This window comes from Maribacter sedimenticola (genome assembly GCF_900188415.1).
Taxonomy (GTDB): domain Bacteria; phylum Bacteroidota; class Bacteroidia; order Flavobacteriales; family Flavobacteriaceae; genus Maribacter; species Maribacter sedimenticola.
The window spans coordinates 850,741-908,411 of the sequence record NZ_FZNV01000002.1 but is presented as its reverse complement, the minus strand read 5'-3'; the positions used below and the strand labels follow the sequence as shown (position 1 = coordinate 908,411).

Sequence of the window (57,671 nt, the reverse complement as noted above, 5' to 3'; positions counted from 1 at the left end):
TCAGGGAAATGATAGGCCCCCTTAAATCATGGCCAATGATAGAAAAAAGCCGATCTTGATTTCTATTGATTGTTGTTAGTTCTTTTTGGTTTTCATTTAATGCCACTGCTTGACTTTCCAATTGTTTATTCAATAATTTTTCCCTTTTATTGATGCTCAATATGATTAAAACTATTATGAACAAGATAGCCAAAGCTATGAGGGCCCATCTAACGTATTTGCGTTGTTGCTCTAATTCAAGGGAACTTTTTGCCTTAAGGTCTTCTTTTTCCTTTTCAAGATTAAGTTTGGCGTTGACCATAGTTAAATTTCTACGATTCTTTTCTTTGGAAATATCGTTGGCCAATTTCTCGGTCATTTCCAAATATTCCAAGGATTTACCAATATTACCTTGTTGCTTGTTTATCTCATATAATAATCTATAAACTTTTTCTAAGCCTGTATTTAATTTAAATGATTTGTACAGGTCAAGACTTTTATATGCATAATCCTCAGAAGTGTCAATGTTATTCAATTTGTAGTTAGCCTTGGCAAGACCAAAATATATATCGGCCTTACCTTTTATATCATTGACGGAGTTATGTGAATTAAGAGCTTTTGTATAATTGGACTTAGCCATCTGATAATTTCCGGTCTTTAAAAGTAATTGACCATAGGTGCCATAGGAAAATGCCAACCACAACTCATCATTGTGTTTTTTAAAATAGGTAATACTATTTTGTAACAATGATTTTGCTTCCTGAAATTTATCTTGTTGAATATAGAGATAGGCTAAATTACTGGAAATCATGGCTATCATACTGCCATTCTGTAATTTTTGAGCTGCTTCTTTTGCACTTGCGTAATAGCCGTGAGCTTCATCAAAATCTTCCAGTAGATTGAACATAGTCCCTAAGTTCATGTTCATTCTGAACACATAAAAATCATCCTTTTTTCTTTCACCTATAGCTAGCGCATGTAAAAAATGGGTGTAAGTCAACGGATAGTTTTGTTGACTAAAATATGCTTGCCCTAATTGGTTATGTACCTTCATTTCGGTTTGGGCATATTCAGATAGGTGTATGTCCGCTATGGCTTTGTTTCCAAAATCTATAGCTTTCTCCATCTCACCTTTAAATAAGTGAAACATTGAAAAATTGGATAATGCTTCTAGTTCTCCTTCTTTATAATCTATGGCCCCACTAATTTCAAGTGCTTTTTGAGCAAGTATGTTTATAGAATCTTTTGCTGTATACCTTAGTTGGTATGCTAAACCATTTAATAAATCTACATATTGGGTAGAGTTTTCGGTGAAATTTGGTTGTTGCTTAAAATCTTTTATCTGGTTTTTAAAAATTTGGATACTATCTACTTGCCCAAAAGCTTTAATGCAATTACTAAAGCAAAATATACCAAGAAGAAAAAATTTACATAGGTTTTTGAGAGTCATAGGGGTAACCTGTTATAGGTCATTAAATTAAAACTATTTTTCAATTTAGATAGAAATTAGGTAGGGAAGTGTAAAAATGAAATATTTATTCAAAAGTGATTTATTATTTGCGGGTAATATATAAAAAATTTACATTTGCACTCGCTTACAAATGGTGGTTGTAGCTCAGCTGGTTAGAGCATCGGTTTGTGGTACCGAGGGTCGCCGGTTCGAACCCGGTCTTCCACCCTAAAAGCAGATAGAAAGTCTTGAATATATATTCAAGACTTTTTTATTTGGGTCAATTTTAAAAATGGTATAAATGCATAAAAGCCTTATAGTTACGGTAACCATCAGGCTTTTTTATACTTCTTTATTTACTATTCCGTTGCCTTGTCGACAACAAGTTTGTTGTTGCGGTTAGCAATTTCCCATGCAGTGTAAAAAATCAATCTTGAACGATTTTCCAATAGGTCATAATTTATCTTATCCGGGGTGTCACTTGGTCTATGATAATCATCATGGGTTCCATTAAAATAAAAAATTATGGGTATATTATTTTTTGCAAAGTTATAATGGTCACTTCTGTAGTAAAAACGGTTAGGGTCGTTTTCATCGTTGTAGGTGTAATCAAGTTCTAAATTTGCATATTTAGCATTGATTTCTTCAGATAACTCATGTAATTCCGTACTCAATTTATCGGATCCAATTAAATAAATATAATTGCGGTCACCTTCTCTTTTTGGGTCAATTCTACCGATCATATCAATATTTAAGTTGGCTACGGTTTGTTCCAAAGGAAAAAGTGGCTCATAATCCGTATAATATTGAGAGCCAAGTAAACCTTTTTCCTCTCCGGTAACATGTAAGAAAACTATAGAACGTTTTGGCCCGTGACCGGCGTCCGCTGCCAATTTAAAAGCTTCTGCAATCTCCAATAAAGAAACCGTACCAGAACCATCATCATCTGCACCATTATTGATTTCTCCGTTACTTGAAATTCCAATATGATCTAAATGCGACGAAATAACCAAATACTCCTCTGGCTTTTCAGTGCCCTTTATTATGGCGGCAACATTTTCTGAGGATATTTTATCATTAGAGCTTTCAAAATTAAGTTCTAACGTTGTTGTTAAAATTTTAGCTGATTCGTCCGTATTGATTGATGGATAAATTTCTTCTGCCAAATTTTGGTCAATAAACAGGCTATAGAATTCAGTGGCATTGGGATCTACAAGTTCCATTCTGCCACTATTATTGGTTTCCATGTACTGATACCTGCGTTTAAAACGATCAAAATTTTGGGCATCATAATACAATACACCTTTAGCTCCTTTTTCTACCGCTATCTGTATTCTTTTGGTCAATGATTCTGACATGTTGCTCCAAACGGATGGCTCCGTACTACCGGAAATCTTATAGGTACCGTCTTCATTTTTAGGTTCACCAGATTTTAATAGTACAATTTTATCCGTAACATCCAAGTCTCCATAATCTGTATAAGATTCATCTTCAATGCCATAGGCTATATATACAATATTATCAAATGCATTTTGTGCAGCTCCAAAGGTTAATACGTGGTCACCAATACCAAAATCCTTGCCGTTGACGCTTAACTTGCCGGTGGGTAAGTTGCTTACCTCTAAAGGAACGTTCTGAAAATAATCTCCATTTGGTTTTGCGGCAGGTACACCTAATTCTTCATATTGAGCCTTGATATATTCAATAGCTTTTTTCTGGCCCGGTTGTCCCGTTTCCCTTCCTTCAAATTCATCAGAGGCGTAAATGTATAGATGGTCCTTTAATTCATTTTCAGTGATTGAAGTAGCATACGTTGTGGGAGATACTTTTTCTGTGGCCTTTGCTTCTGCTTTTTCTTTCACCGTTTTTTGTGAAGAATTACAGGAAAAGACCAATGAGACCAATAAGATCAGTGCTTTTTTCATGTTCTTTTTTTTGATAAAAATTTATCAAAAATAATCAAAACCTCAGGATTAGAAGTTATTAGCAGGAAGAATCGGCAATGATTTTCCATTTACCGTCAATTCTTTTAAAGATAATCATGAACGTGCCCTTAGCATCACCTACCGTTCGCTTTAGCATATATTCGCCCATTACAAAATAGGAATCTTGGTTAATAGGATGAATCTTAGCAATAGTGAAGGTCAATTCTCCGGTATGGGACGCATCCGGATAATTTTTTTTATAACTATCCAATGTGGTTGTCCACCCTGTTTTTAATTGGGCTCCACTATAAAAAAATAAGGAATCCGTTTGGTGGTAGGCTTCCATGAAACCTTTTAAATCATTGTTGTTCCAATCTTTTTGCTGCTGAGCTATTATGTGGGTAATCTCCTTTATATCATTTTGCGCATTAGGCTCTTTATGACACGAGCATAACATGAGGAGGCTTATATATAGTATATGTACAATTCTCATATTTGAAACACAAAAGGGGCGCAAACTAATTTGTTAAAGCTTGTTCAATAGCCGCCTCGACCAAAGGTTCCATAATTTTGTAACCTTCTACGGTTGGGTGTACACCGTCTTCTGCATATTTTTTGGGCAAGCCATTTTTCTCATCGGCCATAGCAGAAAAATAATCCACATAAATATGGCCTTTATCATCACAATATTCTTTGATCAATTTATTAAGTGCAATAATTTTCTCAGCTGGTTCCAAACCTGGTTTCCATGGGTAATCATATGCGGGTAGGGTAGAGGTTAAAATTACTTTTATATCATTGGCTGTGGCTATTTCTGCCATTCCCTTAATATTGTCCATAATCATTGCTATGGTAGACGGACCTGTATTTCCGGCTATATCATTAGTGCCAGCCAATAGTACTACAGCTTTAGGGTTTAAGTCTATCACATCTTGCCTGAACCTAATAAGCATTTGTGGGGTAGTTTGGCCGCTAATACCGCGATTAACATAAGGTTTGCCCTTGAAAAATTCCGGTCTTGAATTAAGCCAACCAATGGTAATGGAATTACCCATAAAAACAATCCTATTCTCATTATTGCTGATTTCAGGGAGATTGTTGTTGGCTTCTTTAAAACGATTGAGGTCTGCCCAATCCTGAGAATGCAATTTGGTAAGTCCTAGCAAGGATAACATAAGCACAATACTAAGTTGATATACAGATTTCATATTTATTTATTATGTTTTTTGAATTTCAGATTTTTCATTTGCGGTTAGCGGAACATTTTTAATGATGCTCTCCTTATTGGGCCGTTGAACAAATAAATAGGCCAATAGACAAATAACGATGACCAAGGGCAGCGCATTGCCCGTTTTATAATATGCATATAACCCTGCAAAGGCAGGTACTTCTATCAATGCATATTTTATATGTAACGCGGATTGATATTTTTTGAGTTTATCTGCCAATTGCTCATTTAACTGTATGTTCAAGGTCATTTTTTTAAAAACCCATTGACTGCCAAAATAACCTAAAAGAGCCAAAACAGGAACTATGAATAGAAAAATATCCTGGCCATTGGTACTTGTATTAAAGCTATTTATTTGCAAAACTATCCAAACCGTAAATATGCCTAAACCTGCTACAAGGAATAAATGCATAATAGAGAGACTTTTGATAAAATTTTTTAGTTCCATAAGTTATTTAAAATGGTAAGATACTATAATTATAAACTCTAATGAATAGGTGCAGTTGCAAACTTAGGATTTTATGAAATTTAGGAAATTAGAATAATTATCTTTGTGGACTTATGGTAAAATATATTTTGGTCTTACTTGTCTTTTTAACCACGCATACGGCTAAAGGACAAATTGAAAGTGATAAGGCATTGCATTTTTTGGGTGGAAACCTGTATGGTTTGGTTGGAGCCGGTATTGCAAATGAAATTTCTGATGGAGATAGAACCTGGACCTTTATTGGAGCAGTAGGTGGTAGTTTGTTAATTGGTGTGGCCAAGGAAAGTATTGATCAAAAGCAGTATGGAGGTTGGGACAATGCAGATTTGATTGCCACTGTACTGGGTGGTGCCACTATAGGTTTCACCATTGATATTTTCAAAAAAAGAAAGCAACGTAAACGCGATAAGATTTTCAAAGATGCAGTTGGTGAAAACTACAACTACGATAGAGAAACATACCCAGTACAAAATTTGAAAATAAATTCGTTGCACGTACTAGGTATGTCCAATACCGTATTGCGTAAATAATTATTAGTATTTGGCACTTTTTCCGTTGGCCATTGTTCGCAATATAAACTCCCTTACATCATCATTAGCAGTTTTTAGGTCCTCTCTACGTAAATACATCATATGGCCGGAACGGTATCCCTTAAAACTAAAACGGTCTTTTAGCCTTCCACTTGGGTCAACTTGCCACATAGTATATTTTGCATTGAAATAGTTGGTTGCACCGTCATAGTATCCAGATTGAATCATTACGTTCAAATATGGATTTTGGGCCATGGCCTGTCTTAAATCATCTCGGGTATTGTCGTTTTCATTGTTCCAAGGGTGCACGGGGCCAAACATGTTATATTTTACATCGGTCTTAAAATTAAGTTCCTCTTGTAAATAATAGTTTATGGCAGGGGTAAAGCTATGTAACCAGGAAGTTAGTTCAGAATTGTAATCAGGTCTCATTCCGGCCATTTGCCTATCTATTCCCAAATATCTTGAATCTAATCTGCCTACGGTGTATCCACCCTTATCCCTTAAAAGGTTTTTCCAAAAAAAGGATGTTGGTACGGATAGATTTTGATCAATAACATCTTGTTGATCTAACCCGGAATAGTAAGCAATCTTTTCAGCCACTTTCTTCTTTTCAGATGCATCTAAAAATCCACCTTTGGCCAATGCCGGTATCAACTGGTTAATGGTGTAATCTTCGGATTCCGGTAAAATATCAAGAAGGTCTTTTTCCTGTAATGCCTTTGGCAATGCTTTATGGTGCCAAGCCGCCGCCGTGTAATAGGGCAGGTTTATCGCTTCCGCTACTGGGCCGCTATTACGGATGACTTTATAATCTGCGGGAGAAACCATGATTACCCCGTTTAAATACATCCATTGTTGATTTTGTAAAGCTAAGGAAAGGCCCATGACCCTTGTACCGCCATAACTCTCCCCAATGATATATTTAGGGGAACGCCATCTATTATTTCTGGTCACAAATGTGTTAAGCCACTCCGCTAAATATTTAATATCGGCATTAATTCCAAAGAACTTATCCCTGTCAACTTCTTTTCCGCTTTCCGGAATAGTTCTACTATATCCTGTATTTACCGGGTTTACATAGACTATATCGGCAACATCCAAAACGGAATGTGGATTCTGATCTACACCATAGGGCTGTACAGGATAACCTTCATCATCTATTTTTAATATTTTAGGTCCTGTATAAGCCAAATGCATCCATACGGATCCGGAACCCGGACCTCCGTTAAATGAGATCAATAGAGGTCTAGCGGCGCGATCTTTAATATTATTCCTGGTATAGTACGTATAATGTAAAGTTGCAACGGGTTTGGAATTACTGTCCCAAACGGGTTGGGTGCCGGTAGCTGCGGTATATGAAAAGGTACTACCGTTTATCGTTGCATTGTGCTGTGTGGTAATTACCGTATCTACAGGTACGGTACGCGATTGCGCAAATACTGCCGAAGCAAAAACTAAGAAGAAAAGGTGTACAATTTTTTTCATGTTCATTTGGTGTTGGTGAGTATACGAAAATAAGAATATTACAGGGATCATTTAGTATGTATTATTGAATACTTAAACTCATTTACAGCTTGGATTCATTTCGATAATCTATGGATAAGGAAAGTTTTCAGTTTTTTTAGTATTCTAATGTCCTATCTGTTAATTTTAATTAATTTAATACTCAAGCTAAATCACGAAGAACATGAAACACTATACAAGACGTAATTTTGGAAAGCTGGCTACAACAGGTTTTTTTGGCGCTGCCGTTTTTGGGTCCGTACCATTGGCAATGGGTTTGAATAAGGGGAATGAAACTAAAAAACTTGGTGTTGCGTTGGTAGGACTGGGTAGTTATAGTACTTACCAATTGGCTCCGGCACTTGTCCAGACAGAACATTGCTATTTGGCGGGCATAGTAACGGGTACAAAAGAAAAGGAGGCCGCATGGGCCAATAAGTATAATATTCCAAAAAAGAATATTTATAACTATGAAAATTTTGACGCGATAGCCAATAATGATGATATCGATATAGTATATGTGGTGTTGCCCAATAGCATGCATGCAGATTTTAGTATAAGGGCCGCCAAAGCAGGAAAACATGTAATTTGTGAAAAACCTATGGCGGTCAGCGTGGAAGAATGTGATGCCATTATGGCCGCATGTAAAAAAGCGGATGTAAAATTATCTGTAGGGTATAGAATGCAAAGTGATCCCTATACACAGGAAGTAAAAAAATATGTAAGGGAAAAAACCTTTGGCGATGTTCATTTTGTATCCTCCGATGCCGCTTATATTTCTAGGGGAAATCCAGATCAATGGAGGTTGAACAAGAAATTGTCAGGCGGTGGGGCTCTACTTAATATGGGTGTTTATGCAATACAGACCAGTATTTATGGGGTAGGAGAAAATCCCACAAGTGTATCTGCGCAGGAGTTTAGTACACGACCAGAATATTTTAAGGATACGGATGAGACCATTACTGCCCAGTTTACATTTAACAATGGAGCCGTAGCCCATATGATGACTTCCCATAATGCAAACGGGAACCGACTAAAAGTACATTGTAGCAATGGCTGGTTTGAGCTAGATCCTGCCCATAACTACGGACCGATCAATGGTAGAACCTCAAAAGGAAATACTATTTCCTTTCCTCATCAAAGTCAGCAAGCATTACAGATGGATGATTTTGCAAGACACATTCTGTTAGGTGCCAAAAACGTTGCTCCTGGTGAAATGGGAAAGCGTGACATGATTATTGCCGAAGCAATTTATGCATCTATTACAAATGGCGGCAAAACACAACCCTTAAATTTAGGTACCATGGGTATTGTAGGTTAAATATTTGATTTACAATGTGTTATGTTTTGTAATCGTTGCGGTTAACAATTAGTTCAATGTTACATAATTCTATCATTACCTAAATTTTACATTGTAACACTAATTTAAGATAAGCATAAAGCAATGCTAATTTTAAGGGTACCTTAAAACAAAGATGTCAATATAGTTTTGTGGAGTAGATAACCTAAAACTAAATTGATAATGAAAATCACAAAAAACGTAGTAGTAAAAACCTTGTTGCTATCATGTATTGGTATGGCCGTAATGAGTTGCGACCCTGAGGATGGAATTGATGGAATAAATGGTAAAGATGGTGTTGACGGCGTAGACGGGGTAGATGGCCAAGATGGAAAAGATGGTGAGGATTTTTCACCACCAGCAACCATGTTCGAAAACAAGTCCAACTTAGCTCCTTTAGTAGCCATGATGCCCCAGTTCAATTATGTGGAGGCATATTCATTAATAAGCTCCTCTGATACTTTAAGCAATGATTTTAAATTGGTAGGTGCACAGGACGGTGCAGGGTTTTTAAAAGACCCTGAAAGTGATGGTTATATCTATGTGGTAAATTCTGAAGATGCCTATGCAGTGAGCAGGATTAAATTAGACGCCAACCTTAATCCTATTAGTGGGGATTGGTTATTGAATTCTGGTGTGGCCGATTTTGCAAGACAATGCTCTGCTACCATGTGGGAAGCAGATATACATGGCGGTGGGTCAGATATATTTCTTTCTGCTTCTGAAAGTATTAATTACGATGTAAAGGGAATTGATCCCTATGTAGCAACACCTACACCGACCGCAGATTTTGGTTTGGATGCTCTTGGTGAATTTTCATGGGAGAATGCAGTGCCTTTACCAAAGAATGCCTATCCTGGTAAAACGGTTATTTTAGGCGGGGACGATGATTCCAGTGGCTCTGAAGGCCAAGTTTCATTATATTACTCGGAGGATGGTGATGCAGATCTTACCGGAGGAAAAATATATGTACTTCGTTTTAAGCAAGTGTCCGATGGATCGGGGGGTGTTATCGATGCTACTCCTGAAACCATATATAATGAATCTAACTTGGACTTTCAAACCACCTATGATGTAGAGTTTGTTGAAATCGTGGATGGTGCGGATATGACCAAGAACGAAATGGAAGACGCTTCCGTAGCGGTATATGCATCTGCATTTATGAGGGTAGAGGATGTTGATTATCAAAAAGGAACAGATGAAAAGGGAAGAAACGTATTTTTTGCTGTAACCGGTAGGGGACCTGGTGCTGGCACGTATAATGACTGGGGTACGGTATACAAACTGGAGCTGGATGAAGAATCGCCATTGTCCGGAAAATTAACGCAGATCGTTAGTGGAAATACCGATAGTAACAACGCGGACGGGAACCTAAGCATGTTGCAAAGCCCGGATAATATCTGTGTTACGGAAAACTTTGTATACTTTCAGGAAGACCCCAATTCTTTTGACAGGGGCCATGCTGCGTATATATATCAATCAGATTTAAATGGTAACAGCATACGTCCGGTTCTTGAATTAGTGCTTAGGTCCGATCTTACCGCTGATGGATCGCTAAATGTTGGTGATGGCGATGGTGGCGAATATGGTGCACTTATAGATATTTCCGACAAAATAGGGGTTCCGGATACATTCATTTTAAACTTACAGCCACATTACTGGCAAGATGATTCATTTAAGGGGCGTGATGGACATGTAAACACGGATTATGAAGATAATCAAGGTGGACAGATCGTTATCCTTAAGGGGTTACCTAGATAATTTTTCTTTAATCAACTGAAAGGGCCTACCCAATTTTTTGGGAGGTCCTTTCTAATTTAAATACGTTTATGTTCAAGAATATTTGTAATCTATTGGTGTTTGGGGTTGTGTTGGTCTCATGTAAGGATGTATCAATCAACACTACGGAAACTTTGGATAAGGTGCCGGATTTTACTAAAGCTCAAGACTATTATTATTCAAACATGGTTTTGGCCGTTAACTATATGGATTCATTGATGATGGTCAAGGTAGATGATCCTTTGGCAAAGCAATATTTTAAAGCGGTCCGTACCGCTTTCAAAAAAGCGGAGCCATACGCGTCCTATCTTAAACCGGAAGTTGGTCATAGGGTAAACGGACCGGCTTTACCGGTTCTGACCGAAGATACCCAAAAAGTACTTGCACCCATTGGACTGCAAAAGATTGAGGAGAGTATTTATTCCGGAATAGATGATGAGAAAACTTATGAGCGCGAGTTGGAGTTGACCAAGGGGCTTATGGTAGTTTTACGCAATTATATCCCAAAACGTACTCTTACTTCCCAACGTTTTTTTATAAGTATCCATCAACAGCTCATGAGAATTGTAAGTTTGGGTATTACGGGTTTTGACACCCCTGTAAGTCAACTAGGACTTGAAGAAACCAAAATATCGCTCAACAGTTTATTTAATGTATATAGTATGTCGTTGGCACATATTGTAAAAGAACGGTCACCAGAACTTAATGAGGATTTTGAAAAAACCGTTTTTTTGGCAATCAATTTTATTGGGGACAATCCCAATTTTGAGACTTTTGACCGGTATGTGTTCATTAGGGATTATTTTAATCCTATAACTAGAAATTGGCTGGCCATTAGAAAAGCATCTAGTAGTTGGGAGCCTGTAGATAACTTTCCATTTAATTTTGATGCTCCCACTTTTTTTGAATCCAATTCATTTAACCCAAACTATTTTATATCGAACACCAATAAAAATCCGACCCAACAGCAAATAGACTTAGGAAAACAATTATTTTTCGATAAAAATCTATCCAAAAATAAGGATATGGCCTGTGTCACCTGTCATAATCCAAATAAGGGTTGGGCGGATAACGTGGTATTGAATAAGGATAATGAAGGAAAAGATTTAGACCGTAATACACCAACGTTGATCAATGCTACATTTCAGCAAAGTCAATTCTGGGACGGGCGTTCACCAGATTTAATAGCTCAAGTATCCGCTGTGTTTACTAATGAGAAAGAATTTGCTTCTTCGGTTCATCAATTTTCTAACGAGATTATGATCAACGATAGTTATCGGCACTTGTTTAAAGAGGCCTACGGAGATATATCCATAAAAAATATTGATATGGTTAAAGCGATATCTTCCTATATAGCCACCCTTAACGGATTTGACTCAAAGTTTGATAAAAATATTAGGGCAGAAGTAAATTCATATACAGAGGAGGAAAAATTAGGATTTAATCTGTTTACGGGAAAAGCCCTTTGTGCTACTTGCCACTTTATACCTTTGACCAATGGTACCGTACCACCATTTTTTGCGGAACATGAGAAAGAGATTATTGGTGTTCCTGCCAATGCCAATAATAAACAACTGGATGAAGATGTAGGGTTTTATGCAATATCCAAAATAGACCTACAAAAAGGAATGTTCAAAACCCCAACGGTACGTAATGTAGGTGTTACTGCTCCTTATATGCATAATGGTGTTTATAATACCCTAGAGGAAGTCGTTAATTTTTACAATCTTGGTGGAGGTATAGGTTTGGGCTTTGATCTACCGCACCAAACACTACCTTTTGATCATCTGGAGCTGACTAGTATTGAAGAAAATGCATTGGTAGCATTTATGAATACTTTGACAGACGTTCCCAAAATCACCAATTATTAAAATTTTTCAAAAACGCCGAGTCCAAATAAGGCAAAGTCATATTTTACGGGATCAACTGGATCTAGCTTCCTTAAATTGGCATCTAGTTCTGCTAAAGCCTTGGCATCATTTTGTTTACGTTTTAGCAGACCTAGTTTACGTGCTACGTTACCGGAGTGTACATCCAAGGGACATGATAATATTGAGGAAGGTATATTTTCCCATAAACCAAAATCAACTTCAGTACGTGCATCCCTAACCATCCATCGTAGAAACATATTAATGCGTTTTGCCGCAGAACCTTTTAATGGGTCAGATACATGTTTGGTTGTTCTGGTTTCATGGGGCAGTTCAAAAAAAAGCTCTTTGAATTTAGATATCGTAGGTTGTAATGAATTTGATGTCTGGTATTTGGTAAAGATTCCTTCAAGTCCATTATGTACTTTATAGATATGCCTTAAACTTTTTATGAAATAGCTTAAGTCAATTCCATTAAAAGTTCTATGTACAAAATTGGCTAATTGGTCCAAATCTTTTTCACTGTAATTACTTATGAAATCATAAGGACTTTGGCCCATTAACTCCATTAACTTATGTGAATTGTTAATGATACTTTTTCTGTTTCCCCAGGCAATTGTAGCTGTTAAGAAAGCACTGATTTCAATATCTTCCTTTATGGTGAACATATGTGGAATTTGGATAGGGTCTGTGTCCAAAAACAGTTTATTGTTGTAAGCAATGACTTTTTCATCCATAAATTCCTTTAAGTCCGCCTTGTTCATTTAATGTCAATTTTTAGTATGGTTACAATCAAAACAGGGGCTAATAAAATAAGGTTGTAAAGCCCATGCAGTATTATGGACCAAAATAGACCAAACTTGATTCTTATAAATCCTAATATGAATCCTGCACAGATTTGTGGTGCTACCAATAGGGGCGCAAAGAAAATTACTTGTGTAGACCATTCAAAATTACTGATGTGAACCAAACCGAACAATATTGTAAATGCATAAAAGATTTTTGGGAAAGAAGTTTTGTTTTTAAAATAAACCAATGGCGCTCTAAAAACTAACTCTTCTAGTATGGGGGCTACGATTACTGCCAAAAAGAATATGGTCATGGGTGAATATTGGGCAAATAAATCCTCAACGGCATGTTTGCCCATGTCCAAATCAAAAATTTGCTGTACAACTCCCGCAATGGTCAAGAGTAATACACTTAATGCCAATGAGATGAATAAAAGTTGAACTAATCTCCCCCATCTATAAATAGATGATTTGTTTGCATCTATTTGATATTCAGGTCGCTTTGCAAATGCATAAAGTTCTTCTAGCATATTATATAATTATGCTATGATAATTTCTTTATCCACAATTTTGCCATCGACCATGGTAAGTTTACGGTCGGCCATTTCAGCTAATTCTTCATTATGGGTAACGATTACGAAAGTCTGTCCAAACTTTTCACGAAGCTCAAAAAATAACTTGTGTAGATTGTCCGCACTTTCAGAATCTAAATTTCCGCTTGGCTCATCCGCAAAGATTATTGATGGATTGTTGATCAGTGCCCGGGCAACTGCTACACGTTGTTGTTCTCCTCCCGACAATTCTGCCGGTTTATGATCAATTCTATGAGAAAGACCTAGGAAAGCCAATAGTTCCTTCGCCCTTTTCTCAGCTTCAGCTTTTGGTGTTTTTTTAATGAAAGCGGGTAAGCACACATTTTCCAATGCCGTGAATTCTGGTAACAGCTGGTGGAACTGAAAAATAAAACCAATATGTTCGTTTCTGAATTTTGCCAGCTCTTTGTCGTTTAAATTGGTGGTTTCAATATTATTGATCAATAAATTGCTGTCATTTCTATTGGATTGTACATCCAATGTTCCCAAGATTTGCAACAAGGTGGTTTTTCCTGCACCGGAAGCACCTACAATAGATACAATTTCTCCTTTTTTTATATGCAGGTCTACACCTTTTAAAACCTCTAATGTTCCGTAATATTTATGAATGTTAGAAGCTTTGATCATAGATGAGGTTATTTAGATATGTGTTCAAAATTAATGAAAATAGCGCTTGCGAAAAATACTATGTGCAATTATACTTTTACAAAAGCTTTCATTGGTACAATGAATTTCAAAATGAGTAATTTTGTTGCTTTTATGAATAATAAGTAAGGTAATTGAAAAAAGATTACGTAATTTTGTTCAACGAAAATAAAATTTTATTAAACATAATTTATACTATATGTCCTCTTATAGAAATTTAGAAGAATATAATCTTGAAATAACCGATGAAGTAAGAAGCAGGTATTCTTCCATTATTGAAGAAATTGGTGAAAATGTAGAGCGGGAAGGACTTATAAAAACTCCTGAGCGTGCTGCAAAGGCTATGCTTTTTTTAACCCAAGGGTATAAACAGGATGCCGTTGAAATTCTCAAAGGGGCCATGTTCAAGGAGTCTTATGATGATATGGTCATTATAAAGGATATTGAATTGTATTCCTTATGCGAGCACCACATGCTACCATTTTTTGGAAAGGCCCATATTGCTTATATACCCAACGGCCATATTGTAGGACTCAGTAAAATACCTAGAGTGGTAGATGTTTTTGCAAGAAGGTTACAGGTACAGGAGCGCTTAACACATGACATTCTAGAATGTATCAATACTACCTTAAAGCCAAAAGGGGTTGCCGTAGTCATAGAAGCATCACATATGTGCATGATGATGAGGGGAGTGCAGAAACAAAATTCGGTCACTACTACTTCTGGATTTAGAGGGCAGTTTGAGAAAATAGAAACCCGGAACGAATTTCTAAAACTCATAAGTGCTAAACTTTCCTAGTCCCTTTTTTTGATTTAAAACCTATGAAAATTTGGCATCTTTGTTGTATACCACATAAAGATTAACTAAATTTTCATTATGTCTATTTTAAAAAATAAAAAATATAAACAACTCCTTATGGGGCTGTTGTTCGATGGTATTGGTATGCTGTCTTTTGCCATACCATTTGTAGGTGAGTTCTCCGACATTGTCTGGGCACCTTTGTCAGGATGGCTAATGACCAGAATGTATAAAGGTAAAGTTGGTCAGGCAGCGGGTATATTTACATTTGTAGAGGAGATTATACCAGGTTTTGACATTATACCCTCCTTTACGTTAATGTGGTTATATACTTATGTCTTTAAGAGTGAAGAAAAAGGCAAGACTATTGAGGTCTAATTAACTTTCTAAAAATTTGTAAATGGCTTAACTTTAACTCAAATCGGAAATGTTTTGAAAAGAAGAAGTTTTGTCACCAAATCGAGTTTGGCAGGTCTGTCCAGTGTTCTCGGAATAGATATTGTTTATGGAGCGTTAATGCCATCTGGTTATACGCCGCTGGCCTATCAAGATGTAAATCCTTTTACCTTATTTAAAAAGGACGAAGCCATGGTTGTTCTTAATGATAGACCTTGGAATATGGAAGCCCAGGCACATTTGTTAAATGATCCGGTTACGCCTAATAAGTATATGTTTATTCGTAACAACGGACTCATTCCTGAAACAATTGATGAAAAAACATGGACGCTTACAATTAACGGTGAATCTGTTAAAGCTTATAAGACCTATACGCTTCAAGATCTAAAAACCAAGTTTAAACATTATACCTATCAACTTACTTTGGAATGTGGCGGTAATGGCAGAAGTGAGTTTGATCCACCGGCAAAAGGGAATCAATGGACTATTGGTGCCGTTTCATGTGCCAATTGGACAGGTATAAGGTTAAAAGACCTTTTGACAGATGTTGGCCTAAAAGATGATGCAGTTTATATAGGCTATCATGCGGCTGACCAACATTTAAGTAAAAACCCGAATAAAGAACCTATTTCTAGGGGAGTGCCCATAGCCAAAGCCATGCAAGATGAAACTTTAATAGCTTTTGCAATGAACGGCGAGCCTATACCAAAAGTTCATGGTTTTCCATTACGATTGGTTTGTGGAGGTTGGCCAGCTTCAACTTCCGGAAAATGGTTGACCGGTATAAGTGTAAGAAATAAAGTTCATGACGGAGAGAAAATGGGTGGGAGCTCATACAGGGTGCCTTGTGAAACCGTGGCGCCGGGGGAAACGGTTACGGATGATCAAATGTGTATCATAGAGTCCATGCCAGTAAAATCCTTAATTACTTATCCTAAGTCAGGAGCACTGCTAACAGAAGGTAAAATGTTGAAAATCAATGGTCATGCATGGGCAGGGGAATTGCAGGTTGCAAAAATGGAATATTCAATAGATTTTGGATCATCTTGGAATACCGCAAATTTAGATACACCTACCAATAGGTTGGCCTGGCAATCTTTTAGCGCACGTGTATCCTTTCCTAAAAAGGGATATTATGAAATTTGGGCCAGGGCCACGGATGAAAATGGTACTAAACAACCCATGGTATTACCTGGATGGAACCCTAAGGGATATTTGAACAATGCTTGTCATAGAATTGCCGTAAAAGTTGTATGATGCAAGAACATAAAGAAACCGAAAGAATTATTTTTAAGCCTGTTTTTAAAATTATCATTTTAATATTGATAAGTTTTGTGGTTTTGGGCGCTTTGGCAATCATGTTATATGGTCCAAAGGAAACTCAAGTAGCGTTAGAAGAAGGTAGTCCTGAAGCTATTGAAAATGGAATACATTTGCGTACAGGACTTATTGACGCACCAGATTTGCAGGCCGTAATCACCAATTGCACCACCTGTCATTCCTCACAACTTATTATTCAAAATAGAATGGGAGAGGAGCAATGGAACGCAACCATTCGTTGGATGCAAAAAACACAGGGACTTTGGCCATTGGGCGATAATCAAAAAGTAATTGTAGACTATTTGGTAAAAAATTATCCACCTCTTAAAAAGGGTAGAAGACCTGCACTCACCAATATTGAGTGGTATAACCTCGATGAATAATTCTCAAATATATAAAAGCCCTTAAAGATAAACTTTAAGGGGCTTTTAATTGAATCTATTCCTAGTATTTAAAGCGGGATACTCACACCTAAATTAATGTTCCTTCCAATATTTCTAATGCCATCAGATTTAAGTCTTGATAAGTGAGAAATATATTCTTTATCTAGAATGTTATTTGCACTCAATTTTATTTCAATAGGTTGGTTAGAAATGGCAACAGTAGCACCAAAGCCTAAATTCAACAATGAGTAAGCACCTGTTGGCATTTCAAAATCACTTACCCTAGTTTGGGCGAAATAAGATTTTAAAGTAATAAAACCATAACCATTATACAAATTCTCATTGACCTTAGCCAATTCAAATCGTAAAGTATTTGTCCAGTTATTTGCAGGAATTAGAGGTAAATTGCCACCATTTTTCAAATCTCCATTTACGATGGAAAAATTGCTTTCCATGTGTAACCAATCTAATGGATGTTGGTGATAATGAAGCCCGGCTTCACCGCCATATATATTTGCATCTTGTTGTTGGTATAGAAAAACAGCATCACCGTCAACAATAGTTCCATTTGGCTCTAAATAGATATAATCGGAGATAGAATTATAAAATCCGTTGATATAAAATTCAAAATGTTCGTTTTGAAATTCTAAAGATAAATCTGTTTGTACATTACGTTCATTGTCTAAATTTTCATTACCAATTTCATATCTATTTGTACCTTCATGAGAACCATTGGAAGTTAATTCTGCCAGATTGGGAGCCCTAAAACCAGAAGCCACATTAAGTCGGCTTATAATATTCTTGCTCAAATCAATTTTATAACCTGCAGCTAAATTAAAACTGTTATAACTTCTTTTTAATGCTGCTATATACCCTTCATCTCCTATGATTCCGTTTTCTTCTCCATCAATAGTACGTCTGTCAAAACGAATACCTAATTGTATATCACTTTTGTTGAAATGTATATGAGAAGTAGCTAAAACTCCAATGTCATTCGTGATTGCGTCAGGAATTAAAACTTCTTCACCATAGTTTTCATTTGTTTGGTTCATACCTTGAACACCTACAATAGTTTCAACGGCACCGATTTTCGCTAAATTATATTGAATATTATAGCTTAAGGTTTGCAATTTCATGTCTAAAGCAGCTTCTTCACCTTCATGATCTTCACCTTCTTCTTCTTCATGATCTTCACCTTCTTCGTGTTCTTCTCCTTCTTCCTCGTGGTGGTGATCTTCAAATTCTTGTCTATTATTGTTGGTAAGGCCTAAAATGACCTGTAGACTTGAATTATTAAAATAAATATTAGATTTTGAACTCAGTATATGGCTGGTAATATTTTGAAAAGGTTCAATGGCATTTCTGTCCGTAGATTGTTCTCCTATTTCCTCTGGAATACCTAGCTCAGAATTGTTGTAATTATAGCGAACTTCAGTTTTAAAATGGCTCAATTGATAGGCTAAACCTGTTTTTAAATCCTTTTCATTAAACCGCGAATTGGTCACGCGTTCATCACTTCCAGTTTTGTAATCAACATGAGAGCTTCCGCCAAAGCGGGCTAAAAATTTAAGTTTGTCTGAAGATGCTTTTATACCTGCATTACCATTTATACCTTGAGAATTAGAGAAATAATTAAGATTTATATCTCCGTCAACGTCGTTTGTATTTGCGAATTTTTCAGGATTAAGATAAAGAACACCGCCCAAAGCATCCGAACCATATAATAAAGAAGCGGGACCTTTAATTACTTCAACACTTTCAATACCCGCATCACTAATTCCTAACCCATGCTCATCACCAAATTGTTGATTTTCTAAACGTATACCTTGGGTATAGGTCAATACTCTATTTGAACTTAAACCTCTAATTACTGGCTTGCCAATACCAACCCCCGTAGATACACTTTCTACACCAGGAATGTTCGTTATACCTTCGGCTAAATTAATTGCTCCGGCATTTTGCAACTCTTTTATGCTGCTTCTTTCAACTTTCATTACATTTTCTCGCTGTAATTTATGAAATGGTGTAGATACGATAACTTCTTCCATTTCAATGGCACTCGTAGTTAATTCTAAAGAAAGCTTCGTAGATTTATTTAAAATCTCAAGAGTTTGCGAATAGGTTTGGTACCCTATATATGAGACTACTATTTTAAACTTTCCGGTAGGTAAATTATTGATTTCATAATAACCGTCAGCATTTGTAACCGTACCTTTTTCCAACTGTGGAAAATATATGGATACTTGTTCTAGAGGTTCTTGGTTTTCTTTGTCTTTAATAGTTCCGTTCAAACTATTTTGCGCGAATGCAAAGTGTGCTAACAATGCAAATAGCATTGTTATATGTATATTTTTCATATAAAATTGTATTAAGATATTAAGATTTAAACGTGTTGCTAGGATTTTTCTAACAAGTTGGGGGACCTCTTAATACAAAATGTAGTTGTTGATATTTACTTAAAAAGTAATAGTTATTAGTAATTACCTTGGTAATTGTAGAAGGAGCGATAAAGTTAGGGCAATCAAATTCTGGATTAAAAAATGTAGATAAATGATAATGTTCAAAATCACAGTTAAACTCTACGGCGTGAATATGTAATTCACCTTTCATAACACATTGAACATTTTCATGTTCATGCATTGCATGCGAAATTTTCACAAAATAAGGCCCTAGTAAACCGACCAATAAGATGATGGCCACTATAGAATTTACAATTTTGTGTTTTGTTAAACTCATGTTTGCAAATCTAACCCATGCATGTTGCAAAAAACTGTTAAAGAACTATTAAATTATGTAACTAAAAAACCTAGTCCAATTCTTTTTAGCATCTTTTTTTCAAAAGCCCAGAAAAATTTAAATTGTCCAAATAACCAGCCATAAATTACCAATAACACCTGATAAAAGGGAAAAATCAGAAGAATCCGCAAAACTATATATAATGTGTTTCCCCACCAAGTTTCAGAAAAATTTGCTTGATCTAGTCCTATAAAATCCAGAAAAGGCTTAGCGACGTATACAGATGAAGAGCCGGTAATGGCAAATACGAAGAATATGATAATCAATTGAAAATTGTTGGTAATGCCCCAACGTTCTTTTAACCTTTGCATATTATTGTTTAAAGGCTGTAAAGATACTTCTTAAATACGTGGTAAAAAAGGACCTAAACGTTGATTGTACTTTCTTTGGAAATAAATAAAATAATTATATAATTTGTAGTTGACCTCGTATCCATAATCAATATTTTGATTGTAATCTATTTGAAGTTCATAAAGATTGGGGTTATAGCGCATAGGTTGTAATACGCGCTGGTTCCATTCCACGACCATCAAATAATTTCTATTTTCCAAAAATTCCTGTGAATAATAACCTTCTGGTTTGGCAATGGAATTCAGCCAAGTGTTAAAACCGGGTTCTATTATAATGATTTCATATTCGGTCTTATCGCTTGCAATCGTTATTGTATCACCTTTAACTTGTTCAAATACCGTTTTCTCAGCGCTGGAAATAGATACCGCTTCTTTGCTACTACCGCAACTGGATATAAAAAATACATAGATGCAGGAAAGTATTGAAAATGTCAGTTTATAAATTTGTTTCTTTTTCATAGGATTTAAAATACAAAAAGCCGCTTGCAATTGCAAGCGGCTTTTTTATATAGGTAACCGTTAATTTATTTTCCGAACAATCCGCCTAAAAGGCCACCTAAGCCCCCTTGCTTTTTGTTACTGCCCATTACCATACCGGCAACATCGTCCAATATACTACCATCACCGTCCGCGTCCAATAAGGTAGTGATCAAACTTTGGTTTTCTTGGGGTTGACCTCCGAGCATACTTCCAAGCAAGGCGTTCATTCCAGAGGAATCGCTAACATTACTTTGTGCGGTTTGCTTTCCTAGGTAACCCATTACAATAGGTGCAGCAATCTTTAATATTTGAGTAATAGAACCGGCATCCAATCCAGATTTTTGGCTCAGTGCATTTTCTACCTGTGGTTGTTTGTTACCAAAGACATGGCCAAGTATACCGGCACCGTCCTGTATTACATTGTCATCTACGCCACCATCAAACAGGCCTCCTAAATTATCTAATATTCCTCCATTATGCTTGCCGGAGAGTGCACTCATTAATCCTTGTGCCCCTTCTGGAGAAGATACATTTTTCTTCATTGCACCTAATATTAAAGGCATTGCCATACTAAGCACATCTGCTGTTTTACTTTCGGGTTGGTTGGTTTGCCCTGCAACCCCACTTATTAATTGTTTGCCCATTGGGCTGTTCAATAGATCTAATAATCCTGCCATTGTTATAGTTAATTTAATGTTCGCGGCTTAAAGTACAAAAAGAGTTAGAAAAAAACGCTATTGAGCACTTATTTTAATAAGGAAATTATTTGTTCTGCCAGTTCAAGGCCTATTCTTTCTTGTGCTTCTAGCGTTGCTGCGCCAATATGTGGGGACAACGAAATACTTGAATGCATCAATAATCGCATTTCTGGATTTGGTTCTGATTCATAAACGTCCAAACCGGCAAATGCCACGGTGCCGTTCTCCAATGCTTCTACCAGTGCCACCTCATCCAATACGCCACCACGAGCGGCGTTAATGATTCCTACACCTTGTTTCATCTGGGAAAACTCCGCTTTACCCAATATATAATCCTGTTGATCCGGTACATGGAGAGAAATGTAATCAGATTGTTTCAAAAGTTCTTGCTTAGGTGTATTCTGCAAGGTAAACGCTACTTGTTGGCCATCATAAAAAGATAGATTGATCTGTGCACTTTCTACCTCTGGATCACAATAGACAACTTTCATGCCCACACCTAAGGCTATACGTGCTGTAGCTTGGCCAATATTGCCAAAACCAAAGATGCCCAAAGTCTTACCGCGTAATTCTGTTCCTTTTGAATAAGACTTTTTAAGACCTTTAAAATTAGTGTCTCCTTCAAGGGGCATATTTCTATTGGCATCATATAAAAATCTAGCTCCACCATATAAATGTGCAAAAACCAATTCTGCCACAGATTCTGAAGAGGCAGCAGGAGTATTGATTACATGTATACCCTTTGCCCTTGCATAGTCTACATCAATATTATCCATACCAACTCCACCACGGCCAATTAATTTAAGGCTTGTGCACGTATCAATAACATCTTTTCTGACCTTGGTGGCACTTCTGACCAACAAAGCATCTATATTATTGTCATTTATAAAGTTGATCAGTTGTTCTTGGGCAACCGTTGTGGTCAAAACTTCCATCCCGGCCTTTTCCAAAGCTTCTATCCCATTTTTGGATATACCGTCATTTGCTAAAATCTTCATTTCTTTTTAATCATTTAATTATAGAGTCCGTACATCCTTTATCGACATCTTCAACAACTTTTTGAGAACTATCCCTTACGCTCCATTTCACTCATTACGTCCACTAATACACCTACACTTTCCAAAGACAGGGCATTGTACATACTAGCCCTATAACCACCAACGGAACGATGACCGTTGAGCCCATTAATACCTGCTTCTTTCAATAACGTTTCAAAAGTGGATTTTAAACTTTCATCGGTCAGGTTAAAAGTAGCGTTCATTATGGAACGGTCCTCTGTATTTGCATATCCTTTAAATACCGGATTTAAATCTATTTCCGAATAAAGTAAGCGTGCTTTTTTCTCATTAATCTCTTCAATGGCCGCTATACCGCCAAGTTTTTTAAGCCATTCCAAAGTCAACATGGAGGTATAAACTGCAAATACAGAAGGTGTGTTGAACATACTGTCCTTGGAAATATGTACTTGGTAGTCTAGCATTGAAGGTATTGTTCTGGAAACCTTGCCCAGTATTTCCTCTTTTACAACTACCAATGTGGCACCTGCTGGGCCCATGTTCTTTTGGGCCCCGGCATATATCAAATCAAATTTTGAAAAATCCAATTGTCTTGAAAAAATATCGGAACTCATATCACATACCAAGGGGGCATCCGTTACCGGAAATTTTTTAAACTGCGTACCGTATATGGTATTGTTTGATGTTATATGTAGGTAATCCAATCCTTTAGGAACTGCATAGCCTTTTGGTATATACTTATAGTTTTCATCTTTTGATGAGCCAACTTCAACAACTTCACCATATAGTTTGGCTTCTTTAATGGCCTTATCGCTCCAAGTACCGGTATTTAAATACCCGGCCTTGGTCTCCATTAAATTATTGGCTACCCTTAAAAATTCCAAACTGGCACCACCTTGTAGAAATAAGGCTTGGTACCCTTTATCCTTAAGGTCTAAAAGTTCCAATGCCAAGGAACGTGCATTTTCCATTACAGCAACAAAGTCTTTGCTTCTGTGAGATATTTCTATGAGAGACAATCCGGAACCATTAAAATCCATAACGGCTTCCGATGCTTTTATAATAACTTCTTTTGGTAAAATACAAGGACCTGCGCTAAAATTGTGCTTTTTCATTTTGGATGTAATTTAGGGAAGCAAAGGTCAGGATTTTTTCAATAATCAGCGATATTGAAATGTATTTAATTCGTTAGGTTGCCAACAGGAACTCAACAGTATCCAAACCATCTGCATAATCCGTTAAGGAAGGTGTCTGCGTTGTACCAAATGCCACTTCAGCATCCAGAAAATTAGAGGATACTATGCATTGTATTTTTTCACTGTCTGCACTCAGCCTTTTTTGTAATTCAGCAGCATCTTCATAATACTCATAAAATAAGGAGGCTATAGGGGATGCATAACTTTCATCTTCTTTTAGGATAAGAAATCCGTTGTCCAATATCTTAAATTCGCTCATTAGGTACACGGCCTTATTGTAGTCATAATTGTTCGCGTACTTATTATGGTTGATAATCTCGTTGTAATTGAACATTGCCTTATAAAATTGATCGATCTCATAATTTTTAGGAAGGAAAATTTTTGAGACACTCCTGCAACCTAGTCCAAAATACCTAAAAATATCTTCTCCTAGGGCGGTCAGTTCCTTGTGCGATTCCTTTCCACTTAAAACGGCAACAGAATTTCTGTTCTTTCTGATTATATTGGGTTTTTTGCTAAAATAGTACTCAAAGTACCGTGCTGTATTATTGCTTCCTGTTGCTATAACCGCATCAAAATGGGTTAGGCGCTCTTTGGTAAAAACAACCTTTTCCTTAAAATAGGGCTCTATGGAGCTTAAGTATCGTATTAGTAAAGGAATCAGTTTTTGGTCGCTACTAGACAGTTTCACCAATGCCTTGTTGCCTGTTACCAGAACGGACAATAGATCATGAAACCCCACCAAGGGTATGTTGCCTGCCATAATTAAGGCTACCGTCTTTTTTTGGTTACGTTCAAGATCATAAGTGCTTAACCAGTTCTCCAGATTTGGTTGTGTAAGCGTATTGCCCCAAGTGCTAAAGGCATGAATACAGTTATCCTTGGTGAACCATCCGTTATAATGATGGGCCATTTCAACCTCGGTCCTGAATATCGAAAACCATTCATCATCAGTAGTGTCCAATCTATTTCCGGATTCAATATATTCACAAAATGATCTTAAAAAATCACCAAGTTTAACAAAAGCTTTGATAGTAAGGTTGTGATCGCTCATTATATTTGTATACTAATCCACTAGGAATTACCTTTGTGCAAAAATAAGCATGCCCGTTCTTTTTTGGGCATTTTAATGTAGAAGAAATTATGGCGATTATAATAACCGATGAATGTATTAATTGTGGGGCCTGTGAACCAGAATGTCCAAATACTGCGATATATGAGGGTGCGGATGAATGGAGGTATAGTGACGGCACCTCATTAGAAGGGGAAGTTGTATTACCCAATGGAAAACAGGTTGATGCAAATGAAGTACAGGAACCTATTAGTGATGAAGTATATTACATTGCTCCGGACAAATGTACCGAGTGTATGGGCTTTCACGAAGAACCACAGTGTGCAGCTGTGTGTCCGGTTGACTGTTGCGTTCCGGACGATGACCATGTAGAATCTGAAGAGGTGCTATTGGCCAAACAAAAATTTATGCACCCGGAAGATTAATATATTTTTACCAATATTGGTAAAGGCTGCCTGTAAGGGCGGCCTTTTTTGTACGTATTAATTTATATGTGCTATTTATAGCGGTGCGAACTACACCTACTATTAGTTATATTTTTTTATAAAATACCATGTGATTTCACATTGATTCATATAACACAAAAAAAAGGCCACCTATGCACAGGTGGCCTTTTCAAAATAAACTAACTCAAACTAGAACTTATAGTTCAACGAAAGGTTGAACATGGTTCCTAATTGGCTAAAGTGGTATCCATCATATGTCATTTGAGAATACCGTTGGTTAAATGTTATTAAGTTAGACTGATTCTGTACTTGTGCAGGATCGGCCAAAATATCGTCTCCGGCTGCGTTTTTGGATTTGAAGCTCCATTCTGGTAGAACATTCAAAATATTATTGATGTTCAATGCCAATGTCAACTTATCCGTAGCGCTGAAATTAACTCCTAAATCAGTAACAATTTTTGGTGTAAACTCGGTAAAGATATTATTGTCCATACCTTGTTGTTGAAAGGTAGTCTTACCAAAATAGGTGTTGTTCAAAGAGATGCCGAATTTATTGATATCGTAGTTTGCACCTAAAATCCATTTTGTCTTTGGACGAGAAGTGAAGAACAAAGCTTCTTGAGTCTCGTTAACTACAGATTGTCCAGAATTGGCAACCAAAGGAACATCTTTTACAGGTCCGTCTCTTTCATTCTGTATGGTATAGTTTCCAGAAAGGTTTAGGTCAAGACTTCCAGCTCCTAAATCAATTCCTTTATATGCCAATACTACATCTATACCAGAAGTTTTAGTATCAATAGCATTGGAAAAGAAGCTAACATCGCTTAAGTTGTTATCGGCCAAAAGGATATCCAACGGATTGTTAGCGTCACCACTTGGACCAATTTCAGAACCTAAAACAATTCTATCCTTAACGGCTATATTGTAATAATCCAAGGTATAGCTGAACTTGTTTGCTATTTTGCCTCCAAAACCTACTGTAAAGTTTGTAGATGTTTCAGCATCCAATTGTGGTATGCCTAAAAGTTTTGCCTGTGTAGATACGTTGTTGATCAACCCACCTACTTGAATACCTTGTCCAGGTACAAAACTGTACTGTGCTTTCTGGGTATAGATTTGGTGTAGGGTAGGAGCCCTGAAACCAGAAGAAATAGACCCCCTTAAGGTAAATGCGTCGTTTACCTTATATCTTGAACTGAACTTATAAACGAATGCATTACCAAAATCCGAATAATTTTCAGTTCTTATGGTACCGCTTAACAAAAACGCATCAGTCACATCATAATCCAAACTTAAGTATCCACCAATATTGTATCGGTTAAATTTACCTGAGTTTTGTGGAGAGGCTCCTGCAAATGAATCTGCACCACCACCGTCATAAGAGGCTAGTTCACCTTCAATAACTTCAAAGGTCTCTGTTCTAAACTCTGCACCAACACCAATACTCACTTTGTCAGAAAGTAACCTGGAAATATCAATGTTACCTACATTGTGCGTAAACTTAGTTCCTCCCGGATCAAAGGATTGTTGACTATTTTCCCTGTATAATTGAGAGCCTTCGGTAATTTCACCATCATCCACAGAACCGTTACCATTTGCATCTACCCAAGTAGATGGGGAATATACCACATTTCTGTTATGGGATTGGTTTACCTTATATGTCTGCAAGTTGCCACCAGTGGTAAAACTTGCATCTATATTCCAATCGTTTATGGTGGATTTAAAACCAACAGTACCATTATAATCGCTTAAAAGGCCTTCAAAAGTTGGTACGTAACCATCATATCCATTTGGGGTATTAGGATTGTTTCCAGGAAAGAAATCAGCTAAATAAGGAAAATCCTCAACCGTTCTCCAATAAGGTGTTCTGTAGTTGGCAAAACTATTTACGGCCTTGTATACATAGGCTGCATTTGCGTATAATGAAGTATTCTCACTTAAATCATATCCAAAGTTTGCAGAAAATTTGGCTGCTGCGGTTTCCGGTGACCCGTTAATGTTACCGGCATCTGGTCTTCTGGAAAGGAATGACTGTACATCGGCAATATCAGCTCCAAAATCTGCCGCTTCACCAGCTGCATTGACCGTACCCGGCCTATTGGCCAAATTAACCTTTGAAAAATCTACCGTATAGTTTACGAATCCTTTGTCATCTGCTATGGACGAACCGTTATTAACCGCAACACCGAACATTTCACCATCTCCTTCAGAGGTAATTCCTGTTCTAACAGTTGCAGACCCTTCATTTGGGGAATCTTTTAAAATAATGTTCATTACACCTGCAATTGCATCAGAGCCATATTGGGCAGATGCACCATCTCTAAGAATTTCAACTCTTTTGATCGCATCTGTAGGTATTGCGGAAATGTCCGCTCCTGTCTCACCACGACCTGGTGAAGTTTGTGTGTACAATAACGCACTTAAGTTTTTACGTTTGCCATTAATCAATATCAATGTTCTACTTGGGCCCATATTTCTAATTTCATAAGGGTCTAATAATGAAGTTGCATCGTTAACAGGTGTTTGCACCGTGTTAAATGAAGGTATTCTATATTGAAGCGCTTTATCAAAAGTAACCTGTCCGGTAGAATTTAATTCTTTTACACCAACAACGTCAACAGGTAAGGGAGTATCCGTATTACTTCTTGGTGCTGTTCTTGATCCTACAACAATAAATTCATCCAATTGCATACCTTCTGTCAATTGCACGTTGATTGTGCTCTTGCCCGCAGTGGCTATTTCCTGTGTAGCAAATCCTATATAGCTAAAAACCAACTTGGTGTCATCTGTAATATTTATGGAATAATTACCGTCAAAATCTGATGTTGTACCGTTGGTAGTACCTTTTTCTACGATATTTACACCTGCAAGTGGCATACCTGAGGCATCCGTTACCTTACCTGTAATCGTATTTTGCACTTCTTCGTTAAGTGTTAGTGCGGAAAGGCCGTTCTTATATGAATCAACCTTCAATACTTTGGCACGTTCATTTTTTTTATGATAAACTACATAATATTTATTGCCCAGATATTCAAAATCAAAACTTGTTTTACGCTCCAATTTATTTATAATCTTGTCCAATATTGGAAATTTATATTCCTCAGGGTTTAAACTGGTACTGGCTACCAATGTAGGATTATAGGTGAAAAATACTTCGTACTTTTCACTGATCTCGTTTAAAAACTCGTCTAGAGTCACCTCTTTGTCGAGCTTATTAGCTGCTGTCATATTAATACTACTTGAAATAAGCAGTACTGCAAGCAGTGTTTTCATTAATTTGTTCGTTCTCATAAATAGTATAGTTTTAGTTATTAATAGGGTTTTCTGTTACTTGTAAAGTGTCGTTTTTATGAATAATTCTAGTGCCGGTCGCTTTTTCGATCGCCGCTATACAAATTTTTAGGTTTTGGTTAGGAATACCTCCGGATATAGGAATATTCTTTAATGAGTCATTGGAATAAAGCACTTTAATACCATACGTATTTTCTATGTTGAACATAACTTCCTTTAAAGGAATTTCATTAAAAGCGTAAGTGCCACCCCTCCATAGTGCATAAGGTGTCTTAACGGAAACTTTTTTATGGATAAGATTTTCGCTTTCCTTGGAAAATGATACCAGCTCTCCCGGAATCATTTTGGTTACGGTACCGTTGTTGAACTCCAAATGTATAGACCCTTCGTCTAGGACTACATTGGTTTTTTTCTTTCTTGTGTTTACATGGAATTGCGTACCTAAGACCTCTACCTTAAGGTCTTCCGTTAGTACCCAAAATTTGGCATTGGTGCTCGGAATGGATTTTACCTTGAAATAGGCCTCACCATCCAAAGTAATTAATCTAGGATTATTTTTATTATAGGATATCTTGGAATTACCGTTCAAAACTACAGAGGTGCCATCTGGTAATTTCAAATCAATAATTTCCCCAAAATTTGTTTTATGTGTTGTAGTGTTGTAATTATTGAACAATGATAACCCGTTCCAGCTTAAAAGTATTAGGAAAATAGCTGCCGTTGTCAACAAAAAAATCTTTTGGGACGAGCGTAAAGATTTTTTTGGCTTTACCGCGGGTTCTTCAATGGCTAATTTTGGCAAGATTTTGGCAAGCTCATGATCAACCTTTATTTTATCTGGATATTGTTGGACAAAACTTACACCTAGTATAATAGATTTAGCGCTTTCTACTGTTTCTATATGCTGTGGATTGTTCCTAATCCAAAGATTCCAGTATTCTATATCATTCTTGTTAAGCCCTCTGGCCCAATTTTCAAACGAGGCATCTTCTAGGAAGAAAGATAAATTAAGGTCGTTGTTTTTCATTTAATAGGGTGTTCATACTTAAGAGTGTTCAATCTTAATTATATACCCTATTATTTTTAATTTTTTTTCAAAATTGTTTTAATCTGTTGATTTTCAGAAGATACGCGTAGTTTTTTCATTGCCTTTTGTAAGGTGTTCAGTACGCTTTGATAATTCATGTCCATAACTTCTGCAATGTCCGTTATGTTCATTTCACTATAATATTTTAAATAGATAACTTCTTTTTGTCGCGGAGATAATTGATTGATCAGGCTGTTTAGGGTGCGGGTACATAAAAATTGTACCTCTTGATGAATGGAAATCTCTTCAGCAGAAAAATTAAAGTTTGTCTTGAATAATTGTGCTTCTGAAATAGGTACATTTTTTTGATTGCTCTGCAATTGCTTAATTAATCTTCTTTTAAAGGATACAAATAAATAGGCCTTTAAATTTTTAATGTTCCTTGGTTTATCCCGTTCCTCAAACAATTGTATAAAGAAGTTTTGAAGACAATCTTCCGTTATTGCAGGGGAACTGCTAATCTTTGTTCCATATACATGTAACTGTGGATAGAATTTTTTAAAAAGTAACGAAAACGCATTGTGCTCGCCTTTTTTAAAAAAATACCATAAGGTTTCATCAGAATGTAATTCCATAATTTTCCACGTATTCTGGCCACAAAGTATAGAATTTTTTCTTAAAAAGTGTTAATTGTGTGTATTTTGTTCTGCCTATGGCTAAAAAGTTTGACTATTAATCAAAATATTAGTAAAGGTTTTTTTGGAAGTTTAGCAGTTGTTTAGACTTTAAAATGTTCAACTAAAAACTATATTTGCACCCTTGAAATATTCTTTATTATGAAAGCAGGTATTGTAGGATTGCCCAATGTTGGAAAATCGACTCTTTTTAATTGTTTGTCCAATGCAAAAGCGCAAAGTGCAAACTTTCCATTTTGTACTATTGAGCCTAACATTGGTGTGGTCAATGTACCCGATTCTAGGTTGGAAAAATTAGAGGAGCTGGTTAATCCAGAAAGGGTGTTGCCCGCTACTGTAGAAATTGTAGATATTGCAGGGTTGGTTAAAGGAGCTAGTAAAGGAGAGGGGTTAGGGAACCAATTTTTAGGGAACATTCGTGAAACCGATGCAATTCTCCACGTACTGCGTTGCTTTGATAATGATAATATTGTTCATGTGGATGGTAGCGTTGACCCTATAAGGGACAAGGAAACCATTGATATGGAGCTACAATTAAAAGACCTGGAAACCGTAGAAAAAAAGCTTGAAAAAGTTAAAAGGGCGGCAAGGACCGGTAATAAGGATGCCCAAAAGGAAGAGGCTGTGCTTCTTTCCGTTAAAAACGGTCTTGAGGCAGGAACATCCGTTAGGGCAATTAAAATTGATGATGAGGCTAGGGCAGAATTTGTTAAACCCCTACAATTCATTACCGACAAGCCTGTTATGTATGTTTGTAATGTAGATGAAGATGCGGCCGCTACCGGTAATGACTATGTAAATAAGGTAAAAGAAGCCGTTGCCGCAGAAAATGCAGAAGTAATTTTTCTAGCTGTTGGCACGGAAGCGGATATTACGGAGCTTGAAACTTATGATGAGCGCCAAATGTTTTTGGAGGACTTAGGGCTTGAGGAGCCAGGTTCTGCAAAATTGATCAGAGGGGCTTACAAATTATTGAACCTTGAAACCTATTTTACCGCAGGTGTCAAAGAGGTCCGTGCTTGGACTATTCCTGTTGGCGCTACAGCACCACAAGCGGCAGGAGTTATCCATACCGATTTTGAGAAAGGTTTTATTAGAGCGGAAGTTATTGCTTATGACGACTACGTTGCTTATGGAAGTGAAGCAAAAGTTAAAGAAGCAGGTAAAATGAGAGTTGAGGGCAAAGAATACATTGTTAAAGATGGTGATGTAATGCATTTCCGTTTTAATGTCTAGGTTTCATAAATCATAAGACGGTCCTGCAATAACTTAACTTCTTTTTCCAAAGAATATATTTTTTGTAACATATTGTTTAAGGTCGCTATACCTTCCAGATTAATTCCAAGGTCGTTACGTAGTCTATGAATACGTTCAATTTCTACAATTTGTTGGGGTTGAATATATTTCTTGTGCTCAATATGTTCTATCTCTATCATTTCAAATTCTAATAGGTCTTCTATAAATTCAAGTGGTGTCTGGGTGCGTTCGCAGTACACTTCTATTTGTATATATCTACTTGTGTCCATATTATTTTAATTCTGATAGTTGTTTAAACAATTCTTTTTCTTTTTGAGAAAGGTTGGTTGGCATAGTTATCTTATAGGTGATGTACAAATCTCCATGCAAACCTTTCTTCTTATAAACAGGCATTCCTTTTCCTTTTAATTTTACCTTGGTATCGTTTTGCGTTTCTGGTTTTACCTTTAATTTTACCTTACCGGTCAAAGTATGTAATTCTATAGTGCTACCTAAAATGGCATCATAAAGAGTAATTGATTCATTTTTATATAAATCATTGCCAACTCTTTTAAAATCGGTATTATTTATAATTTCAAAAGTTAAATATAAGTCGCCTTTTGGTCCACCGTTCACACCTTCGCCACCGTAACCTGTAATTTTTATTGTTTGTCCGTCTTCTACACCAGCAGGTATGTTGATTCTTATTTTCTTGTGCCCAAGATCCAAGGTTTGCTTTTGATCCTCTAAGATATCCAGTAGGTTTAGCTTTAACGTTGCGTTTAGGTCCTGGCCTTTGAATTGGGTTGTTCGTCTACCGCCACCACCACTAAAGCCTCCACCGCCAAACATTGATTCAAAAAAATCAGAAAAATCTTCAGTAGACCCTGTATTGCCGGTATAGGTTCTTCTATTACCTCCCGGGGAATTACGTTGTTGCCGTTTGGCCTGCTCAAAGGCTTCTGCATGTTCCCAATCTTTGCCATACTCATCATACTTCTTTCTTTTTTCAGGGTCGCTCAATACTTCATTGGCTTCATTGACCCTTTGAAATTTTTCTTGGGCACTTTTGTCATTTGGGTTTAAATCTGGATGTAATTTTCGGGCAAGCTTGCGGTAGGCTTTCTTTATTTCAGCCGGTGTGGCTTTCTTGTCTATTTCAAGAATTTTGTAATAGTCTATAAATTCCATAAGTGTGATATATGTATTTAAAAGTAAAAAATGGTTTATATTTTTACAATGACTTATATCATTAAAAACTGACTCATTTATTTTGATTTTTATCGCAATTATCGAAACCTGATTTTGTATAATGGTAGTGGCTATCAACAATAAAGGAGTTTTTATTGTTAATTACTTTAACAGTTAGGGGTTTTATGTTTTGTCCAGTGGCATTATCTTTAGCAACACTTTCATAAATTTTTTTTTCATGTCCCAAGACACTACTAAATATACAGAAGACAATATACGCTCGCTAGATTGGAAAGAACATATCCGATTAAGGCCTGGTATGTATATAGGTAAACTGGGAGATGGCTCATCTGCCGATGATGGTATTTATATACTTTTAAAAGAGGTTATTGACAACTGTATTGATGAATTTGTCATGGGTGCGGGTAAAACCATTGAAATCTCAATTAAGGATAAAGTGGTCAAGGTAAGGGATTATGGTAGGGGCATACCTCTTGGTAAGGTGGTAGACGTAGTTTCCAAAATGAATACCGGTGGAAAATATGATAGCCGGGCCTTTAAAAAGTCAGTAGGTCTAAACGGTGTAGGTACAAAAGCGGTTAATGCTTTGTCTAGTTTTTTCGAGGTACAATCTTCTAGAGATAATCAGGTTAAAACAGCTCAGTTCAGTTCTGGTAATTTAGAGAACGAAATTGGTCCTGAAGAGTCTTCTAAAAGAAAAGGTACAAAAGTTACCTTTATTCCTGATGAGGCGATATTTAAAAACTATAAATATAGAAATGAGTACGTGGAACGCATGCTCAAGAACTATGTATATTTAAATCCAGGTTTGACGATTGTCTTTAATGGGGAGAAATTTCATTCTGAAAACGGATTGAAAGACCTTCTCGAGGACAATAATAATATGGAAGACTTGCTTTATCCTGTTATACATTTAAAAGGAGAGGATATTGAGGTAGCACTGACCCATAGCAAGACACAATACAGTGAGGAATATCATTCATTCGTCAATGGACAACATACCACGCAAGGAGGTACACACCAAGCTGCATTCAGGGAAGCTATCGTTAAGACCATTCGTGATTTTTATGGTAAAAATTATGATGCATCGGATATAAGAAAATCCATTATTTCCGCAATTTCCATAAAAGTTATGGAGCCGGTTTTTGAGAGTCAGACCAAAACTAAGCTAGGGTCAACGGATATGGGAGGAGATTTTCCTACCGTACGTACCTATATCAATGATTTTATTGGTAAATACCTAGATAACTACCTTCATAAAAATACGGAGACGGCAGAAAAGCTACAACGTAAAATTATGATGGCCGAGAAAGAGCGCAAGGAGCTTTCCGGAATACGAAAGTTGGCTAGGGATAGGGCCAAAAAAGCCAGTCTGCATAATAAAAAATTACGCGATTGCCGAGTGCATTTAAGTGATATGAAACATGACCGTAGATTGGAAAGTGCCTTGTTCATCACAGAGGGTGATTCCGCATCTGGATCAATTACTAAATCCAGAGACGTAAATACGCAAGCGGTATTCAGTTTAAAGGGTAAACCTTTGAACTCCTATGGTATGTCCAAGAAAATTGTATATGAAAATGAAGAGTTCAATCTGTTGCAAGCGGCATTGAACATAGAGGAGTCCATTGAGGATTTACGTTATAACAATATTATTATCGCGACCGATGCCGATGTGGATGGTATGCACATACGGTTGTTATTGATTACTTTTTTCTTACAGTTCTTTCCGGAACTTATTAAGGAAAATCATTTGTACATTTTACAAACACCATTATTTAGGGTACGCAATAAAAAGGAGACCATTTATTGCTATAGTGATGAAGAGCGTCAACATGCAATCAATAAGTTATCCGGAAAACCGGAGATTACAAGATTTAAAGGATTGGGGGAGATTTCCCCAGATGAGTTCAGGCATTTTATAGGTGAAGATATAAGGTTAGAGCCCATTATGTTGGACAAGGCCATGTCCATAGAAGAATTGTTAAGTTTTTATATGGGTAAAAACACACCCGACAGACAAAAATTTATTATAAACAATCTTAAAGTTGAAGTTGACTTAATTGAAGATAAAGTAATATAAACTAAGAAAATACGATTACTTCTGAATGGAAGAAAATGACGATTTGAACGAAGAAATTAACGATAATCTTTCTGAGGATAATAGTGTAAATACTGAAAATTCCGAAGCGTTGACCAGGGTATCTGGCATGTATAAGGATTGGTTTTTGGACTATGCATCCTATGTAATTTTAGAGCGGGCGGTTCCTGCAATTGAAGACGGATTTAAACCCGTGCAGCGCCGTATTATGCACTCGTTGAAGGAATTGGACGATGGCCGTTACAATAAAGTGGCCAATGTAGTTGGTCATACCATGCAATATCACCCCCATGGTGATGCCAGTATAGCAGATGCCATGGTGCAGATCGGACAAAAGGACCTGTTGATAGATACTCAGGGAAACTGGGGTAATATTCTAACAGGTGACCGGGCCGCGGCGTCTAGGTATATTGAAGCACGGTTGTCCAAGTTTGCACTGGAAGTAGTGTTCAGTCCCAAAATAACCGAATGGCAGGCATCATATGACGGCAGAAAAAAAGAGCCTGTAAATTTGCCGGTAAAATTTCCCTTGCTATTGGCGCAAGGAGCAGAGGGTATTGCGGTAGGTCTTTCTACTAAAGTATTGTCCCATAATTTCAATGAACTTATAGACGCTTCCATAAAGCATTTAAAAGGGCAACGATTTAAGTTGTTTCCAGATTTTCCTACGGCGGGTATAATAGATGTGACCAATTATAACGATGGTTTAAGAGGTGGAAAAATTAGGGTTCGTGCAAAAATATCACAGTTAGATAAGAATACGTTGGTAATCAATGAGATACCCTATGGTACTAATACTGGTAGTTTAATAGATTCTATTCTAAAGGCCAATGAAAAAGGGAAGATAAAAATTAAGAAAATTGAGGATAATACCGCAGCGGAAGTTGAGATATTGATTCACTTACCTGCCGGAATATCTCCAGATAAAACCATAGACGCCCTTTATGCCTTTACGGCCTGTGAATCCTCTATTTCACCCTTGGGTTGTATTATAGAGGATAACAAACCATTGTTCATAGGTGTTACTGAAATGCTTAAAAGGTCTACGGATTCTACCGTTGATCTGTTAAGGCAGGAACTTGAGATTCAATTGAACGAGCTTGAGGAACAGTGGCATTTTGCATCATTGGAACGTATTTTTATTGAGAATAGGATATATCGTGATATAGAGGAAGAAGAAACTTGGGAGGGAGTCATCAGTGCCATTGCCAAAGGACTGGAGCCATTTACCAAACATTTAAAGCGTCCTGTAACTGAAGAAGATATTACTAGGTTAACGGAAATACGTATTAAAAGAATTTCCAAGTTCGATTTGGATAAGGCGCAACAACATTTAGAAAGCCTTCAGGAGCGCATTGCAGAGGTAAAACACAACTTGGCAAACTTAGTGGAGTTTGCTATAGATTATTTCAAAAATCTTAAGGAAACCTATGGTAAGGATAGGGGTAGAATGACGGAGATTAGGGTTTTTGATGATATTGAAGCCACCAAAGTAGTCATACGTAATACCAAACTTTATGTAAATAGGGAAGAAGGTTTTGTAGGTACATCCCTTAAAAAGGATGAATACGTGACCGATTGTAGTGATATTGACGATATTATCGTCATTACCAATGAAGGTAAAATGATGGTATCCAAGGTGGATTCAAAATTATTTGTAGGTAAGGGTATTATACATGTGGCCGTATTCAAGAAAAAAGACAAGCGTACTACATATAATATGGTCTATAAGGACGGAAAAGGTGGACCTACTTATATAAAACGATTTAATGTCACCAGCGTAACCAGGGATAGAATATATGATTTAACAACGGGTAAAGCCGGGTCTCAGGTTTTATATTTTTCTGCCAACCCTAATGGTGAGGCGGAAATTGTTACCGTTTTATTGCGCCAGGTAGGTAGTATCAAAAAATTGAAATGGGACGTAGATTTTTCAGATGTACTTATAAAAGGTAGGGCTTCAAAAGGTAATATTGTCACTAAATATTCCGTAAAGCGTATAGAGCTAAAGGAGAAAGGGGTTTCCACGCTAAAACCAAGAAAAATTTGGTTTGATGACGTGGTACGAAGGTTAAATGTTGATGGTAGAGGTGAGTTATTGGGTGAATTTAAAGGGGATGACCTGCTATTGGTCATCAACCAAAAAGGTATAGCTAAGACATTCTTGCCGGTCCTGACCTCACATTTTGACGATGATATGATCGTATTGGAAAAATGGATTCCCGAAAAGCCGATATCGGCCATTTATTGGGAAGGTGAAAAAGAACGATTTTATGTCAAAAGATTTCTAATAGAAAACGAAAATAAGGAGGAGATGTTCATTTCAGAGCATCCAAAATCCTATTTGGAATTGGTGTCGACAGATTGGAGACCAATGATAGAAATTGAGTTCCCTAAGCCAAGAGGCAAAGAAGCAAAGGAAAGTGAACAGGTTGATTTAGAAGATTTTATATCTGTTAAGGGGATAAAAGCTTTAGGTAACCAATTAATAACTGAAAAGGTGAAGAGCATCAATAGCCTTGATCCTTTGCCCTATGAGCCCGTTGAACCCCAAAAGCCAGAAAATATTGAAGTGGTAGATGAGGAAGCCGTAGGGTCCAATGACAATATCGTTAAACCAGCGGACGGAAAAGAACTTCCGCCAGAAGAACCCAAAACACTATTTGATTAATCGGAATTATGAAGAATTTTTTTCAAGAGTTTAAAAATTTTGCTGTTAAAGGCAATATGATAGACCTTGCTGTTGGTATCATTATTGGAACGGCATTCAATAAAGTGGTTAGTACCATTGTGTCTGCCATCATCATGCCCCCTTTATCTTTGTTGACGGATGATGTAAATCTATCCAATAAAAAGTGGGTGTTAAGAGAGGCTACGGATACTGTTGAGGAAGTTGCTGTAGGGTATGGGGAACTAATAGAATCCTTAATTGATTTTGGAATAATAGCCTTTACCATTTTTGTAATGGTAAAGTTTATCAATAGATTCAAGGAAAAATCGGAAGATCCGGCTAACAAAGAGGTGGAGACACCAAAAAATATTGCGTTATTGTCAAGTATGGAGAGTCTGCTTAAGGAACAAAATGAACTTCTTAGAAAACAAAAATAGCACGTTTGTTCAATCATTAATTTTGCCTATTCATAAATAGGCACATAAGATTAGACAACTTATAGAATGGAAGCTTTTATAACTATCTTTACCTAAATTTTTTGATTAATGGATTTTACCAACCCTCTGGTATACGGTGCGCCCGCTTTTATAGCCTTTATTTTATTGGAACTTACATATAGCAAAACCCATGGGGACGATGATCTCTATGATTGGAAGGATTTTGCGGCTAGCAGTGTAATGGGCATTGGTTCTGCAATTATTGGACCTTTGTTAAAAGTAGTTTTGTTAGTTGTACTTTTTGAGTATGCCTATGAACTTTTTAACCCTTTGGTAGATGGCGTTAGGACCAATATTATGGGGTATAAGTCTTTTGGTTATGCTTGGTACGTTTGGTTGCTATGTCAATTAGCAGATGATTTTACCTATTATTGGTTTCATAGGGCCAATCATGAGATACGTATTCTTTGGGCTGCACATATAGTACATCATTCATCAGATAATTTTAATCTAGGTACGGCTATCCGAAACGGATGGTTCACTTTATTGTACAAGCCGTTCTTTTATGTTTGGATGCCAATTATTGGTTTTCCAGTAGAAATGGTCGTAGTGTGTTTGGCAATTGAATCCTTTTGGCAATTTCAACTACATTCCCAATATGTTCCTAAAATGGGCTTTATCGAGAAAATATTCAATACGCATACGATGCATCAGGTTCACCACGCTCAGAATGTGGAATATTTGGACAAAAACCATGGAGGGTTTTTAAATATTTTTGATAAAATGTTTGGAACTTGGAAAGAATATGATGAAGAAATAGATGTTAAATTTGGAGTAATCCATGCGCCTAATTCCAACAATCCAATTGTAATCTTAACGCATGAGTTTAAGGATATTTGGGCGGATGTTAAAAAATCAAAAAAGCTAAGTCATAAATTAATGTATATTTTTGGGCCTCCTGGTTGGAGCCATGATGGCAGCACAATGACCGTTAAGCAACAGCAGCGGTTGTTCAAAGAGCAAAAGGAAGCCAATCCTAAGGTGGCTTTCAATAGGCCAAATTAATACTATTGGATACTTAAAAAAAAGGAGGCAAATCGCCTCCTTTTTTTAGTTGAGAGTTTACGGATTGTTATACTTCCCAGCCTTCTCTGTATTGCCTTCCAACAAATTGGTTGGCTTCTTCCATATTGGTAATTCTCATGTTTTCACCGTCCCATAGTAATTTTTTACGTGCAAAAAATTCTTTTGCGCCTTCTGAGTTTTCTCTTTGTAGCATATAGCTTCTAATGGCCAAGTTGCCCATGAGTACAGTTTCTGTCATAGGACCGGCATAATCAAATGAAGATGTAAGCCCTAAATGTTCCTCACTTCCAAAACCAGCTTTGCAGGCATCTACCCACTTGCGTTGATGTCCATATTCCGGTTCAAGGTTTTCTTCCGTTTCAGGTCCAAATTCAGTAGTACCGTCATTTAAATAAAGTTTGGGCATTAATGGCGAACTGTCATTGATATTTGTGGAAATAATACCTTTCTCTCCAATTATCAATACTCCATTGGCGCTGCCTTTACCGCCAATATCGTCATTTGCCGGTATAATATCCGGGTGTGATGGACGTATGCCACCATCGCTCCAAGTCATTTCAATGGGTGATTTTGATTTTTCCGTGGCATCAAAATGTAAGGTTATAAAAGAGGAAGGAGGGCAGCCTTCCGGGTAATAATCCGGAGTCCACATTTTTGAAAAGACAGAAGCTACACTGCACTCTGCATCTTTTGGATATTTTAAGTTCAGTGTCCTAAACGGTATATCAATTAAATGGCATCCTACATCGCCCAATGCCCCTGTACCAAAATCCCACCAGCCCCTCCAATTAAATGGGTGCAGATTTGGTATGTATTCTCTTTCCGTTGCAGGGCCTAACCATAAATCCCAATTTAATGCGTCTGGTCTTAAACTGGCGTTAGGTTGTGGCATTTCAATACCCTGTGGCCAAACAGGTCTGTTTGTCCATACCTGAACTTTGGAAATTGCGCCAATTTTATCGTCATCTATCCATTGTTGCACCATGCCCAATAGTGGATTGGAGCCTCCTTGGTTCCCCATTTGGGAGACTATTTTATTGTCCCTGGCCATTTGCGTCAATGCCCGTGCTTCCTTAATGTTGTGGGTCATTGGTTTTTGAACATAAACGTGTATACCTCTTTCCATTGCCCATTTTGCGGCAGGTCCGTGTACATGGTCCGGAGTTGAAATTGTTACCGCATCTATATTTTTCTTTTTATCGAGCATTACCCTAAAATCGTCATATAGTTTTGCTTTAGGGAAATTTTCAACACTCTTTGCGGCGCTTCCTGAGAAATCAACATCGCATAAGGCAACTACACGTTCCCTGCCATTTACGGAAGCATTTTTAATATCGCTGATGCCTTTACCTCCAGCGCCAATGGCCGCTATATTCAAACGGTCGCTTGGAGCAAGAAAACCGGGTCCGCCAAGGACATGTCTTGGTACTATAAAAATTGAGGAGGCCAAAGCGGATTTTTTTACAAAATCCCTACGGTTAAAACCTGCGGATTTTGGTTTGTTGTTGTTTTTCATGGTTGGATTTGTTTTGCGTTGAAATAAGTATATCCAATATACGCAAAAGACCCTTGTAAAACAATTGTGATAGTATTGATTACAAGGGTCTTAAATAAGTAAGTCTTTAGTCCTCTATGGGAGCAGTAGGTTTTTTGTTTTTTTTCATTCTTAGGTCAAAAAACTCGACCATAAGTGAAAAGGCAATTGAAAAATAAAGGTAGCCTTTGGGTATGGTGCCAACTTCGTTGCCAAATACAATTAAATGACTTAAATGAGCAGATTCGGCAATAAGCATGAAACCGATCAAGATTAAAAATGAAAGGCCTAGTATTTGAATGGAAGGATGCCTGTTTACAAACTCTCCAACAGGGTTGGCAAAAAGCATCATTATAATAACCGAGATGACCACAGCAACGACCATTAAGACCAGTGCATCATTAGGGTTGGGAGAAATACCGTTGGTCATACCTATTGCGGTTAAAATAGAATCAAATGAAAAAACGATATTAATGACGGTAATCTGCATAATAGCGTTGGTCAAGGATGTGGACCTAGCCTTTTTTACTTCACGTTCGTCATGTCCTTTATCTTCTACTTTTTCGTGTATTTCCTTGGTGCTTTTGTATAATAGAAACAATCCTCCAAGAAATAAAATGATTCCTTGCCCACTTATGCCACCGGTTATCCATTCACTGTCAAAAACCCAAAAAGGCTTTTTCATTGAAGTTAACAGGGATATACCGAACAGAAGGACAATACGCATTACCATAGCCAATACCAATCCTAAATTGGTCGCTTTCTTACGCTGTGCGGGTTCAAGTTTACCTGCTGCAATGGAAATAAAAATGATGTTATCGATCCCTAATACAATTTCTAAAAATGTTAAGGTAAGCAATGCGATCCACGCATCTGGATTGGTGAAAATTTCGAACATGGTTAGTTGGTTTTATATGCGGTTCCTGTTTTTACGATCAACTCCTTATTAGGGTCCTTGACGGCACTTTTATACTGGAAAGTGTAGGTAGAATCAGTAGTGCTAATTATTTTGTATTGAATGGCATTTTTACTGTTAATATCTTGAAGAACAAATTCACAGTCATTGTACCATCTTACGGTAGCACTGTCTATTTGATCTTCATAATAGTCTACGCTATACTTTTCATCCCTTATAAATTTCCCCTCTTTTTCAAGCCCGTTAATTTCATAGGTAAACGTAAACGTGCCTGTTTTATAAGCTTTACAATTTCGTTCAGGTTCATAGCAGGAAGTAAGGGTAGCGCAAATTCCTATAGCAATAAAAAAATTTTTAATCATGATGTAAAAATAGGGAAAATAGCGCGTTGGAATTAAAAAAAAATGTGCACTTACTTCTCGCTGTAGGTTTTAAATGTGCCGTCTTTATAAAAAATGATTATACGATCAATGAGACCTTTTTCATTTGCTTGGGTTGTGGGGGCGAGCGTTTGTGCAGCAGTATGTGGTTCAATTTGTTCTTGTGAAGAAGTGGGGAAAGTGCCTTTACCATATAAAAGCCATGGCAAGGCTACTTCTGGAAATGCCTCGTGAATTTTCATCACAAATTCTAGACTAGGTTTATTTCTACCGCTCAATAAATGTGATATGCTGCTACGCTGAACATGTATTGCATCTGCAAATGCTGCAGCGGACAAATTATAATACTCCAGTAGTGCTTTTGTTCTTTTAATAAATGAAGCGGAATCCAGCATGTTTACAAAATTAAGTTTTATGTTATATTTTTAATGTTAAATATTATAAATTAGGTATTTTTTTAGAAAATATATTTGAATTATTAATTCATATAATCAAATATATAATATTGATTTATAGTGGATTAAGTGTTAATTTTAATATTTTCAATTATTTTGTTGTCATTTGTGTATTTTGACCCTTATTTAGTAGGATGAAATTGTTTACAATTGTAAACTTAAGCTGTAGTATTTTTGTGGTTTATTAATAATTTATGGCACTAGTAGATAAAGAGTACAATTTGTTTTATGTATCTGAAATTAAAGGAAGGTATGTTCATTATGACCTTATTAATTCTTTTCTAAATGAGTTACCCAATACTTTTAAAAATGAAGTGATCGGTAAATCCGTTCGTGGTGAGGAGGTAAGGAGTATTACTTTTGGTCAAGGGCCAAATAAAATTTTAATGTGGTCACAAATGCACGGCAATGAATCAACCACAACAAAAGCCGTTCTGGATTTACTTCGTTACTTGGAACACAATGATGAACTGAAGCGAACATGTACTTTAAGAATAATTCCCATACTTAATCCAGATGGAGCTAGGGATTATACCCGGGTAAATGCAAATGGTATAGATCTTAATAGAGATGCCCAAGACCTCTCACAACCGGAAAGTATTATTTTAAAGCAACAGTTTGATTCTTTTTCACCTAATTTTTGTTTTAACCTACATGACCAACGCACCATCTTTAATGTTGGTGATACCAACAAACCAGCAACAGTTTCTTTTCTAGCACCAGCTTTTGACGAAGAACGAAACAATTCCCCTTCTAGGGCGCGCAGCATGCAGTTGATAGCTGCCATGAACGAAACGTTACATGGATTAATTCCCGGTCAAATAGGAAGATATGATGATGGCTTTAATGCTAATTGTGTAGGAGATGCATTTCAAATGAAAGGAATACCGACCATTTTATTCGAAGCCGGTCACTATCCCGATGATTACTCCAGGGAGCATACCCGTATGTATATTTTCAATGCCTTGTTAAAAGCGATAGCTACAATTGCCGACAATACTTTAGATCATTATAAGGTTGATGAATATTTGGCCATACCTGAAAATAGTAAACAATTTGTAGATATATTAATATACAATTACCCATCAGGTAAACTAAAAGGGCCCGGTATTGAAAATGGAATAGCCGTACAGTATAAGGAGGTTTTAGAAAACGCACAGCTTTTGTTTAAGCCAGAACTTCATGAGTTTGAAAAAATTCCCCAAGTAGTTTTTGGGCATAAAATGATTGATTTTTCTAATGATAAGGACCTAAATTGGCTGAAAAAGCATGGCATATTAAAACTACTTAATTGATATTCATTATCTTATTTCTTTGAAAAAGTAAAATTGTTTACATTTTCATTAAAAAAAATAGAGTTTTGATGCATTTAATGTGATAATTAATTATTTTTGGCAAAAAAAATATTACAATGGGCAAAGTCAAATTAGACGAAATAGACCACCAGATTCTGGATATGTTAATTGATAACACCAGAACTCCTTTTACTGATATTGCAAAAAAACTTTTGATTTCTGCGGGTACGGTACATGTTAGGGTTAAGAAAATGGAAGAGGCAGGAATCATTAAAGGTTCTTCCCTTACATTGGATTATGTGAAACTAGGATATGCATTTATTGCATATGTTGGTATTTTCTTGGAAAAAACGCATCAGACTAAATTTGTACTAGAACGATTGAACCAAATACCAAATGTGACCATTGCTCACATTACTACGGGCAAATTCAATATATTTTGTAAAATAAGGGCGAAAGATACCACGCATGCCAAGAACATTATTTTCAAAATTGACGATATTGATGGTATAAGTAGAACGGAAACTATGATTTCATTAGAGGAAAGCTTTAATGATAAGAAACGTTTGATGCATACTATTTTTAACGAATTATAATTTGGTTAATACCAATTTGTAAAAGCTCAATTGTTCTATAATTGAGCTTTTTTATTTTATTGAGTGTTTAATTAAGTACCGGAATTATGAGAATTTCAGACCTTCAGGAAAACGAGTTTAATTACTTTTATGCCACTTATCTTAGAACGTTGGACGAGGAAGATGATCTATTAATGGCATTAATACAAGGTAGAGAATGGTTTCAGTCATTTGTGGAGCGGATTTCCGCAGAACAACTGGCTTTCAAATATGGAGAAGGTAAATGGACCATAGCAGAAGTGCTTGTTCATTTGGTGGATACGGAACGTGTATTTCAATACCGTGCCTTTAGAATTTCCAGAAATGACAAGACTCCATTGCCTGGTTTTGAACAGGATGATTATGTCTTGGAAAGTGAAAGCGATCAACTGTCCAAAGAAGATATCTTAAATGATTTCCTTGCTGTACGTGATGCCTCTATTAATTTGTTCAAGAATATGAGCCGTAATAAGCTACAGCAAATTGGTACGGCAAGTGGAATGCCTTGGTCCGTTGCCGCTTTAGGACTAGCCATTAGCGGGCACCAGAAACATCATGAACATATTTTACGAGACCGCTATTTGGTCGTTTAATTTAGTTCAAGGTCCATTTCAGATTCGGAGCCTTTTTCAAAGTTTAAGTAAAGGGCTTTAGTCAAATCGTCTGATTGCATAACTTCTTCGGCCGTTTTGCTTTCCAGCTCCTTATCAATATTCTCTTCAAAATTGGCAATAAAGTTAGAAAGGCTTTTACTGATCTTTACCAAGTACAAAGTATCCTCTGTTTTTAATTCTACGGCTTCCACGTAATCCCCATTAATGTTCTTAAAGGTTATGATATCGTCATCACCATATCCATAAGGATATTTTTCTATAAGGAGTGTGGCTAATTTGTGGTCTAATTTCCTGTGGTCAATAAGTCGTCTGGTCATAACTAGTTTAGGTTTAGAAGGTTGTGGTTATCTTTATTCTAAACTAGTCATTAAAACGATTAACGGCCTTAAAGAGTTGTGAAAGTACGGTTTTTGGTATATGAAGTTTTTATTCCTTGTAGTAAGCAAATGCTTGTTTGAACAATTCTACGGGAATTTCAATATCAGCAACGGGTTCACCAATTTTTTTAAGAAGTACAAAATTTACTTTTCCATGAGAATTTTTCTTATCGTACTTCATGAGTTTCAATAGATTATCAATATCCTCGTTAGAAAATTCAATTTTTGTATAGCGCTCTAAAAATGTGGTTTTTATATCATCCATTGATGATAGCTCAAGGCCAAGTAATTTGTGGGATAAAAAGGCTTCTAAAATCATACCAATGGCAATGGCCTCACCATGTAAAAGCATTTCTTTGGTATCATGGCTCAATAAATAAGATTCGATAGCATGGCCAAGTGTGTGCCCATAGTTAAGGATTTTACGAATATGCTGTTCCGTTGGGTCCTGTAGAACTACTTTATTCTTTATTTCAATAGAAGTTAATATATGGTCTTTCATTTCTTTAAGACCGTTGACCGTTTTTAGCGTATCCCAATACAGAGGGTCTTGTATAAGCCCATGTTTTAACATTTCGGCAAATCCGCTTTGTACCTGTCTTTCTTCCAATGTATCAAGAAAATCAGGAATTACCAGTACCATGACCGGTTGATTGATGACCCCTATTTGATTTTTAAGGTTGCCCAGGTCTATTCCGGTCTTTCCGCCCACAGAAGCGTCAACCATGGATAATAGGGTAGTGGGTACATTAATAAAATCTATTCCTCTCTTAAATGTAGACGCAATGAACCCGCCCATGTCCGTGAGTACACCACCTCCCAAATTGATCAAGACACTTTTGCGATCGGCGCCCAGCTCTGATAAAGCTTCCCAAACACCAATACAGGTATCGATATTCTTATTCGTTTCCCCAGATTCTATTTCAATAATCTCAAAATTATGCTCACCGTTTATTTCTGCCATAAAACTTGGCAAGCAGAGTTCATGGGTGTTTTCATCGACCAGAATAAAAACAGTAGAATATTTTTTTTCTGATAAGTGGGCATTTAATGCCTTAAAGGCACCCTCGTTAAAATGTACCGCGTAAGAATCTGAAATGATTGAATCCATCAATAAATATGGCTTAATTTATTAGCTATTTATACGCAAAATAAAGGTAATTTTTAGTCTTAGGATTATAAAATCTGTGATTATCTTTGAAAGCTGTAGAAAACTTAATAAATGGACCAGATATTTGAAAATACTGCAACAGCATTTGCGTTAAAGTCAGATTCAGAATTAGAACGAGCCTATTTTCTTTTTAAGATGATTTCAAACGAACCTCTCGTAAAATTAGGTTCGGTAATTACCAATTTTGCATTTAAGGCAAACTTACCTGTAGAAAGTTTGATAAGGGCCACTGTATTTGACCATTTTTGTGGTGGGGTCAATGAGCGCGACTGCCTTCCGGTCGTTGATCGTATGTGGGAAAAAGGGGTATGCTCCGTATTGGATTATTCGGTCGAAGGCAAAGAGGAGGAAGACCCTTTTGATACGGCTACGGAAATTATTTTGACAATTTTGGATTTTGTCAAGGAAAAGGAAGCTATTCCGTTTGCAGTATTTAAACCAACAGGATTTGGACGTTTTGCGCTGTATCAAAAAATAAGCGAAAAGAAAACATTGACTTCCGATGAAAAAGCAGAATGGCAGCGGGTAGTCAATAGATTCGACAAGGTCTGTAAAAAAGCACACGATTTGGAAGTTTCCTTGCTGATCGATGGTGAGGAAAGTTGGATGCAGGATGCTGCAGATGATTTGGCCGAGGATATGATGCGTAAATACAATAAAAAGAAAAGAATAGTATTCAACACGTTGCAAACCTATAGATGGGATCGTTTGCCGTATTTAAAAGAATTGAAGAAGAGAGCGGAAGAGGAAGGCTTTTTTGTAGGGATGAAAGTTGTTCGTGGTGCCTATATGGAAAAGGAAAACGAGCGAGCCAAGGAAAATGGTTATCCTTCGCCTATTTGTAAAAGTAAGTCAGAAACGGACGATAATTTCAATGATACCATTGCATATATGATCGATAATTTGGAGACTCTTTCCATTTTTGCAGGTACCCATAACGAGGAAAGTTGTTATAGATTGATGGAGTTAATGCAGCAAAAGGGAATTGACAAAAATAATGAGCATATATGGTTTGGTCAATTATACGGAATGAGTGATCATATTTCTTACAATTTGGCTGCCAATGGATATAACGTTGCCAAATATTTACCATTTGGCCCTGTTCGTGATGTTATGCCTTATTTGATAAGAAGGGCCGATGAAAATACATCTGTTGCCGGACAGACCAGTAGGGAACTGACATTATTGAAAAAAGAGCGTAAACGTCGTAAAATGTAATTTACTGGGCCGCTACCTTTTGTATAGTGGCCCTTTCCCTACAGTTTTGAACGGTAAAAATATAGTTGCTCTGTTTACGTTCAGCCTCAATAACATATGTCTTACAGGGAACGGACTCGGTGTCACTTTTACTGAAATCTACATCCCCTTCGGTCAAAATATAGGTAACGTCCGTTGAGTCTAATTGGTATTCCTTAAGTTTTTGCAAGGCTTCATCACTATAATACATTGATTTTGAGCGTATATCCTTTAACGTCCTGCAGTTTGGTAAATAGCAAAAGTAAACGCCTGTCTCATCAGATTTCTTCTTTAAAAACATGGTTAGGAATACTATGCCAATGGACATACCCACTAAATAAAAACCCAATCGTTTTAAAAAATCCATGCTAGCTTATCATTATTTGATCTAATGACCGCGAAATTATGTCTTTTTAAAGGATAGGAAAAATAAAGTGTTGGTTAATCTAAAAAATTAGGAAGTTAATATCGCTGTATTGAAGGTCAAACCATTCACCTACCGATTTATTGGTCAGGATACCGTGATACATATAAAGGCCGTTGCGCAGTCCTTTGTCAAATCGTAACGAATTTTCAAGTCCGCCATCTTCACCTATTTTTAACAAATAAGGTGTAAATATATTACTTATACTTACAGATGCTGTTTTTGGATATCTAGATGGTATATTGGGTACGCCATAATGAATGACCCCAAATTTTTCCTTTGTGGGTTTGTTGTGCGTAGTAATCTCGCTTGTTTCAAAACAACCACCGGTATCTATACTTACGTCAATGATTACAGCCCCTTTTTTCATGTGTTCCACCATAGTACTGGATACTACGACCGGTGACCTATCCTTGCCACGTGTTGCGCCAATGGCTACATCACACCTTTTTAAGGCCTTCAACAAATTTTTTGGCTGTATGGTAGAAGTGTAAACGGTTTGTTTAAGATTGGTCTGTATATTTCTAAGCTTGGTAATAGAATTGTCAAAAACCTTAACATTGGCACCGATTCCTATGGCCGATCGTGCCGCAAATTCGCCAACGGTACCAGCACCTATAATTACTACTTCAACAGGAGGTACGCCACTTATATTCCCAAACATTAAACCGTTGCCCTTGTTATTTGCCGCCATTAATTCCGCCGCGATCAATACCGAAGAAATTCCTGCAATTTCACTTAGTGAACGTACGGCAGGGTATTTGCCTTCTTCATCACGAATATATTCAAATGCAATTGCCGTAATTCTCTTACGGGCAAGTTCTTCAAAATAGGCCTTGTACTGTGTCTTTATCTGTAAGGCAGAAATAATTACCGTCTGTGGATTTATATGGCTTATTTCAGATAAGGTAGGCGGTTCAACCTTTAATATTAAAGGACAGGCAAATACCTTTTTAGTGTCTCTGGTGATTTCGCCTCCCGCTTTGGTATAATCCAAATCAGAGTAATGCGCTCCTTCACCTGCTCCTGACTCTATTAAAACACGATGGCCGTTAGACGTTATTGCATTAACGGCGTCCGGGGTTAGGCAAATACGTTTTTCATGATTTTGATTTTCCTTGGGAATACCAATAAACAATTCTCCTTTTTGTCTATATACTTCTAACGTTTCTTCTTGTGGAAGTAATTGTTGTTTACTAAATGGGGAAGCGGGTTGGTTCATAAGAAAAATGTACGTTGTTCAAATCTAAGACCTGAAACTCAAATGTACAATTTTTAAGATAATCTATATAGGGATTATATCACGTGAGATAACCTAGAATTTAAAATTCAACCATCCTTGTAAACGGTCCTGAATTCCTTTTAGGAAAGTTTCAATACTGTTCGTTGAAAGTTTGGTGTTTACTTTATCGGCCAAAGACATAGTGCTTTCATCCTCTTTCTCAACAGTATTATCAACACTAGTATTTTGGTCTTCAACTTGAAACCCTTTTTTCTTTAATTCTTCCAGTTCTGCGTCCATGGCCTCTAGATCTATACCGTGCACATGCTTGTCATATAATTTAATCCTAATGAAATACACAAAGGGAATAGTTACCATACAAACTGGAATTATCCACCAGATATTGTCCGTATCAATTTGCAAATCAGAATCAAAAATTAATTCAAATAATTGAAATGCATACATCGCAATTGGAATAATGATAATATGATACCACCAATCCCTAGAAGTTAAAAACCAAAAAATAAATAGATATAAGGGGACAATCTTTGAAGTCAAAAACCAAACATAAAATGAGGCATCTTGAAACCCATTATCTTCTATAGTAAACCATAAAAAAGAAATGCTGCCATCAGCATTTAATGGTAGATATTCGTAGGTCTTATAAATAAATGGGGCGATTGCAATAAAAAACACTAAAATAGATTCTAGAAAAATCTTTTTTTTTGCTTCTTTCTTTTTTGTTACCATTAGTAATTTAATTACTAATTTCTAACGGTAGATATAATTAAATATTATAAAAAAGGGCAATAAATATTGCCCTTTTTATTCCTAACCTTTTTTCTAAAGATTAAATCTTTTTGGTGCAATGTCTTTTGTCAATATTTGCTTGTTGGTTATCAAGGCTGATAACTGGAGCGCTCATTGCTAATAGAAATACACCTAATGCCAAGGAGGCAAGAAAAGTCCTTTTGTTTTTCATTTTCAAGGGGTTTTTGGTTAAACAAGAATTAGTTCTCCTTACAAACGTAAGAAATAATGTACTACAATGAAGTATTTGAACGTTAAAATTATGCATTTTAACGGAAAAAATATACATTTTAACGAATTCCGTGCTGTTCATCGATTAAACACAATAAAAATCGATGTAAAACGATGTAGGAAATTTTATTTGTTCACTGAAAATACACCAAGTTAAGGATTCAGTCTATACCATTTTGGTTACACCAACGTAAGTTTTCTAGTTTTTTGGTCTAAAATCTCTATTTTGAGGGTGTGCATATTTTCGGGTGTTAAATTGGGTATTTTTTCTGGCCACTCCATAAATATCCATGCGTTGGACTGTAAATAGTCATCCAGTCCCATATCGAGTGCTTCAGTTTCATCTTTTAAACGGTAAAAGTCAAAATGATAAGCTAATAGTTCTCCATTATCTAATTGGTACTCGTTCACTAAACCAAAAGTAGGACTGCTCACATTGTCCGTACTGCCCAATTCTCTGACCAAAGCTTTGATCAATGTAGTTTTTCCAGCGCCCATGGGAGCATAAAAGGCCAATATTTTAGTATCCACATATTCAAGTATGGTCCTAGCAATGGAAGGTAGGTCCTGCTCCGTATAAATAAGTTCCATGTATTTAAATCTATTTAGGTTCCAAAACTACAAAAGGAATTATCATTTCTTCCAACGAAACTCCACCATGTTGATACGTGTTTCTATAATAGCTAACATAATGGTTGTAGTTGTTAGGGTAGGCAAAGAAATAATCATTTTTGGCAAAAATATATGAACTACTCATATTAATGCTGGGCAAGAAAATGGATTTTGGGTCTTTGGCAGCTAAAACATCATTTTTTTCATACGTAAGGCTTCTGCCTGTCTTATACCTTAAATTGGCACTGGTATCACGGTCACCCACCACTTTGGAAGGTGATTTTACATTAATGGTGCCATGATCTGTTGTAATGATCAGTTTTAAACCTAAGGTTTGGGCCTGTTGTATGATTTCAAGCATTGGGGAATTCTTGAACCAACTTTTGGTAAGCGATCGGTAAGATTTGTCGTTAGATGCCAATTCCTTGATCACTTCCATTTCTGTTTTGGCGTGGGAGAGCATATCCACGAAATTATATACAATGACCGTTAAGTCATTATCCTTTTGTGATTTAAAGTTTTGACTTAAATGCTTTCCTTGCTTAAGGCTACTGATCTTATGGTATTCCCACTTTAGATCTAGGCCGTTTCGTTTTAACTGTTCCCCTAAAAACTTATCCTCAAATAAGTTTTTGCCGCCGTCATCAGTATCGTTTTTCCACCAATCCGGATATTTTTTTTCCATATCCAATGGGGTGAGTCCAGAAAATATAGCGTTTCTGGCATATTGCGTGGCCGTGGGCAAAATGCTATAGTATGAATCCTCTCTTTTCTTTTTATAGAAGGAATTGACCGTATCTTCAAAAGCGTACCATTGGTCATAACGCAGATTATCAACTACGATTACCAAAGTTTTCTGATCTTTGATTTCGGGTATGATCCACTCCTTAAAAACAGTATGCGACATTACTGGTGCATCGGCATCGGTAAACCAGTCCGTATAGTTGCGGTCTACGAATTTTCCAAATTGTTGATTAGCCTCTATTTTTTGGGATTCCAAAATCTCAAACATGCCGCTATCCTCAATTTCTTCTAACTGTAATTCCCAATAAATTAGTTTCTTATATAAATCTGCCCATTCTTGGTATGAGTTCACCATAGAAAGGTCCATGGCAATCTTTCTAAATTCTTGTTGATAATTGCTAGTGGTTTTCTCGGAAATTAATCTAGAATGGTCTAAATTTTTTTTGAGGGAAAGTAATATTTGATTTGGGTTTACGGGCTTAATCAAGTAATCCGCTATTTTGGAACCAATAGCTTCTTCCATTATAAATTCTTCCTCACTTTTTGTAATCATTACTACGGGCAGGGCATTATCAATGACCTTGATTTCGGAAAGGGTCTCCAATCCGGAAATTCCTGGCATATTTTCATCTAAAAAAACAATATCTACCCTTGTTTCTGCCAATTCCTCTAACGCCTCCTGTCCACTTTGGCAGGTAAGTACTTCATAATTCTTGGCTTCTAAAAAAAGGATATGGGGTTTAAGTAGATCAATTTCATCATCTACCCACAATATTTTTATTTTGTTCATTCAATTATTATTTGACGATTATCAAATTCTATGCTGATGCTTTTGTATAACTTTGAACTGTTAATTTCAGAAAAGACATACCTATCTTGAAAACATCGAACAAACTGAAAATCTTTAATGATCCAATTTACGGATTTATTAGAATTCCAAATACACGCATATTTGACCTGATTGCTGAACCCTATTTTCAACGACTTCGCAGAATTTCACAAGTTGGCCTTTCGTATCTGGTTTATCCAGGGGCGCACCATACACGTTTTCATCATGCCTTGGGTTGTATGTATCTTATGCAAAAATCTATTCAAGTGCTTCGTTTTAAGGGAGTTGAAATAAATAATAAAGAGGAAAACGGTTTATTGGAGGCTATACTTTTACATGATATTGGGCATGGTCCTTTTTCCCATGCCATGGAACATAGTATTGTTGAAGGGGTAAGCCATGAGTTTATTTCGCTACAATTCATGAAAGAACTCAATGACCGATTTAACGGAAGTTTAACGGAAGCCATTTCTATATTTACCGGAAAACATCCTAAAAAGTTTTTAAATCAGTTGGTTTCCAGTCAGTTGGATATGGATCGGTTGGATTATCTTAAGCGGGACAGTTTTTATACCGGTGTGGCAGAGGGTAATACCAATGCAGAACGATTGATTACCATGCTTAACGTTGTGGACGGTAATTTGGTCGTTGAGGAAAAAGGTACCTATTCCGTAGAAAAATTTTTAATGGCCAGGCGTTTCATGTATTGGCAGGTTTATTTGCACAAAACAGGTGTTGCTGCAGAGCAGATCTTAATCAATATCCTAAAAAGGGCTCGTTTTCTTTTAAATAAAGGTCAAGAATTGCACTGTTCACAACCTTTACTTTATTTCCTGACGCATGCGATAAATAAGGATAATTTTAATACTAAGACCTTGAACACTTTTGCCAAATTGGATGATATCGATATTCTTTCTGCTTTAAAGGAGTGGCAGCATCATAAGGATTTTGTACTCTCATCACTTTGTGAAATGATCATAGATAGAAAATTGTTGCATATAAAACTTAAGAAAGAACCTATAAGCAATCGTAAATTCAGTATAAAATTCAATAAAATAAAGGAGAAATATAAATTGACCGATGAGGAAACCTCCTATTTTGTTTTTAAGGGGGAACTAACTAATAAAGCTTACGATAGGGAGTATCAAAACATTAATATTCTTAGAAAAAATGGCAAAATTACCGATGTTGCCAAACTCTCCGATCATCTAAATCTCAACGCACTTTCCAAAACGGTCACCAAATATTATATCTGCTACCCCAAAGTGGCAGTTTAACTATTTTTGTTACTTTTACGCCCATGAAATTTACAGCCGGTCAAATTGCGGGTATTTTAGAAGGAGAAGTACATGGAAATCCAGATATTACCGTGTACAAACTTGCAAAAATTGAGGATGGGGAAGATGGATCTCTTACCTTTTTGGCTAATCCTAAATACACTTCTTTTATATATAAGACCAAGGCATCAATTACTATTGTAAATAAGAATTTTGTTCCAGAACAGGATATTACTACCACTTTAATCAAGGTAGATGATGCTTATAAATCCTTTTCAAAATTATTGGAATACTACAATCAGGTCAAAAACAACAAGTTGGGAATAGAAGCCCCGATCTTTAAGTCAGATTCCGCAACATACGGACTGGATATTTATTTGGGTGCCTTTAGTTATTTGGGCAACAATGTTCGTTTGGGCGATAATGTAAAGGTTTATCCTAATGTATATATTGGCGATAATGTTACCGTTGGGAACAATGTAACCATTTTTGCTGGTGCCAAAATATATTCAGAAACAGTTATCGGAGACAATTGTGTCGTTCATAGCGGAGTAATCTTAGGAGCCGATGGTTTTGGATTTACCCCAAATGAATCTGGTGAATTTACCAAAGTTCCGCAGACCGGGAACGTAATATTGGAAAGTAATGTAGACGTTGGTGCGGGTACTACCATTGATCGTGCCACTCTGGGTTCTACTATATTGAGGAAAGGGGTAAAGCTAGACAATCAAATACAGATCGCCCATAACGTAGAAATTGGTGAACATACCGTAATTGCGGCCCAAACGGGTATTGCGGGATCTACAAAAATTGGGAAACATTGTATGATCGGTGGCCAAGTAGGTATTGTAGGCCATATTGTCATTGGAGATTATGTTAAGATACAGGCTCAGTCCGGTATAGGAAGAAACGTTAAGGATCATGAGGTATTACAGGGTTCGCCAGCTTTAAATTATGGCGATTATAATAAATCCTATGTGCATTTTAAGAACTTACCAAAAATAATAAGTAGAATCGACACTTTAGAAAAGAAAGACTGACGATGAGTACAGCAAACAACAAACAGAGAACCATAGGAAAAAAAGTGAGTCTAACAGGAGTTGGCTTACATACGGGAAGCGATGTCACTATAAGTTTTTTGCCGGCAGAGGAAAATCACGGCTATAAGTTTAAAAGGGTAGACCTGGAGGGAGAGCCTATAATACCTGCAGATGCCAATCTTGTAGTGAATACACAACGAGGTACTAACCTAGAAAAGAACGGTGTTAAGATACAGACTTCTGAGCATGTATTGGCCGCTTTGGTGGGTCTGGAAATTGACAATGTGCTCATTGAATTGAATGCGGCCGAACCACCTATAATGGACGGCTCCTCCAAATTTTTTGTAAAGGTCCTTGAAGATGCCGGGGTAGTGGAGCAAGAAGCTGAACGGGAGGAATATATCGTAAAGGAGGTCATAAGCTATAAGGATGAGGACACGGGAAGTGAGATTACCATTATCCCGTCTGATGAATACCAACTTATGACCATGGTAGATTTTGGGACCAAAGTACTGGGGACCCAAAATGCTACTTTAGATAATATATCCGATTTTAAGTCAGAAATAGCCAATGCCCGTACTTTCAGCTTTTTGCACGAGTTGGAAATGCTATTGGAAAACGGACTTATAAAGGGAGGAGATTTAAACAATGCCATTGTATACGTAGACAAGGAAATTTCCGAGGCAACGATGACGAAACTGGAAAAGGCATTCGATAAAAAGAAGTTATCCGTAAAGGCCAACGGTATCTTGGACAATTTGACCCTTCATCATCCAAATGAGGCCGCCAGACATAAATTACTGGATGTTATTGGTGATTTGGCATTGATAGGCACACGTATTCGTGGTAAGGTCATAGCCAATAAACCTGGGCATTATGTAAATAACCAGTTTGCTAAAAAATTGGCTCAGATCATAAAAATAGAAAGAAGAAACAAAGTTCCTAAATACGACTTGAACCTTCCGCCGTTAATGGATATCCATCAGATTATGGATATGTTACCACATAGGCCTCCTTTTTTGTTGATCGATCGTATTATAGAACTTTCAGATGAGCATGTGGTTGGTATGAAGAACGTTACCATGAACGAACCTTTTTTTGTAGGTCATTTTCCGGGTGCACCGGTCATGCCGGGCGTTCTACAGGTAGAGGCAATGGCCCAAACCGGAGGAATCCTGGTCTTGAGTACGGTACCTGATCCGGAGAACTATTTAACCCTGTTCATGAAAATTGATAAAGTTAAATTTAAGCGCCAAGTACTACCTGGTGATACATTGATATTCCATTGTAGCTTAATAACTCCTATAAGAAGGGGTATCTGTCATATGCAAGCATACGCCTATGCCAACGACAAACTGGTCAGTGAGGCAGAGCTTATGGCACAAATAGTTAAAAGAACATAGTATGAACCAACCATTGGCCTATATACATCCGGGCGCAAAAATTGCTAAAAATGTTGTGGTAGAACCATTTACTACAATTCATAATAATGTCACTATTGGTGATGGTACCTGGATCGGCTCCAATGTAACGATAATGGAAGGGGCCCGTATTGGTAAAAATTGTAATATTTTTCCAGGGGCCGTCATATCCGCTTCACCACAGGACCTTAAATATGATAATGAGGATACTACCGTGGTCATTGGTGATAACACTACCATTAGGGAGTGTGCCACGATCCACAAGGGAACTGCGGACCGTATGAAAACGGTAATTGGTAAAAATTGCCTGATTATGGCATATTGCCACGTAGCCCATGACTGCCTGGTAGGCGATAACTGTATTTTTTCAAATAATTCTACCTTGGCAGGTCATGTAACCGTTGGTGATAACGTCATATTGGCCGGTTTGGTGGCCGTGCATCAATTTGTTTCCGTAGGTCAACATGCTTTTGTAACGGGTGGATCTTTGGTTAGAAAAGATGTTCCACCTTACGTAAAGGCAGCGCGTGAGCCCTTATCCTATGTTGGTATTAATTCCGTAGGGCTAAGAAGAAGGGGGTTTGAATCGGATAAAATCAGGGAAATACAGAATATCTATAGAATTCTATATCAAAAAAACTATAATAATACCCAAGCGGTTCAGATTATAGAAGCTGAAATGGAAGCAACCCCGGAGAGGGATGAAATTCTTCAGTTTATAAGAGATTCCCAACGTGGAATCATGAAAGGATATTTCAGCAACAATTAAATTATTATAAACTTTTAGTTAACTACAATAACATCAATTACACATGGCATCTACATCAGATATACGAAAAGGATTATGCATCAGATATAACAATGATATTTATAAGATCATTGAATTCCTACATGTAAAACCAGGTAAAGGTCCTGCTTTCGTACGTACTAAATTAAAAAGCGTTTCTACAGGTAAAGTATTGGATAATACATTTTCTGCTGGTCATAAAATAGAGGACGTTCGTGTAGAGACCCGTTCGTATCAATATTTATATCCAGAAGGTGAAACATATCACTTTATGAATACTGATGACTACAACCAAATCACTTTGCAGGAAAGCTCACTTGATGCTCCCGGTCTATTAAAGGAAGGGGAAGTCGTTAAGATAATGTTCAATACCGAGGACAGTATGCCATTATCCGTTGATATGCCTGCAAGTGTTATATTGGAAGTAACTTATACCGAACCAGGGGTAAAGGGCAATACAGCCACGAACGCTACTAAACCGGCAAAGGTGGAAACAGGGGCAGAAGTAAATGTGCCATTGTTCATTAATGAAGGTGATAAAATTAAGATAGATACTGCTACAGGTTCTTACATGGAACGTGTTAAGGAGTAATAACGACCATATTGGTTCAATAAATAGACTTAAAGCGGTCCTTTGAAATTTCCAACTTCTTTTACCTTAAAGCAAATAGCCGAAATCATATCCAGTGAATATGTTGGCGATGATAACTTTCCAGTGCTGGGCATGAACGAAATTCATGTCGTTGAACCCGGAGATATCGTTTTTGTGGATCATCCAAAATATTATGATAAGGCGCTGGCTTCCAAGGCCACGATCATTTTAATTAACAAAAATGTGGATTGCCCTGAAGGAAAGG

General features: G+C 36.8%; 57 protein-coding genes and 1 tRNA gene (2 of these 58 only partly in view). 25 read left to right on the top strand and 33 right to left on the bottom strand.

Going from position 1 to position 57,671, the window contains the following annotated elements:
• A protein-coding gene (locus tag CHB68_RS09140; protein WP_089260522.1) for a tetratricopeptide repeat-containing sensor histidine kinase crosses the window boundary here: on the bottom strand, positions 1–1,429 show its 5' portion. 617 nt of this gene lie to the left of the window's left edge; the window shows 1,429 of its 2,046 coding nt (coding positions 1–1,429); the start codon lies at positions 1,427–1,429; its stop codon lies off the left edge, out of view.
• Between the two features lie 153 nt (positions 1,430–1,582).
• Between CHB68_RS09140 and CHB68_RS09135 the strand changes: the two genes are divergently transcribed.
• Positions 1,583–1,658 (top strand) — tRNA-His (locus tag CHB68_RS09135).
• Between the two features lie 130 nt (positions 1,659–1,788).
• Here CHB68_RS09135 and CHB68_RS09130 read toward each other — a convergent pair.
• The 4 genes from CHB68_RS09130 to CHB68_RS09115 are packed head-to-tail and all read right to left on the bottom strand — an operon-like array spanning position 1,789 to position 4,994.
• On the bottom strand, positions 1,789–3,354 hold the full coding sequence (locus CHB68_RS09130) for a M28 family peptidase (RefSeq protein WP_089260521.1): 1,566 nt from the start codon (positions 3,352–3,354) through the stop codon (positions 1,789–1,791).
• Positions 3,355–3,412: 58 nt separating this feature from the next.
• On the bottom strand, positions 3,413–3,847 hold the full coding sequence (locus tag CHB68_RS09125) for a YybH family protein (protein ID WP_089260520.1): 435 nt from the start codon (positions 3,845–3,847) through the stop codon (positions 3,413–3,415).
• 25 nt (positions 3,848–3,872) lie between these two features.
• Positions 3,873–4,562, bottom strand: coding sequence for an SGNH/GDSL hydrolase family protein (locus CHB68_RS09120; RefSeq protein WP_089260519.1), 690 nt, complete (start codon positions 4,560–4,562; stop codon positions 3,873–3,875).
• 9 nt (positions 4,563–4,571) lie between these two features.
• The gene (locus CHB68_RS09115) at positions 4,572–4,994 is read right to left on the bottom strand and encodes a hypothetical protein (protein WP_143815189.1); all 423 of its coding nucleotides are present in this window, start codon (positions 4,992–4,994) and stop codon (positions 4,572–4,574) included.
• Between the two features lie 149 nt (positions 4,995–5,143).
• On the opposite strand from CHB68_RS09115, the gene CHB68_RS09110 reads away from it, so the two are divergent.
• A complete protein-coding gene (locus tag CHB68_RS09110; protein WP_179213169.1) occupies positions 5,144–5,599 on the top strand; it encodes a hypothetical protein in 456 nt (151 codons plus the stop codon).
• Between the two features lie 3 nt (positions 5,600–5,602).
• Here the strand turns inward: CHB68_RS09110 and CHB68_RS09105 are convergent, their stop codons facing one another.
• Positions 5,603–7,087, bottom strand: a complete 1,485-nt coding sequence (locus CHB68_RS09105) for a S10 family peptidase (RefSeq protein WP_089260517.1) — start codon at positions 7,085–7,087, stop codon at positions 5,603–5,605.
• Positions 7,088–7,289: 202 nt separating this feature from the next.
• Between CHB68_RS09105 and CHB68_RS09100 the strand changes: the two genes are divergently transcribed.
• From CHB68_RS09100 to CHB68_RS09090, 3 genes are all read left to right on the top strand, one after another.
• Positions 7,290–8,426, top strand: a complete 1,137-nt coding sequence (locus tag CHB68_RS09100; RefSeq protein WP_089260516.1) for a Gfo/Idh/MocA family protein — start codon at positions 7,290–7,292, stop codon at positions 8,424–8,426.
• Between the two features lie 201 nt (positions 8,427–8,627).
• Positions 8,628–10,205 carry a PhoX family protein gene (locus tag CHB68_RS09095; RefSeq protein ID WP_089260515.1) on the top strand — a complete coding sequence of 526 codons (1,578 nt, stop codon included), beginning with the start codon at positions 8,628–8,630 and terminating at the stop codon, positions 10,203–10,205.
• A gap of 68 nt (positions 10,206–10,273) precedes the next feature.
• Positions 10,274–12,094 carry a cytochrome-c peroxidase gene (locus tag CHB68_RS09090; RefSeq protein WP_089260514.1) on the top strand — a complete coding sequence of 607 codons (1,821 nt, stop codon included), beginning with the start codon at positions 10,274–10,276 and terminating at the stop codon, positions 12,092–12,094.
• Here CHB68_RS09090 and CHB68_RS09085 read toward each other — a convergent pair.
• From CHB68_RS09085 to CHB68_RS09075, 3 genes are read right to left on the bottom strand one after another with little or no spacing between them, the layout of a single operon-like run.
• Positions 12,091–12,855 carry a TIGR02757 family protein gene (locus CHB68_RS09085; protein ID WP_089260513.1) on the bottom strand — a complete coding sequence of 255 codons (765 nt, stop codon included), beginning with the start codon at positions 12,853–12,855 and terminating at the stop codon, positions 12,091–12,093. The two genes, CHB68_RS09090 and CHB68_RS09085, sit on opposite strands and share 4 nt — an antisense overlap.
• On the bottom strand, positions 12,852–13,409 hold the full coding sequence (locus tag CHB68_RS09080) for a CPBP family intramembrane glutamic endopeptidase (protein ID WP_089260512.1): 558 nt from the start codon (positions 13,407–13,409) through the stop codon (positions 12,852–12,854). The genes CHB68_RS09085 and CHB68_RS09080 overlap by 4 nt, the downstream gene beginning before the upstream one ends.
• 9 nt (positions 13,410–13,418) lie before the next feature.
• Positions 13,419–14,099, bottom strand: a complete 681-nt coding sequence (locus CHB68_RS09075; protein ID WP_089260511.1) for an ABC transporter ATP-binding protein — start codon at positions 14,097–14,099, stop codon at positions 13,419–13,421.
• 217 nt (positions 14,100–14,316) lie between these two features.
• Between CHB68_RS09075 and folE the strand changes: the two genes are divergently transcribed.
• The 4 genes from folE (at position 14,317) to CHB68_RS09055 (ending at position 17,015) form a co-directional block, all read left to right on the top strand.
• The gene (gene folE, locus CHB68_RS09070; RefSeq protein WP_089260510.1) at positions 14,317–14,916 is read left to right on the top strand and encodes a GTP cyclohydrolase I FolE; all 600 of its coding nucleotides are present in this window, start codon (positions 14,317–14,319) and stop codon (positions 14,914–14,916) included.
• A 78-nt stretch (positions 14,917–14,994) separates the two neighbouring features.
• Positions 14,995–15,294, top strand: a complete 300-nt coding sequence (locus CHB68_RS09065; protein ID WP_089260509.1) for a hypothetical protein — start codon at positions 14,995–14,997, stop codon at positions 15,292–15,294.
• 54 nt (positions 15,295–15,348) lie between these two features.
• Positions 15,349–16,569: a sulfite oxidase gene (locus tag CHB68_RS09060; protein WP_089260508.1), complete on the top strand. Its 1,221-nt coding sequence runs from the start codon at positions 15,349–15,351 to the stop codon at positions 16,567–16,569.
• Positions 16,566–17,015 carry a hypothetical protein gene (locus tag CHB68_RS09055; protein WP_089260507.1) on the top strand — a complete coding sequence of 150 codons (450 nt, stop codon included), beginning with the start codon at positions 16,566–16,568 and terminating at the stop codon, positions 17,013–17,015. Before CHB68_RS09060 ends, CHB68_RS09055 begins: the two co-directional genes overlap by 4 nt.
• Before the next feature lie 68 nt (positions 17,016–17,083).
• Here the strand turns inward: CHB68_RS09055 and CHB68_RS09050 are convergent, their stop codons facing one another.
• From CHB68_RS09050 to CHB68_RS09015, 8 genes are all read right to left on the bottom strand, one after another.
• On the bottom strand, positions 17,084–19,372 hold the full coding sequence (locus CHB68_RS09050; RefSeq protein ID WP_089260506.1) for a TonB-dependent receptor: 2,289 nt from the start codon (positions 19,370–19,372) through the stop codon (positions 17,084–17,086).
• A 49-nt stretch (positions 19,373–19,421) separates the two neighbouring features.
• Entirely contained in the window at positions 19,422–19,751 is a 330-nt protein-coding gene (locus CHB68_RS09045; protein WP_089260505.1) for a hypothetical protein, read from the bottom strand.
• A gap of 53 nt (positions 19,752–19,804) precedes the next feature.
• Positions 19,805–20,122: a DUF6787 family protein gene (locus CHB68_RS09040; RefSeq protein ID WP_089260504.1), complete on the bottom strand. Its 318-nt coding sequence runs from the start codon at positions 20,120–20,122 to the stop codon at positions 19,805–19,807.
• Between the two features lie 30 nt (positions 20,123–20,152).
• Positions 20,153–20,620 (bottom strand): DUF6146 family protein, encoded by a 468-nt coding sequence (locus CHB68_RS09035; RefSeq protein WP_179213168.1) that lies wholly within the window; start codon positions 20,618–20,620, stop codon positions 20,153–20,155.
• A 65-nt stretch (positions 20,621–20,685) separates the two neighbouring features.
• On the bottom strand, positions 20,686–21,318 hold the full coding sequence (locus CHB68_RS09030) for a DUF937 domain-containing protein (protein WP_089260503.1): 633 nt from the start codon (positions 21,316–21,318) through the stop codon (positions 20,686–20,688).
• A 68-nt stretch (positions 21,319–21,386) separates the two neighbouring features.
• Complete coding sequence (locus tag CHB68_RS09025) at positions 21,387–22,337, bottom strand: D-2-hydroxyacid dehydrogenase (RefSeq protein WP_089260502.1); 951 nt, start codon at positions 22,335–22,337, stop codon at positions 21,387–21,389.
• A gap of 68 nt (positions 22,338–22,405) precedes the next feature.
• Entirely contained in the window at positions 22,406–23,470 is a 1,065-nt protein-coding gene (gene serC / locus CHB68_RS09020) for a 3-phosphoserine/phosphohydroxythreonine transaminase (protein WP_089260501.1), read from the bottom strand.
• Positions 23,471–23,543: 73 nt separating this feature from the next.
• A complete protein-coding gene (locus tag CHB68_RS09015; RefSeq protein ID WP_089260500.1) occupies positions 23,544–24,605 on the bottom strand; it encodes an acyl-CoA reductase in 1,062 nt (353 codons plus the stop codon).
• 89 nt (positions 24,606–24,694) lie between these two features.
• Here CHB68_RS09015 and CHB68_RS09010 point away from each other — a divergent pair, with 89 nt between their 5' ends.
• Positions 24,695–25,048, top strand: a complete 354-nt coding sequence (locus CHB68_RS09010) for a 4Fe-4S dicluster domain-containing protein (protein WP_089260499.1) — start codon at positions 24,695–24,697, stop codon at positions 25,046–25,048.
• Positions 25,049–25,258: 210 nt separating this feature from the next.
• On the opposite strand, the gene CHB68_RS09005 is transcribed toward CHB68_RS09010, so the two are convergent.
• From CHB68_RS09005 to CHB68_RS08995, 3 genes are read right to left on the bottom strand one after another with little or no spacing between them, the layout of a single operon-like run.
• A complete protein-coding gene (locus tag CHB68_RS09005) occupies positions 25,259–28,360 on the bottom strand; it encodes a TonB-dependent receptor (RefSeq protein ID WP_262494233.1) in 3,102 nt (1,033 codons plus the stop codon).
• Between the two features lie 13 nt (positions 28,361–28,373).
• On the bottom strand, positions 28,374–29,387 hold the full coding sequence (locus tag CHB68_RS09000) for a FecR family protein (RefSeq protein WP_089260498.1): 1,014 nt from the start codon (positions 29,385–29,387) through the stop codon (positions 28,374–28,376).
• Positions 29,388–29,443: 56 nt separating this feature from the next.
• Complete coding sequence (locus CHB68_RS08995; RefSeq protein ID WP_089260497.1) at positions 29,444–30,022, bottom strand: RNA polymerase sigma factor; 579 nt, start codon at positions 30,020–30,022, stop codon at positions 29,444–29,446.
• Between the two features lie 201 nt (positions 30,023–30,223).
• Between CHB68_RS08995 and ychF the strand changes: the two genes are divergently transcribed.
• Complete coding sequence (ychF, locus tag CHB68_RS08990; protein WP_089260496.1) at positions 30,224–31,318, top strand: redox-regulated ATPase YchF; 1,095 nt, start codon at positions 30,224–30,226, stop codon at positions 31,316–31,318.
• Here the strand turns inward: ychF and CHB68_RS08985 are convergent.
• Positions 31,315–31,608, bottom strand: a complete 294-nt coding sequence (locus CHB68_RS08985; protein ID WP_089260495.1) for a chaperone modulator CbpM — start codon at positions 31,606–31,608, stop codon at positions 31,315–31,317. The genes ychF and CHB68_RS08985 overlap by 4 nt on opposite strands.
• 1 nt (position 31,609) lies before the next feature.
• A complete protein-coding gene (locus CHB68_RS08980) occupies positions 31,610–32,509 on the bottom strand; it encodes a DnaJ C-terminal domain-containing protein (RefSeq protein ID WP_089260494.1) in 900 nt (299 codons plus the stop codon).
• A 238-nt stretch (positions 32,510–32,747) separates the two neighbouring features.
• Between CHB68_RS08980 and CHB68_RS08975 the strand changes: the two genes are divergently transcribed.
• From CHB68_RS08975 to CHB68_RS08960, 4 genes are all read left to right on the top strand, one after another.
• Complete coding sequence (locus tag CHB68_RS08975; RefSeq protein WP_089260493.1) at positions 32,748–34,613, top strand: DNA topoisomerase IV subunit B; 1,866 nt, start codon at positions 32,748–32,750, stop codon at positions 34,611–34,613.
• A 25-nt stretch (positions 34,614–34,638) separates the two neighbouring features.
• Positions 34,639–37,302, top strand: a complete 2,664-nt coding sequence (locus tag CHB68_RS08970) for a DNA gyrase/topoisomerase IV subunit A (RefSeq protein ID WP_089260492.1) — start codon at positions 34,639–34,641, stop codon at positions 37,300–37,302.
• Between the two features lie 8 nt (positions 37,303–37,310).
• Entirely contained in the window at positions 37,311–37,739 is a 429-nt protein-coding gene (gene mscL, locus CHB68_RS08965; RefSeq protein WP_089260491.1) for a large-conductance mechanosensitive channel protein MscL, read from the top strand.
• Positions 37,740–37,847: 108 nt separating this feature from the next.
• A complete protein-coding gene (locus CHB68_RS08960; RefSeq protein WP_089260490.1) occupies positions 37,848–38,804 on the top strand; it encodes a sterol desaturase family protein in 957 nt (318 codons plus the stop codon).
• Positions 38,805–38,871: 67 nt separating this feature from the next.
• Here CHB68_RS08960 and CHB68_RS08955 read toward each other — a convergent pair whose 3' ends face one another.
• The 4 genes from CHB68_RS08955 to CHB68_RS08940 form a co-directional block, all read right to left on the bottom strand.
• Positions 38,872–40,341 (bottom strand): Gfo/Idh/MocA family protein, encoded by a 1,470-nt coding sequence (locus CHB68_RS08955; RefSeq protein ID WP_089260489.1) that lies wholly within the window; start codon positions 40,339–40,341, stop codon positions 38,872–38,874.
• Between the two features lie 106 nt (positions 40,342–40,447).
• On the bottom strand, positions 40,448–41,257 hold the full coding sequence (locus CHB68_RS08950) for a TerC family protein (RefSeq protein ID WP_089260488.1): 810 nt from the start codon (positions 41,255–41,257) through the stop codon (positions 40,448–40,450).
• A 2-nt stretch (positions 41,258–41,259) separates the two neighbouring features.
• Entirely contained in the window at positions 41,260–41,637 is a 378-nt protein-coding gene (locus tag CHB68_RS08945) for a hypothetical protein (RefSeq protein WP_089260487.1), read from the bottom strand.
• 50 nt (positions 41,638–41,687) lie between these two features.
• Positions 41,688–42,050, bottom strand: a complete 363-nt coding sequence (locus CHB68_RS08940) for a helix-turn-helix domain-containing protein (RefSeq protein WP_089260486.1) — start codon at positions 42,048–42,050, stop codon at positions 41,688–41,690.
• 254 nt (positions 42,051–42,304) lie between these two features.
• Between CHB68_RS08940 and CHB68_RS08935 the strand changes: the two genes are divergently transcribed.
• From CHB68_RS08935 to CHB68_RS08925, 3 genes are all read left to right on the top strand, one after another.
• Positions 42,305–43,405 carry a M14 family zinc carboxypeptidase gene (locus CHB68_RS08935; RefSeq protein ID WP_089260485.1) on the top strand — a complete coding sequence of 367 codons (1,101 nt, stop codon included), beginning with the start codon at positions 42,305–42,307 and terminating at the stop codon, positions 43,403–43,405.
• A gap of 116 nt (positions 43,406–43,521) precedes the next feature.
• Complete coding sequence (locus CHB68_RS08930; protein WP_027066901.1) at positions 43,522–44,001, top strand: Lrp/AsnC family transcriptional regulator; 480 nt, start codon at positions 43,522–43,524, stop codon at positions 43,999–44,001.
• A gap of 86 nt (positions 44,002–44,087) precedes the next feature.
• On the top strand, positions 44,088–44,612 hold the full coding sequence (locus CHB68_RS08925) for a DinB family protein (RefSeq protein WP_089260484.1): 525 nt from the start codon (positions 44,088–44,090) through the stop codon (positions 44,610–44,612).
• Here CHB68_RS08925 and CHB68_RS08920 read toward each other — a convergent pair.
• Together CHB68_RS08920 and aroB are read right to left on the bottom strand one after the other, a co-directional pair.
• Positions 44,609–44,950 (bottom strand): hypothetical protein, encoded by a 342-nt coding sequence (locus CHB68_RS08920; RefSeq protein ID WP_089260483.1) that lies wholly within the window; start codon positions 44,948–44,950, stop codon positions 44,609–44,611. The genes CHB68_RS08925 and CHB68_RS08920 overlap by 4 nt on opposite strands.
• Positions 44,951–45,059: 109 nt before the next feature.
• Positions 45,060–46,121 carry a 3-dehydroquinate synthase gene (aroB, locus tag CHB68_RS08915; protein ID WP_089260482.1) on the bottom strand — a complete coding sequence of 354 codons (1,062 nt, stop codon included), beginning with the start codon at positions 46,119–46,121 and terminating at the stop codon, positions 45,060–45,062.
• A 111-nt stretch (positions 46,122–46,232) separates the two neighbouring features.
• On the opposite strand from aroB, the gene CHB68_RS08910 reads away from it, so the two are divergent.
• Positions 46,233–47,399 carry a proline dehydrogenase family protein gene (locus CHB68_RS08910; protein WP_089260481.1) on the top strand — a complete coding sequence of 389 codons (1,167 nt, stop codon included), beginning with the start codon at positions 46,233–46,235 and terminating at the stop codon, positions 47,397–47,399.
• Between the two features lies 1 nt (position 47,400).
• Here CHB68_RS08910 and CHB68_RS08905 read toward each other — a convergent pair whose 3' ends face one another.
• The 5 genes from CHB68_RS08905 to porX form a co-directional block, all read right to left on the bottom strand.
• On the bottom strand, positions 47,401–47,784 hold the full coding sequence (locus CHB68_RS08905) for a DUF4258 domain-containing protein (RefSeq protein WP_089260480.1): 384 nt from the start codon (positions 47,782–47,784) through the stop codon (positions 47,401–47,403).
• Between the two features lie 79 nt (positions 47,785–47,863).
• Positions 47,864–49,063 carry an alanine dehydrogenase gene (locus tag CHB68_RS08900; protein ID WP_089260479.1) on the bottom strand — a complete coding sequence of 400 codons (1,200 nt, stop codon included), beginning with the start codon at positions 49,061–49,063 and terminating at the stop codon, positions 47,864–47,866.
• A gap of 93 nt (positions 49,064–49,156) precedes the next feature.
• A complete protein-coding gene (locus CHB68_RS08895; protein ID WP_089260478.1) occupies positions 49,157–49,813 on the bottom strand; it encodes a hypothetical protein in 657 nt (218 codons plus the stop codon).
• A 471-nt stretch (positions 49,814–50,284) separates the two neighbouring features.
• A complete protein-coding gene (gene tsaE, locus CHB68_RS08885; RefSeq protein ID WP_089260476.1) occupies positions 50,285–50,695 on the bottom strand; it encodes a tRNA (adenosine(37)-N6)-threonylcarbamoyltransferase complex ATPase subunit type 1 TsaE in 411 nt (136 codons plus the stop codon).
• A gap of 10 nt (positions 50,696–50,705) precedes the next feature.
• Complete coding sequence (gene porX / locus CHB68_RS08880; protein WP_089260475.1) at positions 50,706–52,250, bottom strand: T9SS response regulator signal transducer PorX; 1,545 nt, start codon at positions 52,248–52,250, stop codon at positions 50,706–50,708.
• 86 nt (positions 52,251–52,336) lie between these two features.
• On the opposite strand from porX, the gene CHB68_RS08875 reads away from it, so the two are divergent.
• The 6 genes in view from CHB68_RS08875 to CHB68_RS08850 are tightly spaced (at most 43 nt apart) and all read left to right on the top strand, a layout consistent with a single transcriptional unit that may run on beyond the window.
• Positions 52,337–53,566, top strand: a complete 1,230-nt coding sequence (locus CHB68_RS08875; RefSeq protein WP_089260474.1) for an HD domain-containing protein — start codon at positions 52,337–52,339, stop codon at positions 53,564–53,566.
• A gap of 23 nt (positions 53,567–53,589) precedes the next feature.
• Positions 53,590–54,606 (top strand): UDP-3-O-(3-hydroxymyristoyl)glucosamine N-acyltransferase, encoded by a 1,017-nt coding sequence (gene lpxD, locus CHB68_RS08870; protein WP_089260473.1) that lies wholly within the window; start codon positions 53,590–53,592, stop codon positions 54,604–54,606.
• A 2-nt stretch (positions 54,607–54,608) separates the two neighbouring features.
• Complete coding sequence (locus CHB68_RS08865) at positions 54,609–56,009, top strand: bifunctional UDP-3-O-[3-hydroxymyristoyl] N-acetylglucosamine deacetylase/3-hydroxyacyl-ACP dehydratase (protein WP_089260472.1); 1,401 nt, start codon at positions 54,609–54,611, stop codon at positions 56,007–56,009.
• 1 nt (position 56,010) lies between these two features.
• The gene (lpxA, locus tag CHB68_RS08860; RefSeq protein WP_089260471.1) at positions 56,011–56,796 is read left to right on the top strand and encodes an acyl-ACP--UDP-N-acetylglucosamine O-acyltransferase; all 786 of its coding nucleotides are present in this window, start codon (positions 56,011–56,013) and stop codon (positions 56,794–56,796) included.
• Between the two features lie 43 nt (positions 56,797–56,839).
• Positions 56,840–57,406, top strand: coding sequence for an elongation factor P (efp, locus tag CHB68_RS08855; protein ID WP_089260470.1), 567 nt, complete (start codon positions 56,840–56,842; stop codon positions 57,404–57,406).
• A gap of 42 nt (positions 57,407–57,448) precedes the next feature.
• Positions 57,449–57,671, top strand: partial view of a UDP-3-O-(3-hydroxymyristoyl)glucosamine N-acyltransferase gene (locus CHB68_RS08850; RefSeq protein ID WP_089260469.1) — the 5' end (the start) only. The gene runs 713 nt beyond the window's last position; the window shows 223 of its 936 coding nt (coding positions 1–223); its start codon is at positions 57,449–57,451; its stop codon lies off the right edge, out of view.

What these genes read in the sequence shown, in the direction of transcription:
- CHB68_RS08935 (WP_089260485.1), top strand. Translation starts at nt 42,305, where the DNA reads ATGGCACTAGTAGATAAAGAGTACAATTTGTTTTATGTATCTGAAATT.
- CHB68_RS09015 (WP_089260500.1), bottom strand. Translation starts at nt 24,605, where the DNA reads ATGAGCGATCACAACCTTACTATCAAAGCTTTTGTTAAACTTGGTGAT.
- CHB68_RS08940 (WP_089260486.1), bottom strand. Translation starts at nt 42,050, where the DNA reads ATGCTGGATTCCGCTTCATTTATTAAAAGAACAAAAGCACTACTGGAG.
- folE (WP_089260510.1), top strand. Translation starts at nt 14,317, where the DNA reads ATGTCCTCTTATAGAAATTTAGAAGAATATAATCTTGAAATAACCGAT.
- CHB68_RS08985 (WP_089260495.1), bottom strand. Translation starts at nt 31,608, where the DNA reads ATGGACACAAGTAGATATATACAAATAGAAGTGTACTGCGAACGCACC.
- CHB68_RS09045 (WP_089260505.1), bottom strand. Translation starts at nt 19,751, where the DNA reads ATGAGTTTAACAAAACACAAAATTGTAAATTCTATAGTGGCCATCATC.
- CHB68_RS09010 (WP_089260499.1), top strand. Translation starts at nt 24,695, where the DNA reads ATGGCGATTATAATAACCGATGAATGTATTAATTGTGGGGCCTGTGAA.
- CHB68_RS09030 (WP_089260503.1), bottom strand. Translation starts at nt 21,318, where the DNA reads ATGGCAGGATTATTAGATCTATTGAACAGCCCAATGGGCAAACAATTA.
- CHB68_RS09075 (WP_089260511.1), bottom strand. Translation starts at nt 14,099, where the DNA reads ATGATCAAAGCTTCTAACATTCATAAATATTACGGAACATTAGAGGTT.
- CHB68_RS09055 (WP_089260507.1), top strand. Translation starts at nt 16,566, where the DNA reads ATGATGCAAGAACATAAAGAAACCGAAAGAATTATTTTTAAGCCTGTT.
- CHB68_RS09050 (WP_089260506.1), bottom strand. Translation starts at nt 19,372, where the DNA reads ATGAAAAATATACATATAACAATGCTATTTGCATTGTTAGCACACTTT.
- efp (WP_089260470.1), top strand. Translation starts at nt 56,840, where the DNA reads ATGGCATCTACATCAGATATACGAAAAGGATTATGCATCAGATATAAC.
- CHB68_RS08895 (WP_089260478.1), bottom strand. Translation starts at nt 49,813, where the DNA reads ATGGTAACAAAAAAGAAAGAAGCAAAAAAAAAGATTTTTCTAGAATCT.
- CHB68_RS08920 (WP_089260483.1), bottom strand. Translation starts at nt 44,950, where the DNA reads ATGACCAGACGACTTATTGACCACAGGAAATTAGACCACAAATTAGCC.
- porX (WP_089260475.1), bottom strand. Translation starts at nt 52,250, where the DNA reads ATGAACAAAATAAAAATATTGTGGGTAGATGATGAAATTGATCTACTT.
- CHB68_RS08995 (WP_089260497.1), bottom strand. Translation starts at nt 30,022, where the DNA reads ATGGAATTACATTCTGATGAAACCTTATGGTATTTTTTTAAAAAAGGC.
- tsaE (WP_089260476.1), bottom strand. Translation starts at nt 50,695, where the DNA reads ATGGAACTTATTTATACGGAGCAGGACCTACCTTCCATTGCTAGGACC.
- CHB68_RS09110 (WP_179213169.1), top strand. Translation starts at nt 5,144, where the DNA reads ATGGTAAAATATATTTTGGTCTTACTTGTCTTTTTAACCACGCATACG.
- CHB68_RS09035 (WP_179213168.1), bottom strand. Translation starts at nt 20,620, where the DNA reads ATGAAAAAGAAACAAATTTATAAACTGACATTTTCAATACTTTCCTGC.
- lpxD (WP_089260473.1), top strand. Translation starts at nt 53,590, where the DNA reads ATGAAATTTACAGCCGGTCAAATTGCGGGTATTTTAGAAGGAGAAGTA.
- CHB68_RS08950 (WP_089260488.1), bottom strand. Translation starts at nt 41,257, where the DNA reads ATGTTCGAAATTTTCACCAATCCAGATGCGTGGATCGCATTGCTTACC.
- CHB68_RS08960 (WP_089260490.1), top strand. Translation starts at nt 37,848, where the DNA reads ATGGATTTTACCAACCCTCTGGTATACGGTGCGCCCGCTTTTATAGCC.
- CHB68_RS08970 (WP_089260492.1), top strand. Translation starts at nt 34,639, where the DNA reads ATGGAAGAAAATGACGATTTGAACGAAGAAATTAACGATAATCTTTCT.
- CHB68_RS08925 (WP_089260484.1), top strand. Translation starts at nt 44,088, where the DNA reads ATGAGAATTTCAGACCTTCAGGAAAACGAGTTTAATTACTTTTATGCC.
- lpxA (WP_089260471.1), top strand. Translation starts at nt 56,011, where the DNA reads ATGAACCAACCATTGGCCTATATACATCCGGGCGCAAAAATTGCTAAA.
- CHB68_RS09125 (WP_089260520.1), bottom strand. Translation starts at nt 3,847, where the DNA reads ATGAGAATTGTACATATACTATATATAAGCCTCCTCATGTTATGCTCG.
- CHB68_RS08980 (WP_089260494.1), bottom strand. Translation starts at nt 32,509, where the DNA reads ATGGAATTTATAGACTATTACAAAATTCTTGAAATAGACAAGAAAGCC.
- CHB68_RS09085 (WP_089260513.1), bottom strand. Translation starts at nt 12,855, where the DNA reads ATGAACAAGGCGGACTTAAAGGAATTTATGGATGAAAAAGTCATTGCT.
- CHB68_RS09065 (WP_089260509.1), top strand. Translation starts at nt 14,995, where the DNA reads ATGTCTATTTTAAAAAATAAAAAATATAAACAACTCCTTATGGGGCTG.
- CHB68_RS09120 (WP_089260519.1), bottom strand. Translation starts at nt 4,562, where the DNA reads ATGAAATCTGTATATCAACTTAGTATTGTGCTTATGTTATCCTTGCTA.
- serC (WP_089260501.1), bottom strand. Translation starts at nt 23,470, where the DNA reads ATGAAAAAGCACAATTTTAGCGCAGGTCCTTGTATTTTACCAAAAGAA.
- CHB68_RS08930 (WP_027066901.1), top strand. Translation starts at nt 43,522, where the DNA reads ATGGGCAAAGTCAAATTAGACGAAATAGACCACCAGATTCTGGATATG.
- mscL (WP_089260491.1), top strand. Translation starts at nt 37,311, where the DNA reads ATGAAGAATTTTTTTCAAGAGTTTAAAAATTTTGCTGTTAAAGGCAAT.
- CHB68_RS09040 (WP_089260504.1), bottom strand. Translation starts at nt 20,122, where the DNA reads ATGCAAAGGTTAAAAGAACGTTGGGGCATTACCAACAATTTTCAATTG.
- ychF (WP_089260496.1), top strand. Translation starts at nt 30,224, where the DNA reads ATGAAAGCAGGTATTGTAGGATTGCCCAATGTTGGAAAATCGACTCTT.
- CHB68_RS08955 (WP_089260489.1), bottom strand. Translation starts at nt 40,341, where the DNA reads ATGAAAAACAACAACAAACCAAAATCCGCAGGTTTTAACCGTAGGGAT.
- CHB68_RS08910 (WP_089260481.1), top strand. Translation starts at nt 46,233, where the DNA reads ATGGACCAGATATTTGAAAATACTGCAACAGCATTTGCGTTAAAGTCA.
- CHB68_RS09025 (WP_089260502.1), bottom strand. Translation starts at nt 22,337, where the DNA reads ATGAAGATTTTAGCAAATGACGGTATATCCAAAAATGGGATAGAAGCT.
- CHB68_RS09080 (WP_089260512.1), bottom strand. Translation starts at nt 13,409, where the DNA reads ATGCTAGAAGAACTTTATGCATTTGCAAAGCGACCTGAATATCAAATA.
- CHB68_RS09095 (WP_089260515.1), top strand. Translation starts at nt 8,628, where the DNA reads ATGAAAATCACAAAAAACGTAGTAGTAAAAACCTTGTTGCTATCATGT.
- CHB68_RS09090 (WP_089260514.1), top strand. Translation starts at nt 10,274, where the DNA reads ATGTTCAAGAATATTTGTAATCTATTGGTGTTTGGGGTTGTGTTGGTC.
- CHB68_RS08900 (WP_089260479.1), bottom strand. Translation starts at nt 49,063, where the DNA reads ATGAACCAACCCGCTTCCCCATTTAGTAAACAACAATTACTTCCACAA.
- CHB68_RS08975 (WP_089260493.1), top strand. Translation starts at nt 32,748, where the DNA reads ATGTCCCAAGACACTACTAAATATACAGAAGACAATATACGCTCGCTA.
- aroB (WP_089260482.1), bottom strand. Translation starts at nt 46,121, where the DNA reads ATGGATTCAATCATTTCAGATTCTTACGCGGTACATTTTAACGAGGGT.
- CHB68_RS09130 (WP_089260521.1), bottom strand. Translation starts at nt 3,354, where the DNA reads ATGAAAAAAGCACTGATCTTATTGGTCTCATTGGTCTTTTCCTGTAAT.
- CHB68_RS09000 (WP_089260498.1), bottom strand. Translation starts at nt 29,387, where the DNA reads ATGAAAAACAACGACCTTAATTTATCTTTCTTCCTAGAAGATGCCTCG.
- CHB68_RS08865 (WP_089260472.1), top strand. Translation starts at nt 54,609, where the DNA reads ATGAGTACAGCAAACAACAAACAGAGAACCATAGGAAAAAAAGTGAGT.
- CHB68_RS09105 (WP_089260517.1), bottom strand. Translation starts at nt 7,087, where the DNA reads ATGAAAAAAATTGTACACCTTTTCTTCTTAGTTTTTGCTTCGGCAGTA.
- CHB68_RS09005 (WP_262494233.1), bottom strand. Translation starts at nt 28,360, where the DNA reads ATGAGAACGAACAAATTAATGAAAACACTGCTTGCAGTACTGCTTATT.
- CHB68_RS09100 (WP_089260516.1), top strand. Translation starts at nt 7,290, where the DNA reads ATGAAACACTATACAAGACGTAATTTTGGAAAGCTGGCTACAACAGGT.
- CHB68_RS08905 (WP_089260480.1), bottom strand. Translation starts at nt 47,784, where the DNA reads ATGGATTTTTTAAAACGATTGGGTTTTTATTTAGTGGGTATGTCCATT.
- CHB68_RS09115 (WP_143815189.1), bottom strand. Translation starts at nt 4,994, where the DNA reads ATGCATTTATTCCTTGTAGCAGGTTTAGGCATATTTACGGTTTGGATA.
- CHB68_RS08945 (WP_089260487.1), bottom strand. Translation starts at nt 41,637, where the DNA reads ATGATTAAAAATTTTTTTATTGCTATAGGAATTTGCGCTACCCTTACT.